General features: G+C 46.8%; 48 protein-coding genes (1 of these 48 running past the window's edge). 36 read left to right on the forward strand and 12 right to left on the reverse strand.

Annotated features, from left to right (window positions below; genetic code table 11):
• Nucleotides 1-306: 306 nt before the first annotated feature.
• On the reverse strand, nucleotides 307-972 hold the full coding sequence (locus tag BM210_RS34385) for a hypothetical protein (RefSeq protein ID WP_143101090.1): 666 nt from the start codon (nucleotides 970-972) through the stop codon (nucleotides 307-309).
• 307 nt (nucleotides 973-1,279) lie between these two features.
• On the opposite strand from BM210_RS34385, the gene BM210_RS24595 reads away from it, so the two are divergent.
• From BM210_RS24595 to BM210_RS24630, 8 genes are all read left to right on the forward strand, one after another.
• The gene (locus BM210_RS24595) at nucleotides 1,280-4,294 is read left to right on the forward strand and encodes a glycoside hydrolase family 2 TIM barrel-domain containing protein (protein WP_091174626.1); all 3,015 of its coding nucleotides are present in this window, start codon (nucleotides 1,280-1,282) and stop codon (nucleotides 4,292-4,294) included.
• A gap of 368 nt (nucleotides 4,295-4,662) precedes the next feature.
• Entirely contained in the window at nucleotides 4,663-5,235 is a 573-nt protein-coding gene (locus tag BM210_RS24600) for a xanthine phosphoribosyltransferase (RefSeq protein WP_091174629.1), read from the forward strand.
• Nucleotides 5,236-5,248: 13 nt separating this feature from the next.
• Nucleotides 5,249-6,973, forward strand: a complete 1,725-nt coding sequence (locus tag BM210_RS24605; RefSeq protein WP_091174630.1) for a sensor histidine kinase — start codon at nucleotides 5,249-5,251, stop codon at nucleotides 6,971-6,973.
• A 19-nt stretch (nucleotides 6,974-6,992) separates the two neighbouring features.
• Nucleotides 6,993-8,552 (forward strand): response regulator, encoded by a 1,560-nt coding sequence (locus BM210_RS24610; RefSeq protein ID WP_091174633.1) that lies wholly within the window; start codon nucleotides 6,993-6,995, stop codon nucleotides 8,550-8,552.
• Nucleotides 8,553-8,714: 162 nt separating this feature from the next.
• A complete protein-coding gene (locus BM210_RS24615) occupies nucleotides 8,715-9,899 on the forward strand; it encodes an acyl-CoA dehydrogenase family protein (RefSeq protein ID WP_091174635.1) in 1,185 nt (394 codons plus the stop codon).
• 142 nt (nucleotides 9,900-10,041) lie between these two features.
• The gene (locus BM210_RS24620) at nucleotides 10,042-11,391 is read left to right on the forward strand and encodes an ABC transporter substrate-binding protein (RefSeq protein WP_091174637.1); all 1,350 of its coding nucleotides are present in this window, start codon (nucleotides 10,042-10,044) and stop codon (nucleotides 11,389-11,391) included.
• 121 nt (nucleotides 11,392-11,512) lie between these two features.
• A complete protein-coding gene (locus BM210_RS24625) occupies nucleotides 11,513-12,433 on the forward strand; it encodes a carbohydrate ABC transporter permease (RefSeq protein WP_091174639.1) in 921 nt (306 codons plus the stop codon).
• A gap of 3 nt (nucleotides 12,434-12,436) precedes the next feature.
• Nucleotides 12,437-13,291 carry a carbohydrate ABC transporter permease gene (locus tag BM210_RS24630; RefSeq protein ID WP_091174640.1) on the forward strand — a complete coding sequence of 285 codons (855 nt, stop codon included), beginning with the start codon at nucleotides 12,437-12,439 and terminating at the stop codon, nucleotides 13,289-13,291.
• A gap of 78 nt (nucleotides 13,292-13,369) precedes the next feature.
• Here the strand turns inward: BM210_RS24630 and BM210_RS24635 are convergent, their stop codons facing one another.
• Genes BM210_RS24635 through BM210_RS24645 form a run of 3 tightly spaced genes read right to left on the reverse strand, consistent with a single transcriptional unit; the run spans nucleotide 13,370 to nucleotide 15,108 of the window.
• On the reverse strand, nucleotides 13,370-13,777 hold the full coding sequence (locus tag BM210_RS24635) for a DoxX family protein (RefSeq protein ID WP_091174642.1): 408 nt from the start codon (nucleotides 13,775-13,777) through the stop codon (nucleotides 13,370-13,372).
• A gap of 57 nt (nucleotides 13,778-13,834) precedes the next feature.
• On the reverse strand, nucleotides 13,835-14,686 hold the full coding sequence (locus tag BM210_RS24640) for a M56 family metallopeptidase (RefSeq protein ID WP_091174644.1): 852 nt from the start codon (nucleotides 14,684-14,686) through the stop codon (nucleotides 13,835-13,837).
• Nucleotides 14,687-14,688: 2 nt separating this feature from the next.
• Nucleotides 14,689-15,108, reverse strand: coding sequence for a BlaI/MecI/CopY family transcriptional regulator (locus tag BM210_RS24645; protein ID WP_091174645.1), 420 nt, complete (start codon nucleotides 15,106-15,108; stop codon nucleotides 14,689-14,691).
• A 235-nt stretch (nucleotides 15,109-15,343) separates the two neighbouring features.
• Between BM210_RS24645 and BM210_RS24650 the strand changes: the two genes are divergently transcribed.
• From BM210_RS24650 to BM210_RS24660, 3 genes are all read left to right on the forward strand, one after another.
• The gene (locus tag BM210_RS24650) at nucleotides 15,344-16,189 is read left to right on the forward strand and encodes an SDR family oxidoreductase (protein WP_091174647.1); all 846 of its coding nucleotides are present in this window, start codon (nucleotides 15,344-15,346) and stop codon (nucleotides 16,187-16,189) included.
• 247 nt (nucleotides 16,190-16,436) lie between these two features.
• Entirely contained in the window at nucleotides 16,437-16,859 is a 423-nt protein-coding gene (locus tag BM210_RS24655) for a YkvA family protein (RefSeq protein WP_091174649.1), read from the forward strand.
• 193 nt (nucleotides 16,860-17,052) lie between these two features.
• Nucleotides 17,053-18,507 (forward strand): HD-GYP domain-containing protein, encoded by a 1,455-nt coding sequence (locus tag BM210_RS24660; RefSeq protein ID WP_091174651.1) that lies wholly within the window; start codon nucleotides 17,053-17,055, stop codon nucleotides 18,505-18,507.
• A gap of 86 nt (nucleotides 18,508-18,593) precedes the next feature.
• Here the strand turns inward: BM210_RS24660 and BM210_RS24665 are convergent, their stop codons facing one another.
• On the reverse strand, nucleotides 18,594-19,448 hold the full coding sequence (locus BM210_RS24665; RefSeq protein ID WP_091174652.1) for an ABC transporter ATP-binding protein: 855 nt from the start codon (nucleotides 19,446-19,448) through the stop codon (nucleotides 18,594-18,596).
• A 269-nt stretch (nucleotides 19,449-19,717) separates the two neighbouring features.
• Between BM210_RS24665 and corA the strand changes: the two genes are divergently transcribed.
• From corA to BM210_RS24695, 6 genes are all read left to right on the forward strand, one after another.
• The gene (gene corA, locus BM210_RS24670) at nucleotides 19,718-20,668 is read left to right on the forward strand and encodes a magnesium/cobalt transporter CorA (RefSeq protein WP_091174838.1); all 951 of its coding nucleotides are present in this window, start codon (nucleotides 19,718-19,720) and stop codon (nucleotides 20,666-20,668) included.
• A 32-nt stretch (nucleotides 20,669-20,700) separates the two neighbouring features.
• Nucleotides 20,701-20,913, forward strand: a complete 213-nt coding sequence (locus BM210_RS35790; protein WP_256223995.1) for a GIY-YIG nuclease family protein — start codon at nucleotides 20,701-20,703, stop codon at nucleotides 20,911-20,913.
• Nucleotides 20,914-21,009: 96 nt separating this feature from the next.
• Entirely contained in the window at nucleotides 21,010-21,870 is an 861-nt protein-coding gene (locus BM210_RS24675; RefSeq protein ID WP_256223997.1) for an excinuclease ABC subunit UvrC, read from the forward strand.
• A 591-nt stretch (nucleotides 21,871-22,461) separates the two neighbouring features.
• Nucleotides 22,462-22,935: a MarR family transcriptional regulator gene (locus BM210_RS24685; protein ID WP_091174654.1), complete on the forward strand. Its 474-nt coding sequence runs from the start codon at nucleotides 22,462-22,464 to the stop codon at nucleotides 22,933-22,935.
• 152 nt (nucleotides 22,936-23,087) lie between these two features.
• Nucleotides 23,088-24,323: an MFS transporter gene (locus BM210_RS24690; RefSeq protein ID WP_091174655.1), complete on the forward strand. Its 1,236-nt coding sequence runs from the start codon at nucleotides 23,088-23,090 to the stop codon at nucleotides 24,321-24,323.
• 237 nt (nucleotides 24,324-24,560) lie between these two features.
• Nucleotides 24,561-25,370, forward strand: a complete 810-nt coding sequence (locus BM210_RS24695; RefSeq protein ID WP_091174657.1) for an NAD-dependent epimerase/dehydratase family protein — start codon at nucleotides 24,561-24,563, stop codon at nucleotides 25,368-25,370.
• A 202-nt stretch (nucleotides 25,371-25,572) separates the two neighbouring features.
• Here the strand turns inward: BM210_RS24695 and xylA are convergent, their stop codons facing one another.
• Complete coding sequence (xylA, locus tag BM210_RS24700; RefSeq protein ID WP_091174658.1) at nucleotides 25,573-26,889, reverse strand: xylose isomerase; 1,317 nt, start codon at nucleotides 26,887-26,889, stop codon at nucleotides 25,573-25,575.
• A 228-nt stretch (nucleotides 26,890-27,117) separates the two neighbouring features.
• Between xylA and BM210_RS24705 the strand changes: the two genes are divergently transcribed.
• The gene (locus BM210_RS24705) at nucleotides 27,118-28,290 is read left to right on the forward strand and encodes an ROK family transcriptional regulator (protein WP_091174660.1); all 1,173 of its coding nucleotides are present in this window, start codon (nucleotides 27,118-27,120) and stop codon (nucleotides 28,288-28,290) included.
• Between the two features lie 62 nt (nucleotides 28,291-28,352).
• On the opposite strand, the gene BM210_RS24710 is transcribed toward BM210_RS24705, so the two are convergent.
• On the reverse strand, nucleotides 28,353-29,810 hold the full coding sequence (locus tag BM210_RS24710; protein WP_091174661.1) for a glycosyl hydrolase: 1,458 nt from the start codon (nucleotides 29,808-29,810) through the stop codon (nucleotides 28,353-28,355).
• A gap of 366 nt (nucleotides 29,811-30,176) precedes the next feature.
• On the opposite strand from BM210_RS24710, the gene BM210_RS24715 reads away from it, so the two are divergent.
• Nucleotides 30,177-30,380 carry a cold-shock protein gene (locus BM210_RS24715; protein ID WP_076230413.1) on the forward strand — a complete coding sequence of 68 codons (204 nt, stop codon included), beginning with the start codon at nucleotides 30,177-30,179 and terminating at the stop codon, nucleotides 30,378-30,380.
• Nucleotides 30,381-30,467: 87 nt separating this feature from the next.
• On the opposite strand, the gene BM210_RS24720 is transcribed toward BM210_RS24715, so the two are convergent.
• Nucleotides 30,468-31,046, reverse strand: a complete 579-nt coding sequence (locus BM210_RS24720) for a guanylate kinase (RefSeq protein ID WP_091174663.1) — start codon at nucleotides 31,044-31,046, stop codon at nucleotides 30,468-30,470.
• Between the two features lie 241 nt (nucleotides 31,047-31,287).
• Between BM210_RS24720 and BM210_RS24725 the strand changes: the two genes are divergently transcribed.
• Nucleotides 31,288-31,704 (forward strand): HIT family protein, encoded by a 417-nt coding sequence (locus BM210_RS24725; protein ID WP_091174665.1) that lies wholly within the window; start codon nucleotides 31,288-31,290, stop codon nucleotides 31,702-31,704.
• A gap of 5 nt (nucleotides 31,705-31,709) precedes the next feature.
• Here BM210_RS24725 and BM210_RS24730 read toward each other — a convergent pair whose 3' ends face one another.
• The 4 genes from BM210_RS24730 to BM210_RS24745 form a co-directional block, all read right to left on the reverse strand.
• Nucleotides 31,710-32,480 (reverse strand): YwmB family TATA-box binding protein, encoded by a 771-nt coding sequence (locus tag BM210_RS24730; protein WP_177237978.1) that lies wholly within the window; start codon nucleotides 32,478-32,480, stop codon nucleotides 31,710-31,712.
• 170 nt (nucleotides 32,481-32,650) lie between these two features.
• Nucleotides 32,651-32,851 (reverse strand): cold-shock protein, encoded by a 201-nt coding sequence (locus tag BM210_RS24735; protein WP_091174669.1) that lies wholly within the window; start codon nucleotides 32,849-32,851, stop codon nucleotides 32,651-32,653.
• Between the two features lie 113 nt (nucleotides 32,852-32,964).
• On the reverse strand, nucleotides 32,965-33,165 hold the full coding sequence (locus tag BM210_RS24740; RefSeq protein WP_028549128.1) for a cold-shock protein: 201 nt from the start codon (nucleotides 33,163-33,165) through the stop codon (nucleotides 32,965-32,967).
• A gap of 265 nt (nucleotides 33,166-33,430) precedes the next feature.
• Nucleotides 33,431-33,907, reverse strand: a complete 477-nt coding sequence (locus BM210_RS24745) for a MarR family winged helix-turn-helix transcriptional regulator (protein ID WP_091174671.1) — start codon at nucleotides 33,905-33,907, stop codon at nucleotides 33,431-33,433.
• Nucleotides 33,908-34,177: 270 nt separating this feature from the next.
• Here BM210_RS24745 and BM210_RS24750 point away from each other — a divergent pair, with 270 nt between their 5' ends.
• The 16 genes from BM210_RS24750 to BM210_RS24825 form a co-directional block, all read left to right on the forward strand.
• Nucleotides 34,178-36,454, forward strand: coding sequence for an AAA family ATPase (locus tag BM210_RS24750; protein WP_091174673.1), 2,277 nt, complete (start codon nucleotides 34,178-34,180; stop codon nucleotides 36,452-36,454).
• Nucleotides 36,455-36,794: 340 nt separating this feature from the next.
• A complete protein-coding gene (locus tag BM210_RS24755) occupies nucleotides 36,795-37,349 on the forward strand; it encodes a Pvc16 family protein (protein ID WP_256223998.1) in 555 nt (184 codons plus the stop codon).
• A 9-nt stretch (nucleotides 37,350-37,358) separates the two neighbouring features.
• The gene (locus BM210_RS24760; RefSeq protein ID WP_091174675.1) at nucleotides 37,359-38,195 is read left to right on the forward strand and encodes a hypothetical protein; all 837 of its coding nucleotides are present in this window, start codon (nucleotides 37,359-37,361) and stop codon (nucleotides 38,193-38,195) included.
• A gap of 132 nt (nucleotides 38,196-38,327) precedes the next feature.
• Nucleotides 38,328-40,082 (forward strand): phage tail sheath family protein, encoded by a 1,755-nt coding sequence (locus BM210_RS24765; RefSeq protein ID WP_091174676.1) that lies wholly within the window; start codon nucleotides 38,328-38,330, stop codon nucleotides 40,080-40,082.
• A 61-nt stretch (nucleotides 40,083-40,143) separates the two neighbouring features.
• Nucleotides 40,144-40,578: a phage tail protein gene (locus tag BM210_RS24770; RefSeq protein WP_091174678.1), complete on the forward strand. Its 435-nt coding sequence runs from the start codon at nucleotides 40,144-40,146 to the stop codon at nucleotides 40,576-40,578.
• Nucleotides 40,579-40,781: 203 nt separating this feature from the next.
• A complete protein-coding gene (locus BM210_RS24775) occupies nucleotides 40,782-41,159 on the forward strand; it encodes a hypothetical protein (RefSeq protein WP_091174679.1) in 378 nt (125 codons plus the stop codon).
• Nucleotides 41,160-41,179: 20 nt separating this feature from the next.
• Entirely contained in the window at nucleotides 41,180-41,353 is a 174-nt protein-coding gene (locus BM210_RS36305) for a DUF6760 family protein (RefSeq protein WP_371263537.1), read from the forward strand.
• A 7-nt stretch (nucleotides 41,354-41,360) separates the two neighbouring features.
• Nucleotides 41,361-41,819, forward strand: coding sequence for a phage tail protein (locus BM210_RS24785; RefSeq protein WP_091174682.1), 459 nt, complete (start codon nucleotides 41,361-41,363; stop codon nucleotides 41,817-41,819).
• Nucleotides 41,820-41,829: 10 nt separating this feature from the next.
• Nucleotides 41,830-47,019, forward strand: coding sequence for a hypothetical protein (locus tag BM210_RS24790; RefSeq protein WP_091174684.1), 5,190 nt, complete (start codon nucleotides 41,830-41,832; stop codon nucleotides 47,017-47,019).
• A 105-nt stretch (nucleotides 47,020-47,124) separates the two neighbouring features.
• Entirely contained in the window at nucleotides 47,125-47,751 is a 627-nt protein-coding gene (locus tag BM210_RS24795) for a CIS tube protein (RefSeq protein WP_177237980.1), read from the forward strand.
• Nucleotides 47,752-47,757: 6 nt separating this feature from the next.
• On the forward strand, nucleotides 47,758-48,852 hold the full coding sequence (locus BM210_RS24800) for a phage late control D family protein (protein WP_091174688.1): 1,095 nt from the start codon (nucleotides 47,758-47,760) through the stop codon (nucleotides 48,850-48,852).
• Nucleotides 48,852-49,574 (forward strand): phage baseplate assembly protein V, encoded by a 723-nt coding sequence (locus BM210_RS24805; protein WP_091174690.1) that lies wholly within the window; start codon nucleotides 48,852-48,854, stop codon nucleotides 49,572-49,574. The genes BM210_RS24800 and BM210_RS24805 overlap by 1 nt, the downstream gene beginning before the upstream one ends.
• 26 nt (nucleotides 49,575-49,600) lie before the next feature.
• A complete protein-coding gene (locus BM210_RS24810; RefSeq protein WP_091174691.1) occupies nucleotides 49,601-50,002 on the forward strand; it encodes a GPW/gp25 family protein in 402 nt (133 codons plus the stop codon).
• A 61-nt stretch (nucleotides 50,003-50,063) separates the two neighbouring features.
• Nucleotides 50,064-53,141: a putative baseplate assembly protein gene (locus BM210_RS24815; RefSeq protein WP_091174693.1), complete on the forward strand. Its 3,078-nt coding sequence runs from the start codon at nucleotides 50,064-50,066 to the stop codon at nucleotides 53,139-53,141.
• A 251-nt stretch (nucleotides 53,142-53,392) separates the two neighbouring features.
• Nucleotides 53,393-55,633, forward strand: a complete 2,241-nt coding sequence (locus BM210_RS24820) for a putative baseplate assembly protein (RefSeq protein ID WP_091174694.1) — start codon at nucleotides 53,393-53,395, stop codon at nucleotides 55,631-55,633.
• Nucleotides 55,634-55,781: 148 nt separating this feature from the next.
• Nucleotides 55,782-57,671: the 5' portion of a phage tail protein gene (locus BM210_RS24825; RefSeq protein ID WP_091174696.1), read on the forward strand. 219 nt of this gene lie beyond the right edge of the window; only the first 1,890 of its 2,109 coding nucleotides appear in the window; its start codon is at nucleotides 55,782-55,784; its stop codon lies off the right edge, out of view.

Below are 57,671 nucleotides of genomic sequence, written 5' to 3' on the forward strand. Positions count from 1 at the left end.
GTTCATTCCCCATATATTCTCGATAGTATGATTAAAGCACAAAAACCCGTAAGAGGTCACTTTTTTCAAGTGTCCATCTTACGGGTTACAGTTCAAGGGTTAGTCCTCTTACAATTTCTCTATGTAATAAGCTCCTTAAGTACTTACCCCTATAAAAAAATCTAAACGATAAATAATTCCAAATATGATCTTGTTAATTGAACAATGCAAAAAAGACCCTAAAGTAGGGTCTTGGTAACCAAAATATAAGCAGCACCTGCAGCTATTCGAGCTCCTGACACTTTAGTGTGCTTAGCTGCAATCTGCTTATTTGGTTTTGGCTTGCAGCAATTCAACTAGCTGTTGGCCTATATTGCCACCTTGTCCTTGACCACCTTGAGGCCGCTGACCGCCTTGACCACTTTGACCGTTTGTGGGCTTGGTACCGCCTTTATTAGCTCCATCACCCTGTTGTCGCTGGCCTCCACCCTGCCCGGCTTGTCCTTCTGGTTGACCTCCACTTGGGGTGCCTTGACCTCCTGACTTACTGCCATCAGCTTTATTTCCTGTCTGGTCGCCTTGAGGTCGTTGGCCTCCTTGTCCGCTAGCTCTTTGCTTGTTCTTGGCTTCAGCCTCCTCAATAAATTTCTTCTGATCGGCAGTCAGCGACGCTAACAGATTGGTTTGCGCATCTGTGCTCAGCTCGCTTTTGGTAACGGCCTCCTGAACGACAGGCAGCATTTTTACCGCCTGATCCTTCGTAATTTCAAGTCCACTGGATTTATCCATCATGATAAGGGATTGAAACGTCATCATCATCGTGCGTTGATTCGGATCTATTGTCCGAGGTGCGCCAGTCTGCTGCTTGGACTGGTCTCCTGCTGGAGCTGCACTTGCCGAATTAGATGCGCTTGGTGCCGCCGTATTCGTCCCACATCCGCTTAATAGTAGGGCTGTTAATGCACATGCGGCTATCGTTTTTGCTGTATTCATCTCTACACCACCATCTCCTGTAATATACCAAATTATAGAACGGTAAACTGAAGAGAGACTTAATAGAGTCTGAATGCCAACTTAAAATGTAGGCTAAACACAGGATTACCGTGTGCCATTACTTTAGATCAAATTGCTTAATAAGAAGGAGAACTGACCGTTGTAGATTAGCGATCGTTCCGAATAGTATGCAATCGATAATATCTTCAAATTGTTATATCGGTATTCAAATGTTCTTATAGAAATCCATCTGTGAATAAGATATAACTGAAAATAATACGACTACTATGTACAAGGAGCGATAGTGATGATTCAGTTAAACAAGTATTGGGAGGATCTGACCGTTCTGCAGGTGAACAGGGAGGCATCACGAGCCTACTATATTCCTTATAGTGAAGAGCAAGCAGCATTGTCACAAAAAAGAGGCCGTTCCCCTTTTTACCAAACTTTAAATGGCGGCTGGAAGTTCAAATATCATACAAGCGTTAAAGATGTGGAGGGCGGATTCTACGAGACTTCTGCCGATGTTAGCGGCTGGGATGATCTGCTTGTGCCCTCTTGCTGGCAGACTAACGGTTATGATCAGCTGCAATACAGCAATGTCAATTATGTAATCCCTTGTGATCCGCCTTATGTGCCTAATGAAAATCCAGCTGGGCTGTACGTGCGTGATTTCAACGTATCCGAATCGTGGAACGATAAAGACGGTTATGTCGTATTTGAAGGCGTGAACTCATGTTTTTATTTATGGGTTAACGGCAAGTTTGTCGGCTACAGCCAAGGCAGCAGAATCTCAGCAGAATTTAATCTGGCTCCGTACCTCACGAGCGGTAAAAATCGAATGGCCGTGATGGTATTAAAATGGTGCGATGGTACGTATATTGAGGATCAGGATTTGTGGAGATTTTCGGGGATTTTCCGGGATGTCTACTTGCTTGCACGGGATCGCGCTCATATCCGGGATGTGTTCAATAAGCAGGAGCTGACGGATGATTTTGGCAAGGCGATTCTGCGAAGCGAGCTGCTGACAACGGGTCCGCTTGCAGTAAGGGCTGAATTGAAAAACGCCCAAGGTTATCTGGTAGGCGAAGGCAAGGCGCATATCGAAGGTAAGGGCACTATCGAAATTGAGATGGCTGCTCCCGAGTTGTGGAATGCAGAAACACCTTATTTGTACCAGCTGTATATCCATAGCGGGGACGAAGTGCTGAGGTTTTCCGTTGGCTTTCGAAAGGTGGAAATCATCGACGGTGTGTTCAAGATTAATGGGGCAGCGGTTAAGCTCAAAGGCGTTAACCGCCATGATTCCCATCCGGAGCTCGGTCAGACGATTCCGTTGAACCACATGATCAAGGATTTGAACCTGATGAAGCGCCATAATGTGAATACGGTCCGAACGTCACATTACCCTAACGATCCGCGGTTTTTAGAGCTGTGCAATGAATATGGCTTTTATGTAGTGGATGAAGCGGATTTGGAATGTCACGGAGTCCATAATGCTGGTGATTATCACATGCTGACGAAAAATCCGGAGTGGGAAGCGGCATTTATAGATCGGATTGAGCGGTTGGTCGAACGGGATAAAAATCAGCCTGCGGTTGTCATTTGGTCACTCGGAAATGAGGCTGGCTACGATAAGAATCATATGGCGATGGGCAAATGGGCAAAAGAGAGAGATACGTCCAGACCCGTTCATTATGAAGGTGTAGATCCCCGCTACAACGGCAGTGCAGACAAAGAATTCATTGATTTGGAAGGCCGGATGTATACGTCTACTACAGACATCGAGATCTATGCGCTGGACCCGGCGAGCACGAAGCCGATGTTCCTGTGCGAGTACAGCCATGCGATGGGTAACGGACCTGGGGATTTGAAAAACTACTGGGATGTCATCTACAAATATCCGCTGTTAATGGGTGGATGCGTGTGGGAATGGAATGATCACGGGATAAAAACAGAGACGGAAGACGGTGTTCCCTTCTTTGCCTACGGAGGCGATTTTGGAGAGAAGCCGCATGACGGGAATTTCTGCATCGACGGACTGGTCAGTCCGGACAGAAAGCCGCATATTGGACTGCTTGAATTGAAGAAGGTCATTGCTCCTGTCCGCATTGACGCGAAGGATTTACACAAAGGAACGATCGAGATCACAAATTTGTATGATTTTATCGATTTGTCGCAGGTTGCGATCTATTGGAAGGTTGAGAAGGATGGGCAAACGGTGAAGCAGGGCGAGCTTGCCGGGATTGAAGTGGCTCCCCATTCCACGCAAACAGTGGTTGTTCCTTATACGCTGCCAAAGGCTTCTTCCAGTCGTTATTTCCTGACGCTGTCAGTTAAATCCAAGCAGGACTACCGTTGGGCGGAAGCTGGTCATGAGCTTACCTTCGAACAGTTTGAGCTTCCGGTGGCAGCGGTTGTTGAAGAGAGCAGCAAACAGGAGGTTCCCGCGATCCGTGTGGATCAGCAGGGTCATACTCTTATTATTGACGGTTTTGATTTCCGTCACAGCTTTGATTTGTATGATGGGACCTTCGTAAGTGTAACGAAGCAGGGTGTAGAAATGCTGCAGGCACCATTTGCCTTTAACATCTGGCGGGCTCCGATCGATAACGATCGGAATGTGAAGCACGAGTGGATGAAGGAAGGTTATGACCGGGCAAAGATGCATGTATATGGATCTGAAATTGTTAAGCAAACCGGTAATTCTGTAGAAATTTCCGTACAGTTTTCGCTGGGCGGTTACATCAAGCTGCCGCTGCTGCACGGTACCGCGCATTGGACTGTGGATGGTACAGGGGCCATTTCACTGCAGGTAAAAGTAAAGGTAAGAGAGAATTTGACTTTCCTGCCGCGTTTCGGTCTGCAGCTGACGATGCCGAAAGGCACGGAGGAAGTTGAATATTTCGGATTTGGTCCACATGAAAGCTATTCCGATAAGCGGCAAAGCGTGAAGAAGGGCAAGTACCTGCTGACGGTTGACGAGATGTACCAGCAGTACATCATGCCGCAGGAAAATGGCTCCCGCTATGGAACGGAATGGGCCATTGTGTCCAATGAGCAAGGGATGGGGCTGAAATTCTCCAGCCGAGGCGGAGAGTTTTCTTTGAATGCGGCACACTATACACCAGAGGATCTGACAGCTGCTACGCATGCGCATAAACTTAAGAAGCGTAAAGAAACGATTGTTCATCTGGATTACAAGATGAGCGGTGTCGGCTCCAATTCCTGCGGACCGGAGCTTCTCAAGCAATATCGTCTGGATGAAAAGGAATTCGAGTTTGAACTGTCGATACTGCCTTTGTTTAAAGAAGATGAATAAGTGGATTGTGGATATGTGTGGATAAATTGTGGATAAAATGTGAATAAGTGATCGCCGATAACAAAACGACAGCCCAAGGTATGATCCTGGAGCTGTCGTTTTGTTGTTCTAGCCATTGCGCCCGTCTGGAAATAAGCCTGTTTATTTAAGAATACGCTACTTGTGCGGATCACCAAAGGTAGAAACCTGAGTCGGAGAAGCAGGTTTAGGTGATCCTGCAGCAAAAAGGAAATACGTTCAAGGATGTCGAATATTTTGAGTATAATATTGAAATAGATCATACCGGATCTTGGCAAGATAGGATTGCATATAGAGGAAAACGGACGTCGTATTCAGCCAAATTCATTTTCACGAGGAGGCGTATAGAAATGAAAGCATTGCAGGATAAAATCAGACAGGATGGTATCGTACTGAGCGATCAAGTATTAAAGGTCGATTCATTCCTGAACCATATGGTCGATCCACAGCTCATGCTGGAGGTTGGTCAGGAGTTTGTAAGGTGGTTTGAAGGGGTTACGTTCGATAAGGTACTTACACTGGAATCGTCCGGTATTGCGCCCGCAGTTATGACGGCCTTGACGCTGCAGGTGCCTTTAATATTCGCGCGCAAGCATAAGTCACTGACGCTTAAGGACGACCTTTATGTGGAAACGGTCTACTCCTTTACCAAGCAGGTGCATAATGAAATTACAATTTCCCGCAAATTTTTATCGCCAGGTGAGCGCATCTTGATCATTGATGATTTTTTAGCCTATGGCGAAGCGACCTTTGGAATGGCACGGATCATTGAGTCGGCAGGAGCAACGGTCGCAGGAGTCGGTATCGTGATCGAGAAATCCTTTCAAGATGGGGCACGTAAGCTGAAGGAAGCCGGATACCGCATAGAATCGCTGGCACGCATAGCGTCGCTGAGTGAAGAGAAAGTGACGTTTTTGCCATAAACGTGGTGGATGAATGAGAAATTTAAAAATCAAGCATAAGCTGTTTATATTCATTTCACTCGGAGCGCTCTTGACCAGTCTGCTTGGGTGGCTGTTTGTTCAGCAGTCGCAAACATTGTATGAGCAGCTCATTTACCGTGAAACGGTCGATAAATTCCATTTATTTTCGCAGCGGATTGAAGAAAAATTCAAGGAAATCGATAAGCTATCGCTTTCTGTAATGGCGGATTCCGATGTTCAGCGGTATTTGCGAGTGATTAAAACCGAGCCGGATACGTACGAAGCGTTTGATGCGTCGAACAAATTGAAGCAAAAGCTGCTAACCTTCCATTTATACGATTATTCGGTCTCGTCCATTGTTATCATCGACCGAAACTCCAATTCGCATAGTGTCGGGGTCAACGTGGATCGTATGAATTATGCGAATATGGATGGAATTCGTGAGCTTGCTTATGAGCAGAAAGGGGCCAGCATATGGGTCGGCGGGAAGCTGCAGGAGGATGCATTTTTTTCGGTGCGTGATATTAGAGAAATCCCTGAATTGAATTTACAGTCGCTGGGAACCTTGTTTATTCGTATTGAGGCTGACAAGGCGATTTACGGCTCACCTGAAGAAAGTACAAACTACGATTCTTCACTGATGATCGTATCGGGCAACGACATCATATATCCCGGCAAAACCCGGCTGAAAATGTCCGATCTGCCTATAGACAAATCGAAAGACTACAGCGTCATCACGATTGACCACAATCCCTATCTGGCCGCGCAGTTTACACTTGGTTACACCGGCTGGACTTTTATTCACCTGATTCCTTACGGTTCGATTTTTAAAAATGTCATGATTATGAAAACGGTGCTGCTTGTTTTGTACGCAGTGATCTTGCTGCTGCTGCTGTGGAGCGGCCTGCGATTTTCAAAAAGCATTACCAAGCCGCTCGAAGCCTTGACTCAGAAAATGGTGAACGTGGAGAAAGGACAGTTTGCCATTGATAGAGCAGACTTTCCGGTGAACCGCGATGAGGTTGGCTTGTTGAACCATAATTTCGATAAAATGACCGAGAAGCTGGATAGGCTGATCAACGAGAATTATATTAAGCAAATTATGCTTAAAGAAGCAGAATATGAGACGCTGAAGGCACAGGTCAATCCGCATTTTTTGTATAATACGCTGGAATCGATCAATTGGCTGGCCAAAATCAACGGACAACCGGAGATTTCCGGTATGGTTAAAGCGCTTGGGGATATGATGCGGGCAGCGGTAAGCAAGAAGGAATTCGTCACGCTGCAGGAGGAAATAGCGAATCTGAACAATTATATTCACATCCAGCAGTTCCGCTTTGAGGAGCGGCTGGCGTGCCGTATTGAGATTTCGCCGCAGCTGTATGCCCTCTATATACCAAGCCTGATTTTGCAGCCCATCGTGGAAAATTGCCTTAAATACGGGATCGAGGCTGCGACGGACCGATGTGATATTACGATTCACGCTGAAAAGCAGGAGCTGCCGGATCGCCTTGTTCTGACCATTCAGGATACGGGACCCGGCATGGATACGGAATATTTGGAAAAATTAAAGCACAATGAAACAACTGCAGCGGGCACAGGGATCGGCTTGCACAGCATTGACCAGCGTCTCAAATTATTGTTTGGCGACAGCAGTGGTATTGATATTGAGACCGGACTCGAACACGGGACGATCATCCGTATCGCAATACCTTACCTGACCGATATCCCAATCTAATCCATAATGAGGTGGACGTATGAGCGAATTCACGGTGTTTTTGGCAGATGATGAGCGGGTGATAAGAGAAGGTATTACGATGCTGATCCCTTGGCTGGAATTGGGGCTTCGGTTCGTGGGGTCTGCTCCTGACGGTGTCCGTGCTTATGAGGAGATTGTTCGCTTGCGGCCGAATCTGGTCATTACCGATATCAAGATGCCGAAGCTGAATGGACTTGAGCTGATTAAACGCGTCAAGAAGCAGCTGCCAGACACTCATTTTATCGTACTGTCCGGGTATGGTGAATTTGAATTTGCATCGCAGGCGATGCAGCACGGTGTCAGGCACTACCTGCTGAAGCCGAGCAATGAACAGGAGATTGTTCATGTGCTGCGTGAGGTTATCCGGGAAATGGAGGATCAACAACAGCAGGGCAATCTGATCGCATCCATGCAGCGGCAGTTAACGGAAGCGATGCCCAAGGTTCGGGAGCAGTTTTTGCGGGATTGTCTATTGAATCGAGTCTATGTCCAGCAGGAAATGGAGCAGTACAAGCAACTGCTGCAGCTTGATCATGAGCAGGTTCGGCTGATTTTATTTGAGCTGGAAAGCAGCTTTGAATATATCGAGCTGTACACGCTCAAGACGATTTCTGAAGAGCAGGGAGAAGCAGGCCAGATTGTGCTGAGCACGATTGTCGGCAACCAGCTGCTGGTTTTGGTAGAGGACGGAGAGCTGTCTGCAGCTGTCGCCTTGACAAGCCGTATCCAGCAGTCGTTTTGGCAGCTGTATCCTTTAAATGTAACATTGGCAATTAGTGATGCGGGTCGAGTTGAGGACATTGCGAGGCTCTATAAAGAGGTACAAAAATATGTGAAGTATAAGTTTTATCTGGGTGAAAATGGGATTATCACAAGCGAATTTGACATGCATGCGCCATTGTCTTCCATAGAAACGGTAAGCTATGCCTACGACCCTATTGTAATGGCTGTAAAAATTGGTGAAGCAGAGGACGTTCGTAAGGAGCTGCAGGCTTTCTTTGACCATTTGCATCAATCCCGTATTGAAATTAATGTGGCGATCAGCTTATGCATTGAGTTGATAACGGTCATTGTCAGAGAAACCTTATCGACACCGATGAACGAACCTTTTAAAAAAATCGTGCCGATTTTAAGTATGTCTACACTGGGTGAAATTCACCATTACATTGAAAATCTCTCTCTGGCTACAGCTAGAGAGCATTTTGAGGCGTATTCGGATAAGAAGCATATGTTGATGACACGAATGACGCAGTTGATTCAGGAGCATTTGGCCAACGAGCAGCTGTCGCTGCAATGGCTTGCCAAAAACTTCTTTTTTATGAATGCGGACTATTTGGGTAAGTTATTTCGCAAAGAAATGAATGATAAATTTTCTCCGTATATCACGAGACTCAGAATTGAACGGGCCAAAGCCTTAATTACGGAAAAACCAGATATCAAAATGTATGAGGTCGCTGAACAGTCGGGTTTTGGCAGTGACCAGCAATATTTTGGGAATGTGTTTAAAAGACATACGGGTCAATCTCCTCTGGAATTTAAGAAAACGATCAATCGCTAAGCAGCGAGCATAGAAATACCCTCTCCGATCTTATCCTGTATAAACACTGTTTTTCACAAAAAAGTATCCGTTTTTTACATACCTTTTTGGACTTAAAGGGAGTAAGATTAAATTAATTCCTACTATCCCCATAAGATTATGGAGCGAGGAGCAGAATCAACGATGACCAAACCTAAATTATCGGATAGCTTCATCCGCAATGAGCGGGAAGCGAAGATTGCCGAGCGAGCCGATCAACTGGCAGTGAAGCTGGCCGAAAGAGCACCCAAGCATGATGAAGAGGGCTCGTTCCCATTTGAAAATTTTGCAGATTTACAGCAGGCCGGATATTTGAAGCTGACCGTGCCCAAGCAGTACGGGGGAGATGAAATTTCCTTGTACGAATTGGTGCTGGCCCAGGAGAGATTGGCCCGTGGAGACGGATCGACCGCATTGGCTGTCGGCTGGCATATGGGTACGATGCTTCAATATCGGAATACCCGGCCTTGGCCTGAAGCGTTATATGAATGGTTTTGCAGAGAGGTTGTACAAAACGGGGCGATGATCAATCACTTTGCCAGTGAGCGTGCCACCGGCAGTCCAAGCAGAGGCGGAAAGCCCGAAACGACTGCAGTAAAGACGCCAGACGGTTGGCTGATTAATGGCAGGAAAACATTCAGTACCTTAAGTCCGATCCTCGAACACTTCACGGTATCCGCCAGCATTGCAGATACGAATGAGGTCGGTGAGTTTTTTGTTTGCAAGACTACAGGAGTCAGCATAGAGGAGACGTGGGATACGCTCGGCATGAGGGCGACAGGCAGTCATGATCTGATCCTGCAGGATGTGTTTGTCCCTGACGACAAGCTGATCAGCAGATCGGGTTCAGTACCGGACAAGAAACGGATTGATGATGGCAACGGCTGGCTGCTGCACATTCCCGCCTGCTACATAGGCATAGCCCATGCTGCGCGTGATTTTGCCATCCAGTTTGCCCGCACCTACAGGCCAAACAGCTTGCCGGGACCGATCTCTGAGCTGCCGAATATTCAGCAGCAAATCGGGCAGATCGAAGTGGACCTGATTACGGCGCGCACGCTGCTGTATACGGTAGCTGACCGTTGGGATCAGCAGCCTGAAGGACGTATTGCTTTGAAGCCGGATTTGGGTTTAGCCAAGTACGTCGCAACGAACCATGCCTTGCGGATAGTCGATCAGGCCATGCGGATTGTTGGGGGAACCAGCTTGTCACGCAGGCTGCCCCTGGAAAGAATGTACCGCGACGTTCGCGCCGGGCTGCATAATCCGCCGATGGACGATGTTGTCATACGCAACCTGGCGCAGCGCGCTCTGCTGGAAGAAAGCTAGAAGGCTGTTCGACGAGTAGGTTTGAGTAAATCGGAATCCCTTCAGGTGTATGCCGCTAAAGGGAATAGCGAAATATCTCCACTGGCTGTACTTCGTTGGGCAGAGTTCATGACTTACCAATATAGAAAAGGGATGTGTATGTATGCGTAAATCGATGAAAATTAAATTTACCTCCGCCTTGCTGATCTTAGCTGCACTTACAGGCTGCTCGCAGCCATCGGCGACTAGTACACCTGCAGTTGGCGGTAAACCCGCGGAACCCGCAACAGCGACTACACCGGCAGCAGCCAAGAAAGACCCTGTGACCCTGCGGATTACTTACTGGGCAGGCTCGCAAATGACCGTAGATAAAACCAATGCGGTTGTGGAGCTGTTCCAGAAAGCCTATCCGCATATCAAAGTCGAGTCCGAGTATTACGCGGGCGATGCCTATTGGGATAAGCTGAACGTGCAGGCCGCTTCCAACAGCATGCCGGACGTGGTGCGGATGGATTACTCGAAGATCACGAATTATGTTAACAAAAGTTTATTGCTGCCATTGGACGACTACATCCAGAAGAAAACGATCAACATGACTGGAGTCAATCCGATTCATATCGACGGCGCCAAATTTAACGGTAAAGTATACGGCATTAACATCGGTAATAATGCACTCGTATCATTTTATGATCCTGATGTTTTTGCCAAAGCCGGTGTAACACCGCCAACCCCCAATTATACTTGGGAGCAGTATGAGAAGGATTTGAGAACCTTCAAGGATAAGCTGGGCATTTATGGCGATACGCATATGAGTCAAACCCAATTTGCGGTGTGGCTCAGACAGCAAGGCAAAAAAATGTACAACACCGCCCAGGATGGACTTGGCTACGATGACGACAAAGTGTTCGTCGACTTCTTCGAGCAGCAGCTTCGCTGGCAGAAGGAGGGTCTGATCTCCCCGCTTGGTGTTGAGTTGGAAGTGAGAGGTCTTGAGGATGGTCCGTTTCCTAAAGGACAGGCGGCATTCGGCAGCTTAGGCTATTGGAGCAACCACGTTGACATTATGGAAACGCAGCTGAAGAAAAAGGTAGGTATGGCGATGTATCCGGGCTCCGGAGACGGCAAGGGCATGTACATTAAGCCGTCGTTCTTCCAATCGATTGCCAAAAGCTCCAAGCATCCTGAAGAAGCGGCTTTGTTCATTGAATTTTTTACGAATAATATTGATGCTGCCAAATCGTTGAATGCCTATTTCGGAATGCCGTACCACCCTGCCGTGCTTGAAGGAATGAAGAGCTCTTTCTCGGATACGCAGAAGAGAGTTGCCGAATACCTCGCGACCGTTGAGAAATATTCGAGCTTGATTGATCCTCCCGATCCGACAGCTGCTGTAGAGGTAGGCAAAATCTTCAAAAACGTCAGTGACGAAATCTTCTTTGAGAAAACGACCCCTAAACAAGGTGCGGAGAAATTTAGAAAAGAAGCGAACGCTATTTTGGCGAAAAAGAAATAAGCACGTAAGCGGAATCCTGTGAAGGGTACCCGAACACATAAGTTACAAGTAAGCAAATGTAAGACAATGTGAAGAGATAAGCGCGGTTAGCTTATCTCTTTATGTCTAGTAGAAGCGAGGTGTGCGCAAGTTGAAGGTCCTACCCAAAAAACGTTGGTGGAGTTCGGATAACATATCGGGGTATGTGTTTATTTCTCCGTGGCTGTTCGGTTTTCTTGTGTTTTCGCTCCTGCCTATTCTGGCTTCGTTATACTTGGCCTTTACGAAATATGATATTTTATCCGATCCGGAGTGGGTGGGCTTCGATAATTTTACAGAGATGTTTACCGCAGATCCGAGGTATTGGAAGTCGGTACAGGCAACGCTCATTTTCGTATTTGTCGCAGTACCGCTGCGCCTGTGCTTTGCATTGGTGATCGCGATGCTGTTGAATACGAAGCTGAAGCTGCTCGGTTTTTTTCGGGCCGCCTACTATTTGCCTACCTTGATCGGGGGCAGTGTGGCGGTAGCTGTGATGTGGCGTCAGCTGTTCGGGGCTGCGGGAGCGTTCAATTCGTTCCTGACGGCGATATTCGGAATTACCGCCAAAATATCCTGGATCACCCAGCCGTCCACGGCGCTGATGACCCTGGTGCTTTTGTCCGTATGGCAATTCGGATCATCGATGCTCATCTTTCTGGCTGGTCTCAAGCAGGTTCCAGCTGAGCTGTATGAAGCAGCTACGGTGGACGGGGCGGGAGGCTGGCAGAAGTTTAAACGCATTACGCTGCCGCTCTTGACTCCGGTTATTTTTTTCAATTTGGTGATGGGTGTCATTAATGGCTTCAAGGTTTTTACCGAAGGTATGATTGTGACCGGAGGAGGACCGCTGGATACGACCTTATTTTATGCGTTGTACTTGTACGAGAAGTCGTTCCGTTATTATGAAATGGGCTATGGCTCGGCGATGGCGTGGGTGCTGCTGCTGACGATTGGTTTTCTGACGGCGCTCCTGTTTGCCAGCTCCAAAAAATGGGTCTATTACGAATCGAAGGGGGACTAAAGGATGGTGGGCCAACAGCGTCAATTACAACGACTGCGCAGTGTAATCCTGCACCTCTTCGTATTCGGCTTTGCTTTGATCATGATTTATCCACTAGCCTGGATGCTGTCCAGCTCGCTCAAGGATAATTCGGAAATTTTCATCAATGCGCACCAACTGCTACCCTCCCATTTTAATTTTAATAACTATATTAACGGTTTTAAAGGTTTTGCAGGCACGTCATTTGTCGTGTTTTATAAAAACTCGCTGATCATCACCCTGTTTTCCGTCGTTGGAACGGTCGTTTCCTCTACGATGGTAGCCTATGGCTTCGCCAGAATCCGTTTTCGCGGCTCACGTTTCTGGTTTGCCTGCATGATGATGACGATGATGCTGCCTTCCGAGGTATTGACGATTCCCCAGTATATCTTTTTTCAAAAAATAGACTGGATTAATACGTTTCTTCCGCTCATTGTGCCGTCTTTTTTTGGAGGAGCGTTCTTTATTTTCCTGATTATTCAGTTCCTGCGCGGCATTCCGAAGGAGCTGGACGAATCGGCCACGATCGATGGCTGCGGAAGATACCGAATCTTCATGCAGATCCTGGTTCCGCTGCTCGTCCCGCCGATTATTACCGTATCGATATTTAAATTTTATTGGACATGGGATGATTTTTTCAGCCCGCTGCTGTACCTCAACTCGCCCAAGCTGGCTACCGTATCACTTGCAATCAAGAATATGTCCGACCCGACAGCACAAACCGATTGGGGCGCTATGTTTGCCATGTCCGTGCTGTCATTGCTCCCGATTGTGGTCGTGTTCATAGGCTTTCAAAAGTATATCGTCGAGGGTATCAGTACAACGGGATTAAAGGGTTAAATGACAAAGAACTGCACATTCCCGGAAGAGGGAAGGCAGTTCTTTTGTTTGTGAAAGGGCTTGCTATGTGTATTGCTGTTATGTGGTTGGTATATGGGAAGCAGCCTGATTCGTGAAAATACGGTCCAGTGCCATAAGCCTGCTGCCTGCCAGCACCAGATGTATTGACATCACAAGTACGGCAAGCTCAAATTCAAAGCCGCCGGCAAATCCCATCGTATACTTAGCCGCGATAATGGCCGTAACCATAATCACACAAAAAATCGCTGCAAAAATACGTGTTCCGAGGCCGATGATCGCACAAACGCCTCCAATAATTTCAAGCGCCCCAACCGGATAAGCCAAATAGCCAGGAATGCCAAGCTGCTCAAAAAAACCTATGGTGTTGTCGATTCCCCCTTGGTATTTCATCAAACCATGGACGAGAAAAATAATGCCGACTGTAATTCTGGAGATTAGGATTCCGATTTCTGCTTTGGTATTCATATGAATGCCTCCTCTAATTATTAACACTATGATATGTAGTGTATAAGATTAAAAAAATCAAATTAAATTGAAAACAAATAAAATAGAAATCAACACGATGATCTGCAGCGAGATTAGGGTTGATGTAATCGGGGGTTTAAATGAAATCTTGGCTTGCGGGTCGAGAATTTGGTTAATTCTGTAGTTAACCGATGTATCGGCAAAGGATGCATAGGTAAAGGGCATCGTAAAGGCCGGGCTTTTTTTGACTAATTTAAGCAGGGCGCTGCCCAATTCTATAGAAGAGCCCAGCTGTTGAATCGCATACTGATCAGCCACAATTTCTCTGGCAATCTTATAGTGGTGAAGCATCCATTTCAATAGAGGAATGTACCAGAACATCGAAGCACACAAAGACAGGATCAGTATTTTTAGCGGGTCTGCGCTTTGTTGATGCTGCTTTTCATGATAGAGGACAGCTTTAATTTCCTCGTTATCCAGTAGATGCAATAATCCCGTAGTCACAAAAATCCGCGGCTTCAAATAGCCCATCGTAAATGCCATAGGCTTCTTGCTGGAGACGATGTGGATACCGGCAGCTTCCGGAACGTCAAGCTTATTGGCCTGTTGAACGGAGCTGATATCGGGTTGTTCACGGAGCAGCTTGCGATACATGCGTTGAGACAGGAACAACTGCTTGCTGAGCAGCCAGAAGAACATCACGAACGTATATACAACCAGTCCACCAAGGAAATAGCCCATTGTTAAAAAGCCCATTGATTTGAGCCAGCTGTTGCACAGCTGCAAAATATTAAAGCTGATTTCACGTCCGAATAGAAGATGCAGGGCGTACATGCCCATTTGCAGAAGGATGAAACCAGCAATTAAAAGACACGAAACAAAGATAAATCTGGATCGGTTTGTCCACATGGTTAATTGTCCTTTTTGAGCGCCTTAATTTTTTGTTCCAGCATGGCTATTAAATCCACATCGACTTCTTCCAGCGCATCCAGCATATGATTGACCACAAGCGGCCCGAACTCCTCGATCAGTTCATGGGTAAGTTCCTTGGACTGGTTCTCCAGAAAATCGTCCCTGCTCACCATAGGCTGGTACAAACCAGTTCTTCCTTCTGTTCGTTTGGTCAGGAAGCCTTTATCGACTAACCGATTCATAACAGTCATAACCGTATTGAAATTTAGGGGTTTTGTCTGGTCCTGATCCAACTTGGCTTGAACGTCCTTAATGGCCAATTCGGAGCTATCCCACAAGATGTTCATGATTTTGGCTTCCAAAGGTCCAAAAAATCGATTTAAACCCCTTTCATGATATTTGAAATTGTGTATCTTCACTTTACAACACCTCACACTACTTATTGTAGTTACCTGTAAATCAACTGTCAACTAGTCAGATTTGGTTGTTAGTCAACTGTTGAACCTGCGTGTGGTTGGTGAGCTATAGGAGTTGGCAGCGGGGCTTCGCCCTACAATCTGATGTATGTTACGGGGTTCATCATGGGCATGATTGGGGTATGAGTATATCAGACGGTTATCTGAACTACAGTCCCGCTAGGGAAGGAGAACTCCCATGGACAGCTACCGACCTATCATGATTGTTACAGGTGCCAACTCAGGGATGGGCTTAGCCACTACAATAGCTTTGGCGAAACAAGGCTGCAGAGTCATTATGGCATGCAGGAGTCCAGAGCGCGGCGAACGTGCGCTGCAGGAGGCGATCCAGCAGAGCAGTTCCCGACATATTGAGCTAATGCGCTGTGATTTAGGTTCACTGGACAGCGTTCGTGAGTTTGCGGATACTTTTAAAGCGAAGTATACACATTTGGATGCATTGATCAATAATGCAGGGGTATTTGCCTTAAAGCGGCAGGTAACCGAGGACGGCTTCGAAATTCAGCTTGGTGTGAATCATCTGGGGCATTTCTTACTGACAGAGCTGCTGCTGGATTCATTGATTCACGCCATGCAAGGACGGATCGTGGTTGTATCCTCAGGTGCTCATAAAGTGGGCTCGATCTACTGGGAAGACCCCTTTTTCACAAAAGGCTACAGTTTCTGGAAAGGGTACGCGCAATCGAAGCTGGCTAATATCTTATTTACCAAAGAACTTGCCAGACGCTTAAAGGGGACCCGGGTAACTGTCAATTGTGTACATCCGGGAGCGGTCGCTACGAGCCTTGGGGTTGATCGCAATACGGGCTTCGGTAAATCGGTGCTGGCATTTCTGAGCTTGTTTTTTCTCACACCTGAGGAAGGGATGCAGACCGCGTTGTATTTGGCAACGAGTGAAGACATGAGGGGCATTTCGGGTGAGTACTTTTATAAGAAAAAAATAGCTTCTGTTTCAGCGAAAGCACAAGATCCGGAGTTAGCCCGCAGCCTGTGGATATGGAGCGAGCAGCAGGTTGGCAAGTAGCTGATACCGAAGTAAATCATTGCCAAAGTAGCACGCGATTACGGCGGAGCTGCTTTTTTGCTGAGGGTTCGTTTGGGTACAAAGGGTGATGCAGTGGCATTTAGGAAGAGCGGATACGGTATATAATCAATGCAAATGGCCCAATAGCTATCCAATGCTTCCATACGGGGATGTTTCGTTTCCTTCATTTGTCGGTAATAAGGGTAGATGAACAAGTTCTCTACAAAATCTTGAAGGAGATGCACCTATGGACAATTCCCAATACGCAAAGCATTATTCGGATGAGAGTTTTTGGGGGAAATTAAAGAAGGCAGCTAAAGATGCGGGACTGAAAGTGGTATACGCAGGATTGCTCCTTTATTATGCGCTGCAAAGTCCAAAGACGCCGATGAAGGCAAAAATACAAATTTATGGAGCACTCGGCTACCTCATTTTTCCATTCGATATCATACCGGATATGATTCCGGTTGTTGGTTATTTGGACGATTTGGGTGCGCTGATGCTGGCGATAGGTGCGGTCGCGATGAGTATCGATAAAGAGGTCAAGCACAAAGCCAAGATTAAGCTGATCGATTTTTTTGGCGTTGATGCGGTCCGTAATCAGGACATTATTGATGTGGATGCCTATATGGTGAAGGATGAGGTTAGCGTAAGCCTTTCGAAGGAATAACGCCAAATTGTTCGCGCAAAAAAGCTTGAAATTCAGTGCAAAGGCTGAGTTTCAGGTTTTTTGCTATTTGATCAGGTGGGAGTGGCAATGGGGCCGTTCTTTTTTTATATCAGATGCAGAAAATACCTTAAGTTAACGGAAAGTATATGATACAATATCAGCGTGACAGCGTGTACAAAGGGGATAACATCGGATGAAACTAAGAGAGCTGACAGGTCCATTGATAGCGATTTCATTACCTTTTCTTTTATTTAATTTGTTGAAGTTTAATCCTTCGCTCGATATTCAGTTCGCGGTACCCCGCGGACATTTTTATATTGTCAGCTCTGTTGCCCTACTTGCGAGTATTATTGCGATTGCCGTGGGCATATCGGGGAGTCGGGTGCGCAATATCAAGATCAGCTTTTTGGCGATGGCCTTTATTTCATTAGCTGAGGTTTTTTCCGTGCATGGCTTGTCCACACCGAATATGCTTATTCATGTGTCTCATTTGCCTGGAGTGGCCGCACAGGGGAGTGTTTTATTAGCCTCTTTCTGGCTGTGGCTATCCTCGGTGTCATCTGATAATGGATTCATTGTGCGTCTATCCAAATGGAGACAATGGTTAGTGCCGATATGGACGATAGGTTTAGGTATACTTGGATTCGCTGCTCTCTCATTTCCACATTTGATAGAGTGGGTACCTCTTGACGGGCTTGCATCCAAGTGGTTGTCGACCGGAGGAGTCATTTTCCTTAATGGCATGACGATGTATCGATATCATCAATCATATCGCTATTCCCGGTTTCCGCTTCAGGCTGCGATTGTCTACAGCTGCTGCTGGATGATAAATGCGCAGCTGATCATTGTGTTAGGCGAGACCTGGCGGCTGAGCTGGTGGCTGTACCATTTTCTGTTGTTGGCTTCCATGCTGGTTATGCTGTACGGTTTATTCAAGCAGTATGCGTCTAATCAATCCTTGACCATGACAATCCGCTCCTTGTTCACCAACGATCCGGTAGAACGAATAACGAGCTGTTTGTCACCAAGTGTAAAAGAGCTGGTATTGGCGACGGAAATTAAGGATACCTATACAGCAGGCCATAATTTCAGGGTGACGATGTATGCCCTAAAGCTTGCAGAAGAAATGCAGCTGCAGCCGGAGCAGCTCCGTGCTCTGTCACAAGGGGCGATTGTTCATGATGTCGGCAAGAACATGATACCTGACGCAATATTGAACAAGCCAGGACGACTTACACCGGAGGAGCGTTTCATTATTGAAACGCATCCGGTAAAAGGCTATGAAATGTGCAGAAATCTGGGGTTTATGAAAGAGGAGCTGGATATTATCCGATCTCACCATGAAAAATGGGATGGGACCGGATATCCGGATCGTCTGCAAGGCGAGGAGATTCCGCTATTGTCGAGAATCGTTGCTGTCGCTGATGTTTATGATGCGTTGACCTCTACCCGCTCCTACCGGAAGGCATGGACGCATGAAGAGGCTATACATTTCTTGAAGGAGCACAGTGGCAGTCATTTTGATCCAATCTGTGTACAAGCTTGGGTGAATGTAAGCAGCAGAGACCCTGAAGTGTATCGGCTGCCCTCTAACCTGGCCAGTCCGTTATTCATGAGTATGCCTTCTGGTCATAAAGGCGTGGTTTGATTGTATCCATGCCAACATAGCAGCATTAAAAAACCTCGAACTCAACGGTTCGAGGTTTTACAAATCACTTAATAAATTAAATCAGGCTACCTGCCCACAGACGCAGGCTCTTTGTGGCCGGCCGACTCGCTGCTGGCTGCTCCCGTTTTGTGAGCCTCTTGGGCCAATCCATACGGCAGACAGAGCGGAACGCCTGTACGCGGATCCGGAATAATATCCGCTTCAATGCCAAATACCTCACGTAGTACATTCAGGTTCATGACTTCTGTCGGAGTTCCATTACTGATGACGCGTCCTTTTTGAATAGCGACCATATGATGAGCATAGCGGGTGGCATGGTTGAGATCATGAACGACCATCACAATCGTGCGCCCTTCTTCTTCATTCAGCTTTTGCAGCAGCTTCAGCACTTCTAGCTGATGAGCCATATCCAAAAAGGTAGTCGGCTCATCCAAAAATAAAATGTCGGTTCCTTGTGCCAAAGCCATTGCTATCCAGGCACGCTGCCGCTGCCCACCGGAAAGCTGATCTACGGGACGGTCATAAAATTCATTCATACCCGTCATTTCAATCGCCCACCGTACGGCTTCCTTATCTTCCTTGGACAAGGAGCCAAAGCCCTTCTGGTGGGGAAAGCGGCCATAGGTGACAAGCTCCGATACCGTCAGTCCATCCGGTGCAATCGGATTTTGCGGCAATATCGCCAGCTGCTTGGCGACCTCCTTCGTTGGCTGACGGTGAATCGATTTGCCATCCAAAAACACGGTCCCGCCTGTTGGCTTCAGCATGCGTGCCATCGCTTTAAGAATGGTTGATTTGCCTGATCCATTAGCCCCGACAAGCGCCGTGATTTGACCCGAGGGTATACTAATATTTAAATGCTCAACAATACTGATGTCTCCATAAGCAATATTTAACTGTTCTGTATATAAGCGTCCCATCTGTATCCGCTCCTTATGATGATACCGATTCTCATTATCAGTAAGATTATATCTAATTATTGATGTGTATGACAACCCTAAATCGAATCATTTCTTAAATAAATTCAACTATATCCAGGTTCAGCATTGAATGGCCACCACATATGCTTACAACAAGCATATGTAGTTGACTCATTGTATGAAGTCATTGCGGTTGCGAAGCAGATCAAGCAAGGAGTATAGTGGAAGAGATAGGCAGCTGCAGCAATTTTGGTGAGGAGCAAGTGGTTATGATAAGAATAATGGCTGTTGATCATCAGTTTCAAGTGATTCCCGAGGCTGGTTTAAGCGACCTGTCGGGTCCCAAAGTGAAATGGTATTGGGTCGATTTTGACATTCCTACCGATGAAGAGGCACTGCTGCTGGATACCCACTTTCATTTTCATCCGTTAGCTATCGAGGACTGCTACCATTTATTGCAGCGCCCAAAGCTGGATCATTATGATACCGTGAATTTTCTGGTTCTTCATGCTGTGAACGCGGTGACCTTGGGTGCGGAGGAGGTTGATATATTCTGGGGAGATAACTTTATTGTTACCTACCACTTATCACCATCCTGGGAAATTGATGAAGCCTGGAGCCGGGTTGAGCAGCAGGAGGCGATACGTCAAAAAGGACATGCTTATGCGGCCTACCTGGTGATGGACAATATGGTCGACGAGTATTTCCCTTCCGTATATCAAATCGAGGACCAGCTGAATGAAATCGAAATCAAAGGCAGAAGCGCAACCGATCATCTGCTGATGAACGAAATATTTGAGATCAGAACGAAGCTGTTGAAGCTGCGTCGAACGATTGTGCCGATGCGGGACCTGCTGTATCGGATGGTCAGCTCGGATAAAATAGATGGGATCAAGGAGCAGCGGATTTATTTTACTGATATATACGATCATTTGTTGAAGCTGTCGGAAATTATTGAGGCGACCCGTGATATGACCGCTGATATGCGAGACAGCTACGTATCACTGAATTCCACCCGGATGAACACCATTATGAAAACCTTAACGGTCATTACGACGATTTTTATGCCTTTAACCTTTATTGCCGGCATTTACGGAATGAATTTTGCTTATATGCCTGAATTAACATGGCACTGGGGTTATTTCATTATATTAGGTGCGATGTTCGGAATCGGATTTGCCATGTTTTTGTGGTTTTACCGCAAGGGCTGGTTCAAGTAGCTACCAGATGACTAACAGGAGGACTTCAATCGATGTCATTCGTGTTCCATGCCGGGGAATATCCAGAGGCACCGGGGTGTTATTTGATGAAAAACGCCGCGGGCCGGATCATTTATGTGGGAAAATCGAAAAACCTGCGCAGCCGTCTGCGTTCCTACTTTCAGCAGCGCAAGCACCAGAAAAAAACGGTGCAGCTTGTTCAGGAAATTGCCTCGATTGAAGTGGTGCTGGTTAACAATGAATAGGAAAGCCTGCTGCTGGAAAATAATTTAATCAAAATTCATAAGCCCCACTACAATAGAGCGCTGAAAAAAGATAACAGCGGCTACGCGTACCTGCAATTGACAGCAGAGTCTATTCCGCGTTTGGACGTCTTTTATCGAAACCGCAATTCAGAGTCAGCACGTTTGAATGTTCCTTCGCTACCAACAGTAAGTAAACGCCCACCTATACCAACAGTAATGGCACAGTCTGCCATACCGCCAGCAGTATCCCTTAATCAGCAGCGCTTTGGTCCTTATCCGAGCTCCCGCTTTCGGAATGCCGTATTGGAATTCGTGACCGACCATTTTCGGCTGCGTACTTGTCGGACACTTCCAAGGCGAGCATGCCTGCTGTACCATATTGGCAAATGCAGCGGTGTTTGCGAAGGATGGATCTCCGAGGAAGCCTATCGCGAAACGGCCTCTCAGGCAGCGGAGCTGCTTGTGAACAACGGCGAGGCGCTGATTGCGGCAATGTACAACAGGATTGGTGATTATGCCGAGCGTCTGGAATTTGAAAAGGCTGAGAACATGCTTCGCCACATTCGTATTCTCGAGAGATTGCCAGTCAAGCAAATTGTCGATCGTGAGGTGGTCGTCAATCAGGATGTGCTTTATTTCGGAAAGGACCACGTACTGATTGCCAAGGTGCAGGAGGGGATGCTGCGCGATTTCTATATGCAGGAGCTGGGCAAGGGCGATCAGGAAGCCAGCGCAGCTTGCGACAGCTTTCTGATATCGCATTACTGTGCGGATCGGCCGGACGAGCTTATTGTGAACCGGATAGTCGACCCCCGCAAAGTACGTGCATCACTGCGAGCAGCAGGGAGCAAGCCTTTGCTCATTACCCAGCCGAAGCGGGGATTGAAATACGATCTGCTGCAGCTGTGCAAGGACAATTATGAGTATCGGATGCAGCGGAATCAATATCATTCTTAAGTGCAATTGTAAAAATACTGTTCAACACGATAAGTGGATGTATACGGCAATCATCAACTAAATACGTAATGAAGGAGCTGCTGGGGCAGCTTTTTTGGCATTATAGAATTTATAAAATTTCGGGGTGGGAGCAGGACTACCACTCTGTTTTATTTTTGGTAAGGCTCATGCAGCACAAGAAAAAGTTCCGCTGAACGTTGTTCGGAATTTTGATGCGATGGATGATGGGGGCCTATAGTACCTCCGCAATTCAGATGTGAGGAATGCGGAGAAGGAATGTACTCGGAATATTACAAGGGAATTCATGACTATGAGTACAGGATAAGTGATGTATAAAAAGTAAGCCGGGTGAAGGTTATTCCCCGCACCCAGCAATTTTGTTACATGAACTCAGTTGCACAAACTTTAAAGGACGCCGTCAGGCGTTTTTCTTAAGTCGTTTCCAAAAGTTTTATATGCCATACAATGGCTTGGGAATGGTTTATTATGCCCATGTTGCTTATAATAAATATACCGAGGTACACGGTCAATTCCATTTTCAAAATAATTATTTTAATATTGTTAATGCACCAACGGATGGGAGGACAGGCCATGAATAAAGAAGATCAGGTCATAATGGGTTTCAGGGACTTATATAACAAGATAGTTTTGCTTAATAAGGATAAGATGGAAGACAGTCTTAAGGGTTATAAGTCTTCTGAAGTACATTGCATCGAATACATTGAAAGAAATGTAGATTCCAACGTGACAAAACTTGCGGAGTCCTTTTATATGACTCGCGGTGCCATAAGTAAATTAACTCAGAAGCTCATAAAAAAAGGCCTTATCGAAAGCTACCAGAAGTCGGATAACAAGAAAGAAATCTATTTTAGGCTTACTGAGCAAGGGAAAGTAATTTATAAAATCCATGAGGACCTGCACAAAGAGTTTCAAGAGCGGGATAAAGCCGTATTTGAGCAGGTAACCGAGCAACAATTTGACAGTATGCTTAGCTTCGTGGATAAGTATAGTAGGCATTTGGATGCAGAAATAAAAAAACTGGGTATAGATATTAAGTCGGAATAAATTTGAAGAATGATAATGAAACCACGTGCAGCCGGGCTCTATTGAGAACGGGCTGCATTTTTTTGCTATTAATTTGTTGACAAGGAAACAAAATAAAGTTATTATTTTGTTGACAAGGAAACTAAACGACAATTTTTGAGGAGAGAATTTAAATGTCCACATTTAGATCACACAATCAACAGAGCACAGAACAAACCATAGATAAACACGCTTTGATATTCGGTCTTATCTCTGTGTTTCTTTGCGGAATAGGCTTCAGTATTATAACACCTGTCGTCCCCTTCTTAGTGCAGCCTTATATAAGCAATCCGGGAGAACAAGCTATAGTTGTTACGCTGCTGACCTCTGTTTATGCGGTCTGCGTGTTTTTTGCAGCCCCCGTATTTGGAGCTTTGAGCGACAAATATGGCCGTCGTCCTTTGCTCTTAGTAAGCCTTTTGGGTGCCGCAATCGGGTACTTAGTTTTTGGCATAGGAGGAGCTCTTTGGGTACTATTTGTTGGACGCATAATAGAGGGTATAACAGGCGGGAGCATAAGCACGATCTTCGCATACTTTGCAGACATCATTCCTCCAGAGCAGAGAACCAAATACTTTGGATGGTTGAGTGCGGTTGTAGGTGTAGGCACCGTCATTGGTCCAACTGTAGGTGGATTACTTGCCAAGTTTGGTTATTCTGTACCCATGTATTTTGGAGCAATAATAACTTTATTGAATGTTGTTTATGGATACTTTTTTATGCCTGAGAGCCTTGGCAAGCATAATAGACTGAAAGAGATTACCTTGATAAGACTGAATCCATTTACACAGCTTGCAAACCTGCTTTCCATGAAAAACTTAAAATGGCTGCTTGTTTCAGCATTCTTACTTTGGATACCCAACGGATCTTTACAGGCAGTTTTTTCACAATTTACAATGGATACTTTCAGTTGGAAGCCTGCAATAATCGGACTTATGTTTTCAATTATGGGCTTCCTAGACATTATTTCACAAGGTTTTATAATGCCAAAGCTTTTGAAAAAACTTAATGATAAACAGATAGCAATTTTTGGAATGGTTTCGGAGATTATAGGCTACAGTCTTATTGCAGCTTCGGCATTATTCTCATTCTATCCTCTTCTTATCGTTGGCATGTTTATATTTGCTTTTGGAGATTCGATCTTTGGACCTTCATTTAATGGGATGCTCTCCAAGTCTGTCGATTCTAGTGAACAAGGAAGGATTCAAGGAGGCAGCCAATCTATTCAGGCTTTAGCAAGAATGATTGGGCCTATCATTGGAGGTCAAATCTATGTATCACTTGGTCATGCCGCACCCGCTTTTATGGGTATGATCCTTATAGCAGCGGCAATACCAGTTTTGTATAAGAGAACGCATGTAAGTATGTAACTACTTACTTTATTCCATTTGGGACAATCCCAGATAAAACATGGCATATAACTTATAGTTAAACATGGCAATATTATTCAAGCTCGGTTGAGTTTATTTCAGCCGGGCTTTTTTTGTCGGAAGGCTGGGTGGCTGCTGTATCGTAGATAAAACAGCGCAAACATGGAGAAGAATGGGTAATACTAATCAAGAGGCTACAAGTTTGCATCAAAAGACTTATTAATTAAATAGGGGAGGATGATATCGATGAAGAAGTTGTTGATTACAGGAGCAAGCGGGAAGCTGGGGAGTAGTTTGCTGCAGGGACTGAGAGAACAAGGGGATTACGAAATCGTAGCGGCCGATTTGCAGCCTAAGCCTGATCAAGACGTTGTACAGCTTGACGTCACAGATGCCAACAGACTTCTGGAACTGATGCAGGGAGTGGATGTCGTGCTGCATTTTGCTTGGGCACAGGATGAGGAAGATTTCCTCGGCAAGGTGCTGCCGATTAATGTGACGGGTGCTTATCATGTGTATGAAGCAGCGCGTGCTCATGGTGTGAAGCGTGTGATCTTCGCAAGCTCGAACCATGCTACTGGATTCTACAAGGTAGGCGAAACGGTAGAGCCTGATGAGCCATATCGGCCGGATAGCTTTTACGGTCTTAGCAAATGCTATATTGAACTGCTTGGGCGGTTCTATGCTGACAAGTATGGTATCTCCTCATTCAATATTCGGATTGGCAATTTTCCCGGTGACGACAGGCCGCACTCAGAGCGCTCTTCGCATATTTGGATTTCCAGCGGTGATATGGTTCAACTGGCAGTCTGCTGCATCGAAGCTGACAGTTCGATCGATTTTCTCAGCTTATATGGAACCTCAGACAATAGCGATAATTATTATAATATCGAATATTTGGAGAAGCTGATTGGTTACAAGCCGCAGGATGACGCCAGTGAACTGCTCGCTGAGTCGCGCCGAAACCACGAAAATATTGCGCAGGATGAAACTGTTTTTCAAGGCGGAGGTTTCGTGGAGAAAGAACAGCCTGCGAATGGATTGTAGAGGCTGCCTATTTACCATCCAGTATTGAGGCTGGCTACCGTATACAGGGTTGTTTATATGACTTCAGAGCCAGCAAGCTCAATATTTGACTTCCTCTAAAATGATGAAAAAAGGAACGTATCAGGCTGGAATCAGCTCGATACGTTCCTTGTGATGATCTATTAGTGCTGCGATTCTGTGCGAGGATCTGCACGAGTTCATTTTATACGTTAATGATGTACTGATTAAGAATGGAGCGAAGCAGCTCCACGCGACCGGATTTGTTGGTGATCGGGTTATTTTGCAGTGCATAAGCTTCAAGGGAATGGAAGTCAGCTTTGCCGGATACGATATCGGCACCGATACCGCTGGTGAATGAAGCATAGCGTTCTTCAATAACATTTTCAAAAGCACGGTCTTCAATCAACTTGGCAGCTACCTGCAGTCCGCGTGCGAATGCGTCCATGCCGTTGATATGAGCGTACACGACATCGATCGGCTCGAATGAAGTACGACGTACCTTTGCGTCAAAGTTGACACCACCGCGGCCGATGCCGCCTTCGTTTTGCAAGATCTCATACATGGCCAGTGTCGAAGAATACAGATCTGTCGGGAATTCGTCCGTATCCCAGCCCAGCAGCAGGTCGCCTTGGTTAGCATCAATGGAGCCAAGTGCGCCATTAATACGTGCAACGCGCAGCTCGTGCTCGAAGGTGTGTCCAGCCAGAGTAGCATGGTTAGCTTCAAGGTTCAGCTTGAAATGTTTTGCCAGATCATACTTTTGCAGGAACGACAGTGTCGTTGCCGCGTCAAAGTCATACTGATGTTTGGATGGCTCCTTCGGTTTCGGTTCGATCAGGAACTGGGCATCAAAGCCAATTTCCTTTGCATAATCAACAGCCAGCTGCAGGAAGCGTGCCAGATTATCAAGCTCGAGTCCGAGGTCCGTGTTCAACAGCGATTCATAGCCTTCACGACCGCCCCAGAATACGTAGTTTTCAGCGCCCAGCTCTTTACCGTGGTCCAGTGCTTTCTTCACTTGTGCGGCTGCATAAGCAAATACATCAGCATTGGAGGTTGTTGCAGCTCCATGTACGAAGCGTGGATTAGTGAACATATTAGCTGTATTCCACAGCAGCTTTTTGCCGCTGGATTGCATGTGTTGTTTAATCAGAGCGACGATTTCATCGAGGTTACGGTTCGTTTCCTGCAACGTGTCGCCTTCCGGAGCGATATCACGGTCATGGAAGCAGAAATAATCGACATCGAGAATGTTCAGCAGCTCGAAGCAAGCTTCAACGCGGGCTTTTGCCAGCTCCATGCCGGATAAGTGGTTCCAGCCGCGAAGTGCAGTTCCTGCACCAAAAGGATCAGAGCCGTTGCCTGTAAAAGAGTGCCAGTAAGCCACACCAAAACGCAGATGCTCACGCATCGTTTTGCCCAGAATGACTTCTTCAGGGTTATAAAATTTAAACGCAAGTGGATTCGTCGATGATTTGCCTTCATACTTCACAGTACCTACATGATCAAAATAGCCCATTGTGTTTACCTCCAGAAATGAATTGATAAAGAACGGATGCAGCGCATAGATGTACAGATGAACAACTGACAAGCATGATGTCTCTATTCAAGAACTCTATACAAGAACGCTTTCAAAACCATCATAGCATTGTCTATAATGTTTGTAAATCCATTAAACAAACTTAGTGTGTGCACATCGGTACCTTTCATGCTAAAATAATGCCAAACCATCCAGATGGGGGCTATCATGAAACAAACCGGAGATTTAAACCTGGTCAAAAAGATTAACAAGTCCATCGTACTTCATTATATACGGAACTATTCACCCATATCGCGTGCACGTATTGCCGAACAAACCGGACTTACCAAAGCGACGGTTTCGAGTCTGGTCAATGAGCTGCTGGAGAGCAGCCTTGCCAATGAGATCGGTACGGGCGAATCAAGTGGTGGACGTAAACCGATGATGCTGCTCTTTAATCGTACTGCAGGTTATGCGCTCGGCATCGATCTGGGCGTCAACTATATACGTGCTGTAATTACGGATTTGGAGGGCACGATCGTCGAGGAATATAAGGTTCAGCATGATAACACGGTGCTGGAGCTGGCTTTAGTTGAATTGAAAGCATGCATCCGCGAGATGATGCAGCGTGTTCCTGAGAGCGTGTACGGTATCGTTGGTATAGGTATTGGCATCCCAGGAATCAGTAACGGACAGGGTGACATATTATTTGCGCCAAATCTGGGCTGGACCCACGTGCCTTTGCAGCAGATCATTGAAGAGGAATTTGGCATTGCCGTCGTGATTGATAATGAAGCGAATGCGGGTGCTGTCGGAGAGAAGGAATTCGGAGCAGGTCGTGACGCGGCTGATCTTGTTTATATTAGCGTCGGTATCGGAATTGGAGCTGGCATTATTATTAAAGGAGAGCTGTTTCGAGGGTCTTCGGGATTTTCCGGAGAGATCGGGCATATGTCCATCCAGCATGATGGTAAACCATGCCGCTGCGGTAACGCGGGCTGCTGGGAAATGTATGCATCGGAAAATGCCCTGTACGAGGCAGCGAGAAACATACTGAACACCCAGAAAATCGATATGGAGCTCCTGCTGACACTGGCGGAAAAAGGCGAGCCTGCCGTCATCAAGCTGTTTGAACGGGTAGGTCACTTCCTTGGTGTCGGTGTGGTCAATATTATTAACGGATTTAACCCGGAGCTGATTATTATCGGAGGCCGCCTAGCAGAAGCGGGCCGCCTGCTGCGCCCAACGATGCTCCAATCGCTGGAGGGGCGCTCGCTGCCATATCCTCGTGAGCGGCTGCAGATCGAATTTTCCCAGCTTGGGAGCAGGTCGGCGGTGCTTGGGGCTTGCTCATTTGCCATTAGCAAGTTTTTTGCATCTACAAAAGTTTCGGTGGAATAGCTTGGACGAGTGTTAACAGAGGCAGATTACGCTCACACCATGCATACAACCTTACCTTGGATTTACTTGTAAGCAGGTGATGCTGTTGACGAAGCTGGCGGTATGGGATAGGGAATTGGACGTTTGCCATAAATTTTCTCCGAAGGCAGCTTGTCCAATGTGATGACATAAGGATGGTTGTACACCATTCGAAGGTGATAATCAGAATTCATTTTTCCGTCGGTCAACACTTTCCCGTACCATGTATTAAAATACATCCATCCGACTTTGTTTCTTTTTAGCTGGCGAGGGTCTGGAATCGGTCCATTCTCCGAATAAGCGACAAGCTTTTTCCCCTCTAACATGGCAGCTGCCGTATCGTATACACTCATCAGAGTGCTGTAATCTCCGGCTTTCACATAACGGTCGATCCCAATGATATCTACGTAGTTATTGCCCGGGCACCATTCTTTGGAATATATCGTGTCGGAGGTTGTCCAGACCCAGATGAGGTTATTCAGTCCATGAAACTTAGTGAACCTTTCGAACATGATTGCATAGAGCTCCTTGGCTATTTCGGGACCCTTAGATCCCCACCAGAACCATCCACCCTCTGCTTCATGCAGGGGACGCCATATGATCGGAATTTTGGCATCCTTAAAACGCTTCAGGGTTTGCGCCATTTGATCCAAATCTTTCAGCAATGCGTTATTTTCAGCTGTGCCTGACTGAACTGCTTTGGAGACGTCAAAGCTCGTTTGGGAAGTCATAAAATCCTTCTCATTCAACGGCGCATACCAATGCCACTCCGAAGAAATCAAGCCTCCGTATTTGGCCCATTCGAGGGCACTGTCTCCTAAATCAGTAGCTGTAATACTCACGATTGCAGGCAGTTTACCCGTCTGTTTATAAATAAAGCTAGCTTCATCCAATGTGCTTTGCTGCTGGCCGGCCAGAATGCTTTTTCCATATTGGGAAGTCAAATAAGTCATTAAGTTTTGAGCTTCCGCCGAAGGGTGGGGTGTAACCAGTTTATCCTGTACAGGGGCAATAACAGGCCGCTCCTGCAAGGGTCCGACACGGATATAATCAACATCGAAATAACCCCAATAGGAGGTAATTCCAACCACATTGTCACCCTCGTCCAAATAAATCTGGCCAAAATCGATATCTGTAAAAGTCTCAGCCTGAGGAAACAATTTCTCACCGGCGGTGCTGCCATTGACTTCTATATAGTTGGTTTTATCGCCGCTTGGGGCTGCGTATCGGATAGCCATCGGATAAAAGCCTTCTTGATCAACCGTGACGATAAATTGAACCGAATCGCCTGCAGCTTCAAAGCCGGTTACATAACCGCTGCCCGAATAATCGGGTATTTCTTGAGAAACGACGGTTCCAATCAGAGCAGCGTCCTCAGCTTCGTATATCGTATAAGAGGAGGGGTCCGTATATTCAGCGTATGCTGTACTCCAGACTAAAGATAAATAAATAAGGGAGGCCCATCCTATTTTATGTAATGAAGTCCATGTAAAAGCGTTCATAGTATATCTCTCCTAAAATCACACATCGCTCTGATCGTTACGGTTTTCGATGAAAAGGCAGCGGTTGCAGTGAGTATAATGATATTTTTCGACAGACTTAGTTTACTTGGAAATTATCGGCAATGCAATGTAATCAGACAAATCACGGCTGAATCCATGAGGGCTACAAAAATTACATTTATTTCATAAAGCGCTTGCTTTTTAAATCGGGCCATGATATTATAAAAACATTGATAGATGGAACCTTAATTCAGATATTGTAAAGGGTTTTCATTACTATAATGGAACTTTTTACAATGTGTGAATTTTTATTTTTTTAAAAGAATAAAAAAAGATCATGTTAAATTTTTTTTGGAGGTAATACACATGGCACAAACAGGTACAGTAAAATGGTTTAACGCAGAAAAAGGTTTCGGTTTTATCGAAGTTGAAGGCGGAAACGACGTATTCGTACATTTCAGCGCAATCGTTGGCGACGGCTTCAAATCTTTAGACGAAGGCCAACGCGTTGAGTTCAACGTGGTACAAGGCAACCGTGGACCACAAGCGGAAAACGTTGTTAAACTGTAATTCAAATAAAAATGCTCTCAACTTCGGTTGAGGGCATTTTTTTCGTTCTAATATCGTCACCATGGGCGAAGATGATATGTGTAAGTTTTAACTTGTGGTTGCCAGGATATGTGATAGTATAGCTTCCTTTACCTGCTGCCGGGTAGCGGCTAGCTCGAGATTTTCAAAAATATGCTCGCATTCCTTGCGATAAGAAACCTCCTCGATATAATGGTCCAAATAGGTTTTGATAACCTCATCAGAAACATTACGAGCTTCAAGTCTTTCCATAATCAACTGCTTGTTCGCGTATATGAATAGACGAATGGCCCGATCTTTGAATTCATATTTGAATTTGTTAGCTCCGGATCGATTGACGATCACATAGGCGACTGGACCTGCGGCGAGAGCGGCTTCTGCATCTGATTCTTTAACTCCATAAAAATGATTATCAATTTCGGCAGTCTGAATGAATTCGCCGCGAATATCGGCATCGATAAATTCCTTGCGAGAGGTAAAATAATACTCCTTACCCTGACTTTCATGAGCACGCTGTTCTCGGGTGGTGTGAGAAATGATGTGCTGCAGGCCAAGCTCTCTGCTTAATTCATGTGCGATGGTTTTTCTGCCTGATCCGCTTGTTCCTACAAAAACAAAAAGGGTACCTCGTTCGATTCCGATACTCATAACATAACCTCCCAAAAATTATTTTTCGAAGAGGATGACTTGTTCCTGCTGTCAATGATGCTAGTTCCTTCTATTTCTATTATAGTACAAATATTCAGAAAATTAAATAAATAGTTTACGTTTTCATAGCTAATAGACTTGGTATAGACAAATGGAGGGACGGAACGTAGTATGGTAATGAGGGTCTGCATCAACATAAAGACCTACTTCAAAAATTAAATCCAGGCTGGAGAGATGACAAATGTCCATAAATTGTATTTATTGTAACCGGGACGAACGTATCGATAATTTAATGATCGAGATCGGACAAATGCGCGTATCTACACTATTTTTATTTAAGGAGCAAACTCACAAGGGTCGGTGTGTTGTAGCTCTGAATGAGCATCAACAGGAATTTTTCCATCTATCCCAAGAGAAGCAGGATGCTTATATGCGGGATGTTGCACAAGCTGCACGGGCGATTGAGTCGGCTTTTGCACCAGGTAAAATCAATTATGGCGCATTTGGTGATACGATGCCGCATGTACATTTCCACATTGTGCCGAAGTATGAGAATGGAGCAGCATGGGGCAAAATGTTTGAAATGAATCCTGGGGAAACGTATTTGACAGACGAAGAATATCAGGAAATCATCAATAAGCTGAAAGCTGTCCTATAAGCGTATTAATAAGCAATCGAAATGGCAGGAGTTGCTATGGTGATGCGCTGCTGACCGTTAATGGAATCCCGATGAACCGCCAACTGGAGGTTCATTTTTTTTGTGTTCTCGTCTGCTGGTTCGTCAAAATTTGCGGAGTGATAGGAAATGCTCAAGCTGTTGGTATCCTCATAGCGGGCGAGCTCTTGGGCATGAAGACTCTCTGTTAAACGCAGTTGTAAAAATGGGGTTATCCCGAGCTGCTGGAAAGTTGTAGATTCGTTGGTATCCTTACCTACATTCCCTTGAATCATCACGTTCCAATTCGATTGAAGTCCGAGAGACTGCAGTTGGGTAGTCCACTGTTGTTGAAGATTTTGCAGCCGGGAAATTCCACTAGCTTGAACCGTTTCTGCGGTCAGGCTCAGCTGTGTGCGGCCATCAGGAAAGCCGATCAACAGCAGGGTAGCCTGAGTGGTGTCGGTATCATTCAAAGTGAATCTGTAGAGCAGCAGGTCCTGCTTTTGAATAGGATCTACTGGAGCTGTAAGCTTAAATGTGGTACTTATTAGCTGCGCGGTTTGGCGAAAATCGCTTTCGTCATGGTAAGGATGATAGGCGCTCGTGTGCTTCATAGTCACCTTTTGATCGGAAACGATAACGGATTCAGCTAGAGGGAGCAAGAGCTGCAGATCACCATCTGTGTGAGGGTGCGATGTCCAGCCTTGGGCTGCTGCTTCAAGTGTGAGTACGAGGGTAATTAATAATAGGAATGTCCAACCGATTGCTGCTCTCATGGCTCTGTCCTTTCGACTACAATCTATCATTCTACGAAAAGTGATTCTAGTAAAAGGATAGGCAATTATGAGCATAAATATACGTGATAGAGGGGACGGCAAACAAAAAAGGCGCCTTCTCCGCTGGAGGGGTGCCTTTCGGTAATAAGCGAATCTTCATTCGCGCCGTATTAATTTACTTTGTGGTGATTGTTGAGCAAAGGGAGCATTTTCGAATTTTTGACCATCTCTGATTTACATATAGGGCAAAGCGGGCTTTTTTGCAAAGAAAAGTTTTCTCGCATCCAGCACGAACATCCTTCTTTACTGCACATCCAAACGGATGTTTGCTCTTCTTGAACTGGTTCCATGTTTTTCTTGGAGAAATACAATGTAGAACCCCTCCTTCAGTTTGTGCGCTGCATTCCAACATGAGAACTATGGATGGTCTTGAACTGAAAAAGAACTGCCCATGTCCGAGCAGTTCCCCCCACATCATGAAACCTTAAAGTTTCACTACGTTTTCTGCTTGAGGTCCACGGTTGCCTTGAACAACGTTGAATTGTACGCGTTGTCCTTCATCAAGGGATTTATAGCCATCCCCTGTAATTGCGCTGAAATGTACGAATACATCTTTTCCGCCTTCAACTTCGATAAAACCGAAGCCTTTTTCAGCGTTAAACCATTTCACTGTTCCTGTTTCCATCTTCTTAAAAACCTCCAATAAATGTTTACTCTTATTTGCATGAATAAGAAAATTCACACATTATAAAGATTACCCCAAAATTTACTGTAATAATCTTTATAAGATGTGAATTTAACAGATACAATATTGTGAATGTTCTGATTATACCATAATCTGTGTGCTTCCACAACCAAATACTGATCATTTTGCTTGGATTGGAACCTGCTAGGGGGATAGCTGTCCATACAATAATGTATCCAGATTTGTCCAGATTATTCCGCTTTTTTTAATCTTCAGCCAAGTGGGTTGGCGGGGGTGCTGATTTCGGTATTTTAGAAGCAATTTGTTCGAAGATATCCAGAAATACGGTCAGCTTGTCCGCGTCCAGCTCGTTTAAATAGCCCCCGATAATTTCTCTGCGCAGCTGTTGGAGCTGCTGTACCACCTCATGTCCAAGATCCGTCATCTCAATTAAAACGACTCTGCGGTCTTTATCGTCATGACGGCGCTGCACCACACCCTGAGCGATTAATCGGTCAATCATGACCGTAATGGCGCTCGGCTTTACTTCCATTTTGGTAGCGAGATCTGTAACTTTACATAGACCTGTTTTTGAAATGAAGTGCAGCATGATGAACTGCTGTCCGGTTAGCTTAATACTGGTATGTGAGGTGAGCTCGGGTCCGAGCCTGCGGACGATCGTCCAAAGGGCAGTTTCAAAACGCTCGGTCTGACTAGTCATGGGTATATGGCCGGAATCCATTGTTTATATCACCTCCGTGAGCGGTCTTGTGTTCCAAACGATTGCGTTGTGTGAAGCGTTTCCGGGACCTGTTAATAGACTGATGCTCTGCTTATAATTACTATATCATGCGACTCGTTATTATGTAATCAAGTTACTGTTAAATACAAGCTTCGTCAAGCTGACAAAGTGTTCATCATAGTCAAGCTTAACAATGTTTGGTAAGATAAATTCAAAGCAACATTCACAGGCGAGGATTTAAAATCCAGATGGTTACATTAGGGGAGTATTATGATCAACGGACGTTTTGAGGAGCTCATATCAGCTGAACAAGGAAGACTGTGGGATGATAGTGGGTATGCAAGCTGTTGGGAGCATTATGCGGACGAGCTGCAATTATTGGACTTGAAGCTGCAGTCGCTGTACCTTCGTAGAAAGAAACGGATGTCAGACTGGCAGGCAGATCCGTTTAATGGCATGTTTGTTTCCGAAGAGGAGTTTATGGGCTTGATTAACGCTGCTGCCCCTTTGGCTGAATATGATCAGGAAGCCGCCCTGCTGCTGGATCGGCTGCAGGAGGCTGAGGAGGCGATTGATCGGAGGCTGGCGCAAAGTGAGTTGACGGGAGTCTTCCTGCCACTTCTTTATATGGAACGGATTTTTGGAATGCAGGATTGGGAGCGTCACTGTGTCATGATTGCGTTAGCTGTGGAGCTGGACCGCAAGTATGAACGGATCTTTGGTTTTCTGATTGATGATCTGACTGCAAAGCATCCCAATATCAGCTTGCTGCTGCAGCTGGCCTGCCGTGATCTGGACGAAATGAGTGCAGCACGATTATCGTTGTCACCGTCAGGTAAGCTGGCGAAGTATTTGCTGTATAAGGAGGCTGGCGAGACTCCGTCCCGTTCCTTGCTGTCAAAGCCCATCTCTTTGGATCGGCGAATGGTTCGGTTTTTGCTGGATGAGATGATCCTCCATTCGGAGGAGGAACTGTTCCGTGTCACACAACGTCATGCGGTGGACGAGCCGCTGCCTGCGCTGCGCACCGGTTTGGAGCTGCAGCAGCGGCTGCAGACGTTCGTCAAGCAGATGTATGCCCCGGTCGGGAAGGATCGCAAGCGGATCGCCTTTTATATATGGGGGCCATCAGGCGCCGGTAAAAAGCTGCAGGTGCAGCACTGCTGCCGTTCCTTCGGCAAGTCTGTGCTGTTTGCAGATCTGTCAGCGATGCTGCTGCAGGACAAGTCCTTTGACCTGCTGCTGGATGAGGTGCTGCGAGAGGCCATTTTGCATCAAGCGGTTCTCGGCCTGACACATGTTGAGGTGTTATTTCCTGAAGAGCCGGATCTGCTCGCCCGTCAGCGCCTTCAGGCGGTGTATCACAGCTTGAATAGCTATAATGGTCTGTTGTTTTTGTTAGCGGACAAACACCAACGGCTGTCTTCTGAGCTGAAGGATCGGCTGGTCATAGATATGGAGCTTTCGCTACCGGACGATGGACAGCGTCAGAACCTGTGGGAGAGCTTCGCGTTGGAGCGTGGTTTCGATTATAAGATCGATTGGGCGGTAATCGGCAGCAAGTTCCGCTTTACACCAGGACAAATCAACAGAGCGTTGATGCTGGCAGAAGGCTTTGCTGCCTGGAATAGCAGCGTGGATGTCGGAAAGTCGGTAGATTCGGATAAAACGTCGACGGATGCTGCCGCCATGGCTGCGCTGTACAAGGCATGCTTCATGCAGGTGCAGCACCGTTTGGAAAAGAAAGCAGTGCGGATTCAGCCCAAGTATGCATGGGAGGATATCATTTTACCGCTCGAGCAAAAAGAGCAGCTTCGCCAAGCCTGCAACCAGATGAAATACCGCAGTATCGTATACAGCAGATGGGGCTTCGAACGTAAGCTGGCATACGGCAAAGGACTAAGCATGTTGTTCGCAGGCCCGCCGGGAACGGGAAAGACGATGTCTGCCCAGGTTGTGGCCAATGAGCTTCAACTGGAGCTGTACAAGATTGATTTATCCCAGGTAATCAGCAAATATATCGGGGAGACGGAAAAAAATCTGCACGAAATTTTCGAAGAAGCCCGTCTTAGTAATGCGATCCTGTTCTTTGATGAAACCGATGCCCTGTTCGGCAAGCGTTCGGAGGTTAAGGATTCACACGATAAATATGCCAACATTGAGACCGCCTACCTGCTGCAAAAGATGGAGGAGTATGAAGGTATCACGGTATTGGCTACTAACCTGCTTAACAATATCGATGAAGCTTTTATTCGAAGAATCAGTTATATTATTAAATTTCCGTTTCCTGACGAAGAGCATCGCGAGAAAATATGGCGTTCGATGTTTCCGAAGGAAGCACCGCTTGGTGATGACATTGACTTTAAATATGTGGCGTCCAAATTTCAAATAGCCGGTGGTTATATTAAAAATATTGCCGTGTCCTCCGCCTTCATGGCAGCAGATGCGGGAACCGTCATTCGTATGCAGCATATTTTGCAGGCGGTTAAATATGAAAAGCAAAAGACAGGGAAAATATGGAATAAAGATGATGTCGATATGTATTAAACTGCCGTAAGGGTGTTTGTCTCAGATACTTGAGATAAGCGCCTTTTTTGGGTTTGGTAATGAATTGTGACATATCTCACAAATCCCCACACAATGAAGTAGATACATGAGCTTAAATGGCGGTACTAAAGGGATTATGCCATTATTTAAAAATGGTAAACTCCTTATTTTGTTACTAAAATAGTTCAAATGAACCATAGGTGGTAGTAGTCAATCCTCGGAAATACAACTATAATAGAAAAAGGATCTTAAAACGACATTTAGTTACCTTTTTTTACAAGAAGACTTGGGTAATTCTAACATTGAATGTGAGGAGTGGTTTCAAATAGGTGATTATACAGTGATTGCCGATGTAGGCGCTTCTTTGCTGAAGCTGCTTCGGGAACATATGACACCTGATCCTATTCCTCAGCCAGAGCTGATTGGCTTGGCTTCCCCGGCAGATAAGGGTGATCTCACCCTTTCGCTATTCTTGTACAACATCCAAGAAAGCGGTGACAATCGCCAAACCCAGATGGTTGCACGGGGGACAGGAATGATCCAGTTCCCACCCATGACTGTTCATTTATATTATATGTTAACTGCTCACTCCTCAGCGGAGCTTCAATCACGGGTCGTGGATGAGCATCGTATTTTGGGCAGGGCGATGCAGGTGCTATACGATAATTCTGTACTTCGCGGAACTACTGCTGTAGGTACTTTAGCAGAGGCTGGCGAGGAAGTGCGTGTGGTTATGGACACGCTGACGGGTGAAGCTTTGACAAGAATGTGGAATTTCTCAGATCTTCCTTATCGACTTTCCATAGGCTATGTGGTCGGACCGGTTCATATTGATTCGACCAGAATTAAAACGACAAAACGGGTTATAGAACGAGACTTCCGAATACAAGGGTAGGAGGACCGAATGGAGCCAACTCGAATATCAATCATGAAGACCCGTGTTTCGCTTGCAGTATGCCTCTTGGATTCATTCACCTTAGGTCCTCCTCTCGGCAGTTACACGAAGATCGCTTTGGAAGAGGCGATATCCAAACCCGTCGTTAAAGCACAAGGCTTTTACATTTTTACCGATCTGCCAGAAGGCATGTACCGATTGCGGGTGCTTGCGCAGCATTATTTTGAAGAGTACATAGATATTAGAGTAGGACCCAAGGACCAGTTGATTCATGTTTCGCTTACACCTCGTCCCTCCTATCCCTTTCATGATAAAGCGACATTACTTCGCGTTAATGTCAAGAACACCGAGGGAGTCCCTTGTTCCGGCGCTTCACTGCTGGCTGTCCCGCTGACTGAGGATGTGTCAAGAGCACGATTGGCACAGGACCAGGCAGAACCAGGTGAGAATGAGCTGATGCTTGGTTCTGTAACCGGGAAAATCGGGATCGGAGATCGCTTCCTTATTCGTGGACGTAATGCAAAGGCTGATGAAGAATTGTGCTGTATTGCCGCTGTACTGGAGCACCAGCGTAAAGTGCGCTTGGTCCAGCCTTTAAGCGGCTCTTACAATCGGGGATCGCTTCTGCTGCCTGTAGTGCAGTCGAGATCCGATGAACAAGGCGAAGCTGTTATGGCCTTTGCCAACTGCAGGGCAAAGCAATTCGATGTCAGGCTTGATATTACCTGTGGTGCTCTCTCCCTTTTGAAGGAGGTGAACCTTGCGGAGGGCGGGACGACATTAGCTGGAAGCTTATGCTTGGATCCATCAGCAACACCTTCAAAAGTTTCAAGAGACATTACCTAACATTGTTAGCAGATCGGATTTATCCATCTTCTATAATCCACAAGCAGAGAGGAGAGAACTGGTTTCATTCTGCAAAGAAACTGATTTCGGCTTGTCAGGCGAGACGGTGCAGATCGATGAAACCGGGGAATAATGGCTGAGTATTTATCACCGGGAGTCTATGTAGAAGAATTCGATAGTGGCGCACAGCCGCTGGAAGGTGCAAGTACAAGCACGGCAGGCTTCATTGGATTGGCTCAGAGAGGGGAAATCGAGGGCGTCCCTCTGCTCATCACCAGCGTAGCCGATTTTCACCGTAATTTCGGCAGTTATTTATCCGAAAATGCTTTTGGAGACTACCGTTTCCTTTCTTACGCGGTTGAGCACTTCTTTTTAAATGGAGGATCACGATCGTATGTCATGCGGGTAGCGCCATCCGATGCGAAGCTGGCTACCAATCAGGGTGGGGACAACAAAGAGTCGAAGGTGCTTAATATTAGCTCGAAAAACCCGGGCGCCTGGGGTAACCAAATTCGTCTTGTCGTAGTTCCGTCCAGTAAGGCTAAGACACAAATTTTTGACATTATTGGCGAGCCTGGGGAGTCCAAGCAGTATCGTGTTAAAAATAACGCCGGCTTCAACGTAGGCGATGTTGTTGCATTTGAGAATGCAGGCGACAAGCAATACAATCGGGTTGTCTCCTCTCTGGACAACATTATTGAGTTGGAAAGCGTATTGGATGGCGATGCAGATGTTATCGATGTTAACCTGCTGCCAGCTAAGGTTTTGACCACAAGTGAGTTCACGCTTCATGTGTTTTATGGCGATGAGGCAGAATCGTTCGAGAAATTGTCGTTGAATGTAGCTGCTGCCAATCATGTAGAGAAAATTTTGGTCCGTTCCAACATTATTACAGTGAAGGATATCAGCAGGGAATTCGCAGATCTGGGCGCGATTTCACCCTTTGAAGCCTTGTCCGGTGAAGCGGAAGAAACAGGTAAGTTCCTGATCTCGCTAGCGGGTGGCAGCGATGGCTCCATTGCCAATCTATCGGCTTCCGATTTCATGGGTCAAGACCGTGGTCCTGGCAAGAGGACTGGTATTCAATCCTTCATTGATAATGATGTCGTAAGCATTATGTCCATTCCAGGTGTAACGGACCCTAACGTCCAATTGTCTCTTGTAGCGCATTGTGAAAATCTCGGCAGCCGATTTGCGATTTTGGATGTACCGCGCGAGAAAACAAAAGTAGCTGACGTAATGACGCACCGTAATATTTTTGACAGTAACTATGCTGCGATGTACAATCCTTGGCTGCAGGTGTTTGATCCACTCGATAAACGCAATATTTACATACCGCCTTCCGGATCGATGGCTGGCATTTACTCACGTTCCGATCAAACTCGCGGTGTACAAAAAGCGCCTGCCAACGAAGTTGTACGCGGTGCTGTAGGTCTGGATTGCCAGTACAATAAAGGTGAACAGGATATTTTGAATCCTCAGGGCGTGAACCTGATTCGTGCTTTCCCGGGACAAGGTATTCGCGTATGGGGTGCCCGTACGACTACGTCTAATGGACTTTGGAAATATGTCAACGTAAGAAGGCTGTTCATCTTTATCGAAGAGTCGATCAAGAATGGTACAAACTGGGTTGTATTTGAGCCTAACGATGAGCAGCTATGGGCTCGTGTACAGCGTACGATTGAAGCATTCCTTACCCGCGTATGGAGAGACGGAGCTCTTATGGGAGGCAGTCCGAGTGAAGCATTTTATGTGAACATCGGTCGCTCAACCATGACGCAGGATGATATCGATAATGGTCGTCTGATTTGCATTATTGGAGTTGCGCCTGTAAAACCGGCGGAATTCGTCATCTTCCGAATTACTCAGAAAACAAGAGAAGAATAGTTTTCTCTAGGCTTTGAGTAGGGAACTTGTCATGAACCATACGAAAGGGGAAAAGTAAATTATGACTGGCGAGCGCAGAGATCCATATAGAAATTTTCGATTTAGAGTAGAGGTTGAAGGTATTCAGCAGGCTGGATTTAGTGAAGTATCTGGTTTTGATGCTTCCATTGCTGTAGTGGAATATCGTGAAGGCAACGAAACGATTACGGCGCGCAAGCTTCCGGGATTGGCCAAATACGGCAATATCAGCTTGAAGTGGGGAACAACCGACTCAATGGACATGTACAATTGGATGCAGGAGTCGATTGAGGGTAAAATTGCACGAAAAACCGTTACGATTATTGCGATCGATGAAGAGGGCGGCGATGTAGCAACCTGGCAGGTTATCGAAGCATGGCCTTCCAAGTACACAGCTCCGAATTTTAATGGTACAGGCTCCGAAGTAGCTATTGAATTTTTGGAATTGTCGCATGAAGGTATGACACGCACGGCGTAACAACTGCATGGAGGAAACAAGAGGAGGGATAGGGCGCGATTACCGCTGGTCCCATCTCTTGTTTTCTTAACTTATGCTTATGAAGACAGTGTTCCTATAAGGAACACTTGGCTAATGCTTACGAAGATAGTTTTGCAACGCAAAACAAGTTTACGCTTACGAAGTTAGTGTTCCTAAAGGAACACTTTTAGGAGGAAACCCAAATGGCATTCAAGACAGAATACGAATTCGAACTTCCCAGAGGTTATGTGGATGACAGCGGTACCCTGCACAAAAGAGGCATCATGAGGCTTGCGACGGCAGCCGACGAAATATTGCCGATGCGGGACCAGCGCGTACAACAAAACCCTGGTTATCTTACGATTATTTTATTGACGCGCGTTATAACAAAACTTGGCGATCTGAGAGCGATTGATACGCGAGTTGTGGAGAAGATGTTTACCGCAGACCTTGCTTTTTTACAAAACTTTTATCGTGAAATCAATGAAATGGAAGTGCCCAAGGTTCATACGTTTTGCCCGAAATGTGAGCATGAGTTTGATGTGGATGTGTCTTTTATCGCCGGGATGGAGGAGGCATAGTCGGTTACCCCATTGACAAGATTTACGAGGAGGCCGGTTTCATCGCGTACTATTTCCACTGGCCTCACGATGAGATCATGTTGATGGAGCATCGAGAGCGCAGGAAGTGGTGTGAGGAAATTTCCAGAATCAACCGCAATATGAACGATGATAAACCGGATAATAATCCGTTTGATGTTTTTAACAAGAGGTGAACAGCAGATGAGCGATTCCTCCAGAAGAAATGAGATCAGTGCTCCCCTGCGGTTTGAGGTGGAACTGGATGGATTGATTGTGGGTGGTTTTACGGAGGTAACAGGGCTCAACTCGGAAATTGAACTGGTTCCTTATTCGGAGGGCGGCTTAAACGATTATGTCCATTATTTCCGCAAAGGTGTAAAGAATCCAAGGATTGTACTCAAGAGGGGAATTACCAAATCAAGCGATCTGTGGGATTGGTACGCGGACACCTTAAGAGGCAAAATTGTACGTCAGAGCGGCACGATTATTTTGAATCATATGTCCGGCAACGAAATATGCAGGTGGAACTTTCTTGAGGCATACCCTGTAAAATGGAGCGGGCCTGATATGAACTCAACGAGTACAAACGTTGCTATAGAGTCGATAGAGATTGTGCATAATGGCCTGAAGACGATTTTTAGTAAAAAAACAACCGGGTAGGGGGACTGGCATGAAAGCCCGAAAATCACATATCCCCCCTACGACAGCCGGCAGACTCGGCGGCTTGAACGTGTCACTGCGCAAGCAGGACGACGGCAGCAGCTCGGCACACCTTACTCGAATTTTTGCTGATCAGATTATGGGGAAATACGGTTTTTGGCGACAAGATTATTTTGGACGCTTGTCACTTGTATTTCGCGAATCAATTGGGTCTGATTACGAAGAACGGGACGACGGTTCGGCGAATTGGCGGCAGATGGTCGAACAGCTGCAGGCTCAATTGGCGGCGTTGAAGCATAGTGGAGTAAAGCATATTGTGACGCGTACGGAAACGGTTCATCAGCTAGAACGGCTGATTCATAATTACAGCAGCATGGCGGGGTTAACTGGTAAGAAGCAAGCGATGGTTCGATTGGAGCCGTCTACAGCTGTATCGAAGAGTTTACAGAGAAGCACGATGGTTGTTGCTAGAGGACCGCAGAACGCAGTAAGCAATGCTTCAACTACATTTGTTAACAGGCGGAGCACACGGCTGGATCAGCCGCAAGCAGCAGGACAGTCTCAGGCATTAGAGCAGAGACAGGAGCCGTCTGAAGGTCGAACACCCGTACAGAGGCAATTAACGACTCCGGATCAAGCACCTGCACAACAGAAGGAAATGCGCAATGAGGAACCATCTCGGTTAGCTCATCAACAGAAGTTGAATGAAAGCTTACGGGGAAACGGCTCTGATCAGGGGCAGCAGCAGCAGCAGGCTGCAGAAGTCGTACAGGATCATTTTACAAATGAAAAACTCGTTATTCCATCGGACAAATCATCCGAACAACGAATCGGGCAAGTGATGGAACATGTTCCTATTGTTCCAATCAAGGATTCAGTAACGAACGGTCCAGCGCTTTCGCTGCCAGCCAATCCATCGTTAGGGTCCACAAAAACACAAGGTGTCGTAAAATGGATATCCGCTAATAGCAAGCAGCGGAGTACATCAACCTTACAGAGCATAGGGCTTATTTTACACAAAAATGGATTAAACCAAGGGTCAACGATACCTCCTCGATTGCAGACAATGACCAGTCCGATTGGTTATTTGCAGCGTCGTAATACAATGGCTGCTACGTCCCCAATGGTTTGGCGTACAAATGTGGGTGAAACGGGGAGTACCAACAGCTTCAAAGCAAGGGGCCAACAGCTGCAACGACAGCAGGAAGCAACTGATCAAACGAGCTCTGTCAGCATAGGCAAAATCATAGTTAACCAAGCCCGCAGGGATAAAGAAAACAATAAGTCCAACATACAATGGCAGCATGATTACATGTTTCCTCCTGGTCACAGGCAGGCAGCACCATTTCGGCTACCTATAACCGCAGACGCAAGGCCGTCAGAACGAATCAGGCAAAATAGGGACATGCAGCAACCCTATTCAAGCGTTAATCAATCACGACGCACGGCGGAGGTTTTTAAGACTAGCTTAACCCACAGCTTAAACCGTGTAGAACGGAATCATAGCTTTTTTGATCATGATAATCTTGCTGGGGAGAGATGGATAGGTGAACCGTTACGTCATAATGGGCGTATGAGTTCCCGCAATGCTATCACCCAGATGGAGACACCCTCTTCCCGGCTTACACATACAGTAAATCTGATTTCTCGCTTATCTGCTAGTAACAAATTAGCAATCGAGCAACCCATTTCATGGAATCGGGGAATGTATAAGCAGTACCCTATCACAAAGGCTATCCCTCAATCGGGTAGAAGGACCCTTCTACAGTTTGAAAATGGGACTGATCATATAGGCAGGCCATCTGCCGGCATAACAGCAACCTATCGAGCGCTATCAGTTCAAAGACGTCGAAAGACACCTGAACAGATAATGATTGAACGTGGACATGAGGTTCGACCTAAACTTAACTCGACAAGTGGGATCATACAGTTATCACCTGTTCATGTTAGGCAAGGACAGATAGCACGTGGACTCGATTACCGCACAAGAACCACAGATGCAGCTCCCAAATCGGGGAGGCAGGTAGGGCATCATCAACAAATGTATAAACCATTCGATGTCCATAATCAGTGGTCGGAACACCAATTACCGTCACATTTGCCACCTTTATCCTTGATGTTGAATAAGCCATGGCAGCCGATGGTTATAGACAATATGCAAGAAAGCAAGTTAAACGTAATAACTCGGCTAACAAACAAGCCGCTGACGGCTCCAAGCTCTTTACTGACAAATGTAAGGCAACCGATAGCTCAGGACCATAGGTCCATCAGTCAACAAAATTCAGGGGCATCAGTAGCAGAAGCTGCAAAAAAAGCACATAAATCGGCGAAGGCCTCTACTATTAAAGCACAATCAGCAGCTATGGTTGATGGGACGGATACTTTTTCGGGCATCACTGGTGAGGTTAGACGCACAGCTTCAGGCTTTAACGCCAGATTAGTCGAATCAGCTTTGAAGCCGCCAACATTAACTGCTTACGGGAAGCACTGGATTGGTGCAGACCATCGGCATATTCAACAGAGACATGACGGGAATTTTACCGAGCAGATGAAAACAGGTTACGGTAGTCGCAGAGGACAAGCCGTACAACATAGGTTTGAGCCGGTATCAGAAATCCAATCTGTTTCCAAGGCTGCAAGATCGGGCGAGTTTGTACAAAAAGCGGTTGTACAATTAAATCATGTATCAACGGCTTCGCAGCAAAGGAAATCCACTCCAACTGAAAGCATATCATCTCATTCGGGGAACCGAACTAGCGGAATTCCTGTAACTGGTCAGCCAATCACATCGCAGGCATTAGCAGGTAATCGAACAGAGGCTCAATTTGGATCAGCCAATCCGTTCATTCTCCCGGCCACGTTGCAGCGTCGTGCCAAGCAATTGGGTGCAATGTCCAAAGAGCCATTCCAAACCGCTAAGCCAGGCTTGAGAGGCAGTCTTGAAACTCCAAGTGAAAGTGATAAGGCCGGATACTTCAATCAGACCGCTCAAGCACAGCGTAAGTCGAATGGGCGCACCGCAGTGACAAGCGCTCCTAACGAGTGGATTCAGCACTGGCTGCCAACAACCCAATCGAGCTTGTCTGATCTTGTTAAGGTAAAAGCGCAGATAGGATATGCTTTCAAATCTGGGCTAAGTTCACAATCCGAAGAACCTATAGCGCTGAAACGGACAGCAAGATCAGAGGGCAGCGTACATAGGCAAATGCCTGTAGACCGATCCAATATGGGTGTCATAGGTTTGGAAAAACCGACAATTAGCAAGCGGGACATGTTTGCAGCAACAGGAGGCGAACCTGGGAAAACATCAAAATCTATTGCAAGGCTTGTGTCTGGCTCCATGACCGGATCTATGGTAATTTCGGGGATTTCAGGATCAGTACCAGGTTTAATATCAAGATCCTTTTCAAAATCATTTTCATCAGACTCGCCGCTTCTACATGCTTTTTTGCCTAATTCGGTATTAACCGGTGAAGCAGGAGCGTCAATCCGGCGAAATCAGTTTACAAAAACCAATTCGATATTTGCCCAAGCTCCTTTACTTAGTCGGGGGTTGGCAAGCACAGTAACCAATGAAATCAGAAGTTCGAAAGCACCGAGTGTAGCGATAAACGATTTTCATATAATTAAATCGGATAAGCCTGCTATACGTTCATATATAACACAAGACGCTGCGGGAACAATATCAAGCGTGGTACGAAGAGCAGCGACAAGAGAAGGGAAAGCAAATTTTGTAGATCGCTTTAGAGCATTACATCCTTTGCAGCAATCGCTTGCCGAGTTTGTTGGTAATCGTTCTATGATGCCGCATCTAGATAAGATTGCTGCTTCAGACGTGCTATCTGAGATAAGAGGTCGTTCGCAGGATTCACCTATGAGTAAACCGACTCGCAGCGAACCTCGCAGCCTCAGCACCATTCGGCAAAGTATGGGTCCATGGTCGGTAAGGAGCGAATCAACGGGTATCAGTAAGATTTGGAACATTTCTACTGGATCTGCGCGTGGCAGCGAAGGATCAAGCTTGCAAATGTCTACCCAAAGATCTAGCCTGCAAGGACAGGAAGCTGCTGCCTTTCAAAGGCCTGCATTACAAAGAGCAGCCAAAGAACAGCCTTATGATCATGCCGCAGAAGTATTTCAGCGAACTAGCAGGTTATCTAATGAATTGCAGCGCCGCCTGCCGCTTGCGCCTCGTACGGTCACAGCTAGTCCCATTCAAAAGGACAATGATGTGCCCACAGCGGACAGAGTCCATTTCGGAGGTGCACTTCAATGGCAGCAGGAGGTGCGCAGCGACTTAAGGATTGCAGACCAAGCATTACAGCGGACGAATAATAGTAGGACCGACAGACCGACGAGTACAGCAGAGCAGAATGGGACCAAGCCTGCATTTGAGGAATTAATGGGACGTTCTGCAATAGTCAGATCGCGGGTCGGCAGCAGCGCTCGGAACTCCTCCCATGCTGTCTTTGAACAACCGTTAGCTATTGGGATGCTTCGTAAAGCGGCTGCTCCTCCTGCACCAGAGCTGCTCTTAAGGAAGTCGGGAACGGCAGAGACCATGAATCAACCCGGTCAGGGGACGGAAGGTCGCAGCCCAATGGTAAAGACGAACAGCAGCCCGCAGCTGTCGTTGAAGCGTATATCTCAAGTCATGCCGCAGGCTACCTATAGCAAGTTGATGCCGCAGACGGGTTCGAGAAGCAAGGATAGATGGGATACGGACAACTCACAAAAGCTGGCTATTCAATTCCCAAGCAAGCCGCGATCTCTGGCACAAGCACCCACTTCTGTGAGACCGCATAAGTGGGAGGATACAGCCGATCACAGTGGGCAGCACCGATTAAGCAATTCCGGAATGGTCACAGCACCTGCCGATATTTTCACATATTCACAACAGCAATCGACGGCGCCTGGGCTGCCGGGTGCGCAATTGGAGCACAAGCTGCAGACTGCCGAAGTGGGTCAGTCCGAGGAACTGCAGCCCCCGATCCTAGAGCTGTTAAGACGACAACGGCAGCCGGAACCCGAAGAAACGGTGGAAACCATACAGTCCCTTGAGCCGCTTGAGCTTACTAAGGAACAAATAAATGACCTAATTAAACAAATTCCGCAGTTGGACGTCAATCATTTAGTCGACAAGGTAACCCGTGAACTGGAGAAGCGGATGCGGTTTGAACGTCAGCGACGCGGTAGGTAACAGCCTTGAGCTGTAGCGAAACTTATCCAATCGGATATTGGAATAGACTGTATTTGTTTGAATCAAGTGAACGGCACCAGGATGCAGGAGAAGGGATGGAAACCATTGGCACTTACGAAAGCAAAGATCCTTGTTGATAAGGGAACCCGTAAAGAAGAGATCAATGTATTGTTCAATCCTACTGAATACGATCACAATTTAAGTAACAATTATTCTTGGAAAGTGGTTCCAGGCCTTTCCATGCCGATCGGGCAGTTCGTATCCGGAGAGACCAGCAAGCTGTCCATGGAGTTTTTCTTTGATACCTCTGAGGCGGCTACGGATGTTCGCAATTATACCCGAAAAATTTCTGAGCTGCTCGATGTGGATAAGGATTTGCATGCACCACCGGTATGTCGGTTTGTATGGGGCTCGATTGATTTCAAAGGCGTCGTGATCGCGGTCAATCAGAAATTCACGATGTTTCTCGATACGGGAATTCCGGTTCGTGCCAAGCTGAGAGTGACATTCCATTCCTGGCAGACGAAAAAAGAACAGCTCAAAGGTATCCCTCGTCAATCCGCGGATCGTACGAAGCAGAAGCTGTTAAAGCAGGGGGAGCAGCTATGGTTGATGGCCGCTTCCGAATATGAAGACCCGGGACTATGGCGTGAAATTGCCCATGCCAATGGCATAGATAACCCTCTGAAGCTGGACCCGGGTCGCCGAATAACCGTTCCAAGGCTGGAGTGATCAAAGATGGCAGAGCTTAAGCTGGATAATGGAGAGTTTACAACGGACCAGCTGGAGAAAAAGTATCGCGATTTTTTCTCACCGGCTTTCGAAATTTTGGTGAATGGCAGTAAAATAGCTGATGAAATTGCCATATCGATTCTAAAAGTAGAAAGTAGTCTTGAGGGGACGGCTGATTCGTTCTTCTTTCAGATTACGAATGCTTTTGATTTGGTCAAACGTGATTTTCTATGGCTTAATGATGTATTTGTACTTGGCAAAGCGGTAGAAATCAAGCTTGGTTATGTAGATAAGCTAACAACAGTATTTCAAGGGTATATTACTTCGGTTACGGCTGATTTTCCGGATGACGCGACTCCGAATCTGCTCGTTCGCGGTATGGATATGTCGTATCTGATGATGAAGGGCTCCAAATCGAAGTCATGGACTCAAAAAAAGTATAGTGAGATCGCCAAAGAAATTGCCGGTACGTATGGCATCAAGACGATGGTGGACGATACGACCACGATGTACAATACGGTTTCGCAGAATCAGATCGATGATTATCATTTCATTCAATATTTGGCTGACTTGGTTCATTATGATTTTTTTGTTGTGGGCAAAACGATGTATTTTCGCAAGCCACTTACCGAAATGACGCCGGTTGTTGAACTGCAGTGGGGTACGATGCTGCGCTCGTTATCGATTGATATGAATCTTGCCGATCAAATTACGGAAGTGACGGTTCGCGGTTGGGATAATAAAAAGCTGGAGGTCGTTGAAGCGACAGCTTCGACCGTTACGAAGCTTGGCTCCAATTCCAAGACAGGCAAAGATATTTTGAAAGCACAGGGTACTTATAAAGAGCATGTATATACCAACATCGATTCTCAGGATGAAGCGAAGACGCATGCTGAGGCGCTTTTGAATAAACGATCCATGAAGCTGATCAACGGTCATGGGGAATGCATCGGCATACCAGAAATACGTGCAGGACGCTATATCAAACTTAGTGGAATAGGAAGTAAGCTGAGCCAGCCCTATTATATTATTTCAACGCTGCATATTGTGGATGATTCCGGCTATGTAACAAGATTTCAAGTTGGGGGGAATGCGGTGTGATGAATTACCCGGATTTTTCGTTCCGCGGGATGTCCGAGCCAGTCTTTCCGAAGATTGATGGCGTGATGGTAGCGATTGTGACCGACAATAAAGATCCGGATGGACTGGCTAGAGTCAAGCTGCAGCTCCCGTTGAGGGAAACGGAAACGGAAACCGACTGGGTTCGTATAGCTACGCTCATGGCAGGCAAAGACCGGGGAAGCCTGTTTATTCCCGAGGTTGGAGATGAGGTGCTGGTGGCCTTTCATTTGGGCGAAATTCGTCAGCCTTTCGTGATTGGGGTTTTGTGGAGCACGAAGCAGCCTTCACCCAAAGCTAATGACAAAAACGATATACGCCAATTCAAATCACGCGCAGGCCATGTGTTGACATTTGACGATAATGATAGTGATGGCAAAGTAACGATCAAGACGAAGAAGGGTCAAACTATCGAATTTTCCGATAAAGCGGATACGATTGATATTCAGGAGCAGAGCGGCAACAATGCGATCCAGATCAAAGGCGGCTCCGCTAACGAAATCTCAATTAAAAGCAGCACCTCGACGATTACATTAAATGCGAAGGGTGATGTGAAAATTGAGAGCACCAAGGCGATCAATATCAAATCAACGCAGGTTAGCATAGAAGCATCCGCTACGATGGCCTTGAAGGCCGGCGCTTCGCTGGATATCAAATCGGATGGGATAATTAATATTAAAGGCAGTCTGGTCAAAATCAATTAGCAGATCATTGAAAAGGGATGAGAACGATGAGCGAGCAATTTCTGGGCCGGGGTTGGAAATTTCCGATTCAGGTGGATAAGGCTACCGGTCGTATCATGATGTCGGAACTTGAACAGGATATCGCTGAAGCGATCCGTATCATCCTCGGAACCTCTTTGGGAGAACGAACGATGCGACCTGATTTTGGCTGCGATGTGATTAATTTTGCGTTTGGCAATACGGACGCCACGACCTTAAGGCTTTTGGAAAGCAGTATTCGAGAGGGGATCCAGAATTGGGAGCCCCGTGTACATGAAGTCGAAATACAGGCCATTTTGGACGATGCCGACAATGGCAGAGTGAATATAGGCATTCAATATACAGTACGCACGACGAACAATTTATTTAATTTGGTGTATCCTTTCTATATTCATGAAGGCTCGAAGTAATCATGAAGGAAAAGGGTTGATGCATTGATCATGACAAAGCGGACAGAAAGGGGGTGGATGCATGCAGCCTCCCAAAATTGATAAGCGTGATAAGCAGGACCTGATAGCCCAGATGAAGGAAATGGTTCCATATTATACACCGGAATGGCGATTTTCACCGGAGGACCCGGACCCGGGGAGTGCACTATTTCTCATATTTGCCGATATGTTTCAGGAAAATATTAAACGAATGAATCGAGTACCGTTTAAAAACCTCGTTGCTTTCATGAATTTGTTTGATGTTTCACTGCTTCCGGCGCGGCCGGCCAGCGCATTTTTGACGTTTCGCTTGAATTCGGGAGTTCAGGACCCCGTGCTGATTCCAGCCGGTACTCAGGTTGCGGCTCCAAGTGCGGAAGGTGACATTTTATTTGAGACCGAACGGCTGCTGCTGCTCACCCCTGCAGCACTCATTGCCGCTTTTCTGACCAATAAGAAGCACGATAGCATCCTGCAAATACCGGAGTCCTGGGTAGCTGCAGCACAAGCCGGATTAGCGGCACCGAGCCCATTGTTTCAACTGCAGGATGCAGACAATCTGCAAGAGCATGTGCTTTATTTGGAGCATGGCGACATGTTTCTACTAAACGAGACAGCTCGAATCGAGATTGAGGTCGGTCATTCGATGAAACCTCATGATGAGCTGAGTCTCAGCCAGCGGCTGGCTGATCCTTCGTTGACTGAATGGTTGTATGGTACGGAGAATGGGTGGATGCCGTTTGACCGAATTGAATCACAGGGCAATCGGATTATATTACATAAGATGCAGATTGGTGAAATAGTGGAGCAGGAGCTGTCTGGCTGGAGTGGACGTTATATTCAATGCCGGATGAAGCGGGGCAGCAGCAGTGCACCCTCACTTGCCGATCAGCGTCTGGAGCTGGATCGTATTCAGGTGAAAACCGATTATGTGGACAGTCTGGACCGGGGGGGTATTGCGCCCGATCTGATGTTTTATAATGATATTCAGGCGAATGCTGACGATGGCTTTTACCCGTTTGGGGAACAATTCATTCCTTATGGAACGTTTTATGTATCCAGCCATGAAGTGCTTAGCAAGCGTGATGGTTTGATTACGATGACGTTTGCGCTTAAGGTGGTCCCTAACCGATTTCAACTGGAGCAGGAGCAGGTTGTAGACTGGAAGCTGATCATGAAAAAATCCAGCTTTGAAAGACCCAATCCACCGATCGTTGCGATTGCACAGGTCATCTGGGAATATTGGAATGGCAGTGCCTGGGTCAGACTGGATGCCGGCAGAGAGGCTGAAAGCATATTTTATCGGCCTGGCGAAGAGCTGCAGCACAAACAGGTGTCGTTCCGGTGCCCGAAGGATCTGGAGGAAACTTTCGTTAATTCCCATCTGAGCTATTGGATTCGAGCGCGTATTTTGCAGATAGAAAATTTATACTCAGCGCTGCCGATCTATTTCTCTCCTTGGATGGAGAAGGTTAAGCTGACTTACGCGTATCCGGAGCGAGTGTATCCGCTTAGACGCTGCCTTGCACTTAACCATACGGTCATGGTCGATCAGACTTTGCAAAGCCGCGGACATGCCGGGGCATTCCAGCCTTTTTTTCATATGGATGTTAATCATCCGGCACTGCACCTTGCATTTGATGTGCCGCCGATTAAAGGGCCGATCTCGATATTCGTCTCTGTACAGCCCCAAAAGCTGATAGAGAAAGATATTCCGCTGCTTGAATGGGAGTACTGGCGGGCTGGTTATTCGGATGAAGGTCCAAGATGGTCAGTTCTCAAGGTAATAGATGATACAAATGGATTAACGAGAACGGGTTCCGTGCAGTTTGCGGGTCCAGCCGATTTTCAAAAAACCTCCTTGTTTGGTCAAGATGGCTATTGGCTGCGCGCAGTAAATCGGGATGATAAGTATGATGATTTCTCGGGGAATGTGTCGATACCGGTCGTAAATGGGATGTATGTCAATACGGTAGCGGCAGTCCAGCAGGAAACTGTGCATAACGAATATCCCGATCCCAGAGTAGGTGACATTGCCTCCGAGTTCCAGCTGAGTAGAACTCCGGTCGTTGCGGAAACTGTCTGGGTAGACGAAACCGGTTCTATGGCAGAGGAAGAGGTGCGGCTGCACATAGAGCAGGGAACCTTGGAACTCGATGTGATCCGCGATACGGACGGGTATATTTATCGGTTATGGGTAAAATGGCTACCGGTAGCGCATCTGAGTGACTCCGGCGGCGAGGATCGTCATTACGCTATCGATCGGGCCTTTGGACGAATCCGGTTTGGTGATGGGATTCACGGCAAGGTGCCTCCCAAGGGTGGTCTGGAACAAATAAAAGTTACGTACAAAGTGACACGCGGCAAAGAAGGCAACGTAGGGGCGGGGCAGATTGCCAGCTTGCAAAACTCGATCGCTTTTGTAGGCGGAGCTATGAATCCTGAGGCCGCGGCCGGGGGCTGTAATGCAGAGAATCAGGAGTCAGCGATGCGTCGTGGTCCGCAGCAGCTCAAGCACCGGGGACGTGCCGTTACAGCAAAAGATTTCGAGTGGCTGGCGCGGGAGGCTTATCCGAACATTGCGAGGGTTACCTGTTTGGCAAATTATAATGCGAGGGTGGAGCGGGAAATCGGCTGTATTACGCTGGTGATCTTGCCTCAAGAGGGAGTTGGTGGGCTTGCAGCCTTTCCTGAGCTCAAGCGGCAGGTTGAACGCTATGTGCTGCAGCGTGCTTCCAGTATGGTGGCTTTACCTGATCGCATTCAGGTTATTCAACCGGCCTTCATTGAAGTATCTGTAACCGCATATGTCGCTGTTGAAGGTATGGAAGCTGTTGTCTCGACAGAGCTTGCGGCTATTGCCAGGCTGCAGCAGTTTCTTGACCCGCTCTCAGGCAACTATGACGGTAAAGGCTGGGAAATCGGTCAGGATATTCACCTTTCGATGTTTTATGCGCTTTTAAAATCGATCCATTCGATCAACCATGTCGAAAAGCTGTATATGTCGGTGTATAAGATTGAGGATCACATTCGTACCGAGCTGGACGTTAACAGCCTGCCCTCTTTATTGCATGGAATCATCATCAGTGGTGTGCATAAGGTAGTTGTTACTGCGCTTTGATACACAAACAGTTTTTACAGCTACATAAGATGAACCAAAAAAACATACAGGCCGAGCGGAGAAAGCGGACCCTTCTGGAGAAACGAAGTGTTCGCCTTTGCAGACGGTATCTTACCCTATGAGACTTAGAATCCAAAGAATCCATCTGTCACAGTGATTGGAAGAAGGGTCTGCTTTTGCAGCGGATTTCTGCTGGCTGGATGTTGGTAAGTCTTGTCCATATCACTTGACTACGAAAGGAGGTATAACGATTGCTGCCCATACCGAATTTGGATGATCGATATTTCAATCAGATTGTACAGGAAGCAAGAAAGGCGATTCCCAAGCTATTTCCCCAGTGGACGGATGAAAATGCACATGATCCGGGGATTACACTAATCGAGCTGATGTCATGGATGACGGAGGTCCAGCAGTATTATTTGAACCGGATTACGGAAAAAAACGAGCGCAAGTTTCTCAAGCTGCTAGGTATTCGTCTCAAGGAATCGGTTCCTGCAAAAGCACAGCTGGCCTTTACGGGGCTGAAGGAGCAGCAGGTGCTGCCTAAAGGTACGAGGCTTGCCGCGATGGATCAGCTGTTCGAAACGGTCGAAACCTTGCAGGCGGTCCCATCCATTCTGGATAAAGTTATTGTGCGTACCTCTGTGGCGGCAAGCGATAATACCTCTTCCAATCATCATGCGAGCATTGCGTACTATGCCTTTGGAGCGGATGCCAAAAGCGGCAGCAAGCTGTACCTTGGTTTTGACCGTGAGCTTCCGACAGGCATACCGATTTCTCTTTACTTCAAGCTGTTCGACGGTTATCCCGTCCCAGTCGGGAGAGCTGCCGACGGGTCGGCCGAGCCGATTGCCTCTGGAAGCGTTTCGTGGAAGTATGTAGGCTTTGAGGATGGTGAAGGCTGGCTGCCAGTCGAGCTACTTCGTGACTCAACGGTGCATTTATCGCAGACAGGTCAGATCGTGCTTCGTCTGGATAAACCGATGAGACCGATGCTGGTGCATCCTGCTAACGACAAGCGGCGTTATTGGCTGTGCTGTACGCTGGAAAACGAAGGCTATGAGCTTGCACCGAAGATTGAGCAGGTTCACCTTAATACCGTTGAAGCTGTACAGCGAACTACCTGGAGCGAAGCGGTTGAGTTCGATAGTTCGGGTGAGGGCGGGATCGTATGCAGCCGTGTGGCACATCTTCCTTATTACGGGCTGAACCTCGTGCAGGTACGTGAAGCCGGAGGCGATTGGCGCGACTGGCAGGCTGTTACAGATATCAGAAGTAGCGGACCTGAGGACTGCAGTTATGAGCTTTCTCGTGATCCACTGCTAAAAACGACCGAAATCCGCTTTGGTGATGGACATCATGGTGCTATTCCGACCAAAGGTAAGCAAAATATTCGGCTTATCTCCTATGTACCGGACTTTGAGCTGGATCGTTGGATTGGCGGCAGCAATGGGCTGCCGCAGCAGGAATTCGAGGTTAAGCAGGCGCTGAGATGTTTGAAGGATTCTCTGCTGCTTCAGGTTGGACGGAGAGAGCCCGGTATTCCCGGCTTTATTTGGGAGGATTGGACACGTGTGGAGGATTTCGATCAATCCGGTTCCGAGGATCGACACTACGTATGGGATGAAGCTAATTATGTATTCCGCTTCGGTAATAATGAGGAAGGCTGGATCCCCCACGATTCGGAGCAGGACAACCTGCGCATCATATCACTGCAAACTGGCGGCGGCCAAAGGGGTAACGTCAAGGATGGATTGATCTCCGAATTCGTTACTGATGATCCCGAGCTTCAAAGCATCCGAGTGACGAATCCCAGTCCCGCATGGGGAGGAACCGAGGCCGAATCCGTAGAGGAGGCCAAACATCGCGTGCGAAGAGACCTGCAAACGCCGTATCGAGCGGTGACAGGTGAGGATTATGAGGCTATTGCCCGCGCTACACCTGGGCTACGTGTCGCAAGAGTGAAGGCAATACCGCTCTATAAGCCAGGGATGGTGGAGGATGAGCAGACCAGATCCGCAGCACAAATGACAGTCGTTGTCGTTCCTTACAGCGAGAGCTCACAGCCGAAGGCAGGCGTTGGTTTTCTGCGAACGGTAAAAAAACATCTGGATTTGCATCGCTTACTGACAACGGAGCTGCATGTGATACCCGCCGAATATATTAAGATTACCGTGCATGCAGTTGTTGTCGTGGAGCCGCAAATGAAGGAAGAATCGAGGCGGATTCTTCATGAGCTGTATGGGCTCCTCCAGCCCTTAGACCGATCGGATGGTTCAACGGGCTGGACGTTTGGCAGGGCTGTGTATAAAGGCGATATTTATGGAGCGATCAGCCGGTTGAAGGGCGTCGTTTACGTACAGGATGTGTGGATTGATTTTGAAGGCTCCGGGGCACGTAAGAATGCCAGTGGAGACATCCTCATTCCTCCTTATGGATTGGTGACTTCCGGTGATCATGAGGTAGAGCTGATCAGTAAAGCAGACGTTTAGCCACATGCTCTGAGTGGGAACTGTAGAGGTTATTTAAAGTAACGCATACGTGTGTTAAGCCTTCCTTTCATAGACGAGACACGAGGGAAGACGTACATGCCCATCGATTTTTGGATTCAGCAGGATGTTGACGAAGGGGGTGTAAGCCGTGCAGGACCCGTACCAGTTTTTCTCATTGAATAAACGGTCGGATTGGGATAAAGGACGTTATTACAATCTCCATATGGTGAATGGGGGACTTGGGCTTCACCAGACGGAGAAATATGGAGTACACAAGGTGATACAGCCCGAGGAGATGGACGGTCCACAGAATCCGCTTGATTTTGCTATGGGGCAGAATGGCAAGCTGTTCGTTTTGGATGCACGGGCAATTATATGGTCCTACGATACGGAGAATCAATACACGGAGCAGTTGTTCCGTCATGGACATGATTTATTTATGGCAAGTGCTGCGCTGGCTGCAAGTAGAGACACCCTGTATATCGCGGACCCGAACAGCGAACGGCGCATAGCTGCTTACTCGGTATCGAACAGTCAGCAGATATGGGCCGCTCAGGAATGGCAAGGGAAACCGCTGTATCCGCTGGCTATTGTGTCCGACTCACAAAAAAGGCTGTATACCGTAATCCCACTGGATATGATTATTGGGATGAATGGAAATGAAGAAGTGCCAGAGGGGGGGAGAATCGGGATTGTGCAGTGGAGCTCGGCGGGGGAAGCCATTCGTGTTTATCAGCACGATTCGCTCCGGCTGGAACAGGCGACGGCTGCAGCCGATTTACTTAAAAGATACTATACTGCGGTTAATGCAGTGGGAGCCGTCTATTTGTTTGATACCGAGCTAAAGCTGGTCACATCCTTTCACGAGGACGGAACCTTGTTTGTACAATTCTCGATTGCTCCAAAAGGTGCTTATGCGGGTCTTTCCATTGATACGAATAATAATATATATGTTGGTGACAGTCGGTATGTCGGCCCGGATGAAGAGGACGAGCGTTTCATTCTGAAGTATGGACAGCATGGCGATTTTCTTAACAAGGTTTCGGGATTTCGTGGACGGACGGACAAACTCCTCCTGGGTTCACGAGATTGGATGTATGTGCTCGGTGGTGAAACGGGTGAAATCACTTTGCTGGAGCTGCAGCCGAGAACGATGGAGCTAGAAGAAACCTCCCTACCGGAGGGAATCTATTTCTCCCATGCACTGGATACACGTTCTACAGAAACGGAATGGCACCGTGTACAGCTGGATGCTGCGATTCCTGATGAAACTCAGGTACGACTTTACTACTATACCTCTGATCGCAATGAAGAATGGTTGGACGGTGACTTTACCGACCTCAGCTCATACTTAAAGGACCCTGTGATTCCGCTCAGAGATAAGCTGAGGGCTACAAGGGATCTATGGTCGGAGCCGATTACGAATCCGCGGGACGCCCTGCTCATGAATGCTGCTGGCCGTTACTTGTGGCTGAAGCTTGAGGTCGTTGGCAGTGAGCGGCGTACGCCGGTTTTGAATAGACTTCGAGTGTATTTTCCACGTAAGTCATTGATCTCATATTTGCCTTCGATTTATCAGGAGCAGCAGGATGAGAGCCGATTTTTGGAACGATTTCTAGCCTTATTTGGTACGTACTTTCAGGATATGGAGGAGAAGATTGATCATATCTCCAAATATTTTGATCCGAATGCCGTTCATGGACAATATTTAACTTGGCTGGGTACATGGCTAGCCATTCATGAGGATGAATCGTGGGGCGAGGAGAAGCTGCGCCAGCTGATCACACAAGCACCAGAGCTTTACAAGCTCCGTGGCACACGACAAGGCCTGCTGCGTATGCTGTACATTTACACGGGAACCGAGCCGTATATCATTGAATATTTTCAAATGAAGCAAATGCAGGAGAAATCGGAGCTGCGTGAGCTGTTATCCCGTCTATACGGCGATAATCCTTATTGCTTTTGTGTGCTGCTGCCGCAGGAATGCGTGCAAACCGATAAGCAGAGGCTCATTATCGAATCGATCATCAACGATCAA

This window comes from Paenibacillus sp. 1_12, assembly GCF_900114475.1.
In the GTDB taxonomy this organism is placed as follows: domain Bacteria; phylum Bacillota; class Bacilli; order Paenibacillales; family NBRC-103111; genus Paenibacillus_S.

Excerpts from the sequence above, each read along its gene's own strand:
- BM210_RS34385 (WP_143101090.1), bottom strand. The coding sequence starts at position 972 with ATGAATACAGCAAAAACGATAGCCGCATGTGCATTAACAGCCCTACTA.
- BM210_RS24595 (WP_091174626.1), top strand. The coding sequence starts at position 1,280 with ATGATTCAGTTAAACAAGTATTGGGAGGATCTGACCGTTCTGCAGGTG.
- BM210_RS24600 (WP_091174629.1), top strand. The coding sequence starts at position 4,663 with ATGAAAGCATTGCAGGATAAAATCAGACAGGATGGTATCGTACTGAGC.
- BM210_RS24605 (WP_091174630.1), top strand. The coding sequence starts at position 5,249 with ATGAGAAATTTAAAAATCAAGCATAAGCTGTTTATATTCATTTCACTC.
- BM210_RS24610 (WP_091174633.1), top strand. The coding sequence starts at position 6,993 with ATGAGCGAATTCACGGTGTTTTTGGCAGATGATGAGCGGGTGATAAGA.
- BM210_RS24615 (WP_091174635.1), top strand. The coding sequence starts at position 8,715 with ATGACCAAACCTAAATTATCGGATAGCTTCATCCGCAATGAGCGGGAA.
- BM210_RS24620 (WP_091174637.1), top strand. The coding sequence starts at position 10,042 with ATGCGTAAATCGATGAAAATTAAATTTACCTCCGCCTTGCTGATCTTA.
- BM210_RS24630 (WP_091174640.1), top strand. The coding sequence starts at position 12,437 with ATGGTGGGCCAACAGCGTCAATTACAACGACTGCGCAGTGTAATCCTG.
- BM210_RS24635 (WP_091174642.1), bottom strand. The coding sequence starts at position 13,777 with ATGAATACCAAAGCAGAAATCGGAATCCTAATCTCCAGAATTACAGTC.
- BM210_RS24640 (WP_091174644.1), bottom strand. The coding sequence starts at position 14,686 with ATGTGGACAAACCGATCCAGATTTATCTTTGTTTCGTGTCTTTTAATT.
- BM210_RS24650 (WP_091174647.1), top strand. The coding sequence starts at position 15,344 with ATGGACAGCTACCGACCTATCATGATTGTTACAGGTGCCAACTCAGGG.
- BM210_RS24655 (WP_091174649.1), top strand. The coding sequence starts at position 16,437 with ATGGACAATTCCCAATACGCAAAGCATTATTCGGATGAGAGTTTTTGG.
- BM210_RS24660 (WP_091174651.1), top strand. The coding sequence starts at position 17,053 with ATGAAACTAAGAGAGCTGACAGGTCCATTGATAGCGATTTCATTACCT.
- BM210_RS24665 (WP_091174652.1), bottom strand. The coding sequence starts at position 19,448 with ATGGGACGCTTATATACAGAACAGTTAAATATTGCTTATGGAGACATC.
- corA (WP_091174838.1), top strand. The coding sequence starts at position 19,718 with ATGATAAGAATAATGGCTGTTGATCATCAGTTTCAAGTGATTCCCGAG.
- BM210_RS35790 (WP_256223995.1), top strand. The coding sequence starts at position 20,701 with ATGTCATTCGTGTTCCATGCCGGGGAATATCCAGAGGCACCGGGGTGT.
- BM210_RS24685 (WP_091174654.1), top strand. The coding sequence starts at position 22,462 with ATGAATAAAGAAGATCAGGTCATAATGGGTTTCAGGGACTTATATAAC.
- BM210_RS24690 (WP_091174655.1), top strand. The coding sequence starts at position 23,088 with ATGTCCACATTTAGATCACACAATCAACAGAGCACAGAACAAACCATA.
- BM210_RS24695 (WP_091174657.1), top strand. The coding sequence starts at position 24,561 with ATGATATCGATGAAGAAGTTGTTGATTACAGGAGCAAGCGGGAAGCTG.
- xylA (WP_091174658.1), bottom strand. The coding sequence starts at position 26,889 with ATGGGCTATTTTGATCATGTAGGTACTGTGAAGTATGAAGGCAAATCA.
- BM210_RS24705 (WP_091174660.1), top strand. The coding sequence starts at position 27,118 with ATGAAACAAACCGGAGATTTAAACCTGGTCAAAAAGATTAACAAGTCC.
- BM210_RS24710 (WP_091174661.1), bottom strand. The coding sequence starts at position 29,810 with ATGAACGCTTTTACATGGACTTCATTACATAAAATAGGATGGGCCTCC.
- BM210_RS24715 (WP_076230413.1), top strand. The coding sequence starts at position 30,177 with ATGGCACAAACAGGTACAGTAAAATGGTTTAACGCAGAAAAAGGTTTC.
- BM210_RS24720 (WP_091174663.1), bottom strand. The coding sequence starts at position 31,046 with ATGAGTATCGGAATCGAACGAGGTACCCTTTTTGTTTTTGTAGGAACA.
- BM210_RS24725 (WP_091174665.1), top strand. The coding sequence starts at position 31,288 with ATGTCCATAAATTGTATTTATTGTAACCGGGACGAACGTATCGATAAT.
- BM210_RS24730 (WP_177237978.1), bottom strand. The coding sequence starts at position 32,480 with ATGAGAGCAGCAATCGGTTGGACATTCCTATTATTAATTACCCTCGTA.
- BM210_RS24740 (WP_028549128.1), bottom strand. The coding sequence starts at position 33,165 with ATGGAAACAGGAACAGTGAAATGGTTTAACGCTGAAAAAGGCTTCGGT.
- BM210_RS24745 (WP_091174671.1), bottom strand. The coding sequence starts at position 33,907 with ATGGATTCCGGCCATATACCCATGACTAGTCAGACCGAGCGTTTTGAA.
- BM210_RS24750 (WP_091174673.1), top strand. The coding sequence starts at position 34,178 with ATGATCAACGGACGTTTTGAGGAGCTCATATCAGCTGAACAAGGAAGA.
- BM210_RS24760 (WP_091174675.1), top strand. The coding sequence starts at position 37,359 with ATGGAGCCAACTCGAATATCAATCATGAAGACCCGTGTTTCGCTTGCA.
- BM210_RS24765 (WP_091174676.1), top strand. The coding sequence starts at position 38,328 with ATGGCTGAGTATTTATCACCGGGAGTCTATGTAGAAGAATTCGATAGT.
- BM210_RS24770 (WP_091174678.1), top strand. The coding sequence starts at position 40,144 with ATGACTGGCGAGCGCAGAGATCCATATAGAAATTTTCGATTTAGAGTA.
- BM210_RS24775 (WP_091174679.1), top strand. The coding sequence starts at position 40,782 with ATGGCATTCAAGACAGAATACGAATTCGAACTTCCCAGAGGTTATGTG.
- BM210_RS24785 (WP_091174682.1), top strand. The coding sequence starts at position 41,361 with ATGAGCGATTCCTCCAGAAGAAATGAGATCAGTGCTCCCCTGCGGTTT.
- BM210_RS24790 (WP_091174684.1), top strand. The coding sequence starts at position 41,830 with ATGAAAGCCCGAAAATCACATATCCCCCCTACGACAGCCGGCAGACTC.
- BM210_RS24800 (WP_091174688.1), top strand. The coding sequence starts at position 47,758 with ATGGCAGAGCTTAAGCTGGATAATGGAGAGTTTACAACGGACCAGCTG.
- BM210_RS24805 (WP_091174690.1), top strand. The coding sequence starts at position 48,852 with ATGAATTACCCGGATTTTTCGTTCCGCGGGATGTCCGAGCCAGTCTTT.
- BM210_RS24810 (WP_091174691.1), top strand. The coding sequence starts at position 49,601 with ATGAGCGAGCAATTTCTGGGCCGGGGTTGGAAATTTCCGATTCAGGTG.
- BM210_RS24815 (WP_091174693.1), top strand. The coding sequence starts at position 50,064 with ATGCAGCCTCCCAAAATTGATAAGCGTGATAAGCAGGACCTGATAGCC.